Here is a 57,671-nt window from a genome sequence, read left to right on the forward strand (position 1 = left end):
CCGTTGTCGATTTGATCTGGCTTGATAGTGGTGTTTCCTTCGGCATCCAGTTGAACAGTGATGTTTTGGATTGCAACTACTGGAGCTACGTTGTCTTCTACAGTTACGATTGCTTCGGAAGAATTGGTATTTCCACTTTTATCAATTACCGTTAAAGAGACCGTGTTTTCTCCAATATCATCACAGGTATATTCTACATTTGCTTCAGTCAAATAACTCACCGCAACATATAATCTTTTTACTGTCCCAGAGCAAGGATCTCCAAATACTCCATTTGAAGCCGGAATGGTAAAACTGTTCTTACCAAGAGCGTAGCCTTCAACAATTGCCTGAGAACTGGCAGCGTGACAGGAACTTAAATTATAGTCACCGCTACTTCCGGTTGGTGTTCCATAACTGGCGAATTTTACCGCTGTTACAACTTTTCCGGCAGGCAAAGAGATAGAGAGATTTTCATTTTCATTTACTTCTGCAAACTCAATGATTTCTTTAGAGAATGATATTTCAGCAATCTCACAATTATCTGTTGAACCATTATTTATTTGATCGGGAGAAACAGAGGCCTGTCCGTTGTCGTCCAGCTGCACGGTGATGTTTTGGGTGACCACCTTTGGCAAAGTTTTATCCTCTACAGTAATGGTAAAGCTTGTAGTACTGGTATTACCGGCATAATCCATAACTACATAGGAGTTCACAGTCTCTCCAACCGGGAATTCATTGGTCAATGAAATTCCCGCAGTTTGCTGAGCCGGAAGATTTGGAGTAACACCCGGAGCATCTACCTGCACAGTTAAATTTCCAATCTCTGTACCATAATGCCCTGCCCAGAATTCTACATCCCTACCGCCGTGTTCTATAAATATATATCGAAGCCCGGGGCCATAATCATTAAAAGATCTGGTAACCGATTGCCATGTATTGTTGGCAGTTAAAGTGCCGGAATCAAAGGCTTCAATTGTATTACCATCTTTATCCCTTAATTCAACTCTAAAGAAATAGGTGTCACTAAAATCTGGCCATACACCACGGTAGTTTTCTGAAATTGAGATTTCTGGAGCACTGTCAAGTACATCTCTACCATAGCCCTGAGCCATTAAGTCTATAACCTGAGATTTTTTTGAAAGACTGTAGGAGGTTCGGAAAGAGTTCCCATTTACGGTCCATCCATTACCCCCATTTAAGGTAACATTCCAACCGGCCAACCCCCCGGCTGCATTCCCGTTATAAGCTATATTGCCAGTACTTGCACAATTATCCTGAGTGTTAAATCTTAAATCGATTAAAGCACCACAAAGTTCAGGATCAGATTCAAAAACCAGTTGTGAAGGCTGCAGTATTATAGGTGAAATATTGTCCTCAACCATTACCGTTGCCGTTTCGGAAGATTCGTTTCCGCTTTTATCTTTTACAGTTAAAGTCACTGTATTTTGACCGAGATTTGAACAGCTAAAGTCAGTAATATCGAGACTCATCGTATCAATTTCACAATTATCTGAAGAGCCGTTGTTTATATCGGCAGGTACGATGGAGGCAGCTCCGTTTTCATCAAGCTGCACGGTGATGTTTTGGGTGACCACAACCGGATCTACATTGTCTACCGCGGTAAATTTAAAGACCTCGGTTGATGACAGGTTTCCGGAATCTGTCGCTGTGATAGTAATATTAGAACTGGCCTGTGTATCTTCAACAGGAACTATAGTTACATCATAATTAGTCCCATTATGTACAACACTAATATTGGCATTGGATATAAATGCCTGGTTGTCTGAAGTAGCTTTTACTTCCAGGTCTTGATAAGAGTCTTCGGCATCTGTAATATCGACAGTAAAACTATATGTCTCTGAAGGACAGTTTTCAATATCTGAAATTTCAGAAATTTGAGGAAGTGTGTTTAATTGCAAGGTTTTTACACCTGAATACTGAAAACAAGATTGATCACCAGTAAGACCACCGTACTCTACAATGTAGCCCAATGAACTATTGCCTCCGTTCAAGTCATTCCATAAACCTCCATTTTGATAATATATTTGAAGAGCGTGCTCTGAGCTTCCGGAGTTATTAGGCTCGGCTACATTCCAGTTTTCAAATTGACCATTTACGCTTTGTGACCCTTCTGAAAATTGGGTTCCGGCTTCGGGTCCTGTAATCCAATGCCATTTACCTTCTGCTTCAGTTTGAGAATTGTAAAGCGTATTGCCTGCTGCTGAATTGATTTCAGAAAAATTATCTGATCCTCCTATCCAGCCATCGCCTGATAATTTGGTTAGTATAAATTCATTTTCTGACGCAGAAGTAATAGTTGCAAGATATCCCTGCAGTCCGTTTAAGGTTTTTGTTGCCGCATCGGCCTTTGCCTGGTTCCAGGTAAACAAGCCATTTACATATTCGTAATAATGACTATTATCGGAGTTAGATACTCCTGCTCCAATATTGAAAACTATTTCCCTTTCGAGAACGTTGCTACTGGTAGTACGAAACTGGATATTCTGAAAAATATCCTGAAGTTCCTGGGAAGTCATAGCTCCTGAAAAGGTAAGAACTCCGGTTGAAGCACTATAGCTACTGGTAACGCCTGAAGGCAAAGTAAAACCTGTAACCAACCTCAACTCATCACCCGATTGGAAATTTTCATTAATAGAGACCGTTGCACCATCCACATTGTTGGACAAATGGATTAATAGGTTACTATCAATTATTGTATAATTTCCCGGTGAAGAAGTCACTGTATTTCCCTCACTGGGTTCTACAAGAGCATCGGGGGTTTCTATTGAAATTTCTGCATTTTTGGTAATTTCATTCCCGGCACCATCTTTTACTGTGATAGCCACTTGTTGGGTTCCAACATCAGTACAATCAAAGGTAAAATTAGCAGGTGTGATAGTATAGCTACAGTTATCGTTTACTTCAGAAATAAATTCTGTAGCAGGAACCGTTAGTCCATCTATACTGGAAAGTTTACGGGTTATATTCTGAAGACTAAGAGTTGGTAGTTCATTGTCTACTACTGTAACAGTAAAAGATTTTGTGATTTTATTAGTTCCATCTGAAACTTCATAAGTAACAGTGGTACCCCCTAACGGGAAAGCAGAACCACTTGCAAAATCCTGGTTAAGTAGACTTATAGTAGGATCAGAATCACAATCATCTGAAGCTGTTGGACTGCTATAAGTCACCACTGCATCACATTGCCCCGCATCAACATTTACCTGAATGTCTACAGGAAAACTTGTAAAGGCTGGAGGCTGATTGTCGCTCACAATCACATCAAAATTAGCACTTGATGAGTTGTTAGAAGGATAACCCGTATTATCTGTCGCATTCACGGATACTGTAGTAGTCCCCAGGGGGAAAACGAAAGTTTGCGGATCAATCACATTACCTTCAACAGAGTAAACTACTGTAGGATTTGAATCACAGTTGTCTGCTACAGAAACATTAGAAAAAGATCCAGCTACAAATTCACAATTTGTTTGATTTGTACCTACTTTTAAATCACTTGCGGTAATTGTGGGGGCAGACCGATCATAAAAAGTTTGGGTTATGGAATATCCAAAAAGTCCATTAGTACAGGCCTCCTCAGTTTCAGCCGGAGGGCCTTCCACAAAATTAATTGTAACTTCTTCATTACATTTAACTGGTAAGAAATCATAGTACACCCAGTCATTATAGGTGTTTGCCTGGCCGCTACATTGAACACGGTTATTTATTGTACCCTGCACAGGTAAATTGCCAAAAGGGATGTTATTATAATAACCCGATCCTGAAATATTTTGATTCCCACTTCCCTGATTAACGACTATATAAAAATTACCCAAATTCGAGTCATTTACATCATTGTGCCAATGCTCTAACCAAAAACGTATAGTCCCGTCATCCCTGAGCTCCCAAAAAGTTTGGACTGTATGAGCAGAGCTGATAAAGCTCAATAGTAGGAAAGAAATAAATAGTAAAAGTTTCTTCATATAGATTTGTTTAGTATTAATTAGCTATTAAAATATCCATGAATTAAGCTGCAGGATATTTAAACAAACAGGACTAAAAGAGGCTAATTTAGATTTATTTAACAAATATAGCATTAATCCCATGATGGATAAAATATTTAGATGAAAAGCAATATATTAAGGTTCAACTACTCAATTTTTTGAATAATGTTTTTGATAAACTTCTTTTTATTCATGATAATAAGTTGTTTAACATAGATCTAAAGCAAAAGCTAGCTGCCAGCCCCCATGGATTATGTATTAATGATTTAGTTTAAAGTCAAATCTGTTTCAATCATGTCTTATGAAAGAAAGCACTTCTTAACAAAAAGTTAAAGCGGCGAATATATATAAGTGCTTAATTGATAACAATACCCACTTTTGGGTATATATAGAAGATCCTAACACAAATCTTCAATTGCTCCCATTTCATGGCGCAAAAAAAACCTTAAAAAACGTTAATGCAGTTAAAATCCCACAAATGATGTATTCAAATTAAATTTGGACACGTGCTTATTACTGAGACAGAGAGGCTTCACAAAGCTAATTCATAGTGGCGGCATACTCGCTAGGGCTAACTTCCACAAGGGTTTTGAAGGTTTTACTAAAGGAAGTTCTGCTGGTAAATCCACATTCACTGGCTAAAGCTTCAATAGTGTTGCTTTCTAAATAGCCATTTTCAATAAGTTGTTTTGCATGCTCCATGCGTAGACTATTTTTGTAGGAAGCAAAGCTTAATCCGTATTGCTTTTTGAGGAAGTAGGAAATATGATGTGAAGGCATTTCCAGTTCCCTTGCACATTCGGTAAGGTTAAAATTTTGGTTCAGGTACAATTTTCTATCCTTTAACCCCATGAGTTTAGATTTTACCTCCTGCTCATCGAGACCAAATTTTAATTCATCATCCTGCTCTTTTGGGTCCTTTACAGCTACTTCGGGACTGGAAGCAGGTATTACTTTTTGAGGGTATCCATACAGAATTGTCGGAAAATAAATTGGAATAACTCCAATAAGGAATAAGGCTATATAAAGGAAGAAAGTGATTATACCTCCATTTTTTCCAATGACCAGCAACGAATGGAATAAATTCTCTTCAAACATTTTTTCTAATGCATAAAGAATAGCCAGTAATGCCATGATCATGAGAATACTCCAAAAAGTAACTAACCACTTATTTAGAATAGATTTTAGCTCATCATTCTTGTCTTTTTTGATAAAGGTTATAAGTTGAGGCAGTAATACCACTAACACCCCTAATTGCCAAACGTGGCGTATTAGAAGGTGTTGATCAAGAGTGAGCAGCCAGTAATCTACTTCCAGCCTCCTTTCCGGAGATGATATCGTATGGGAGATAATATCATTATAAAAACTTACCGGTTGAAGATAAACATAACTTACATCTATAACGCCCAGTAGAAAGGGAATGAATAAAATTAAATCGGTGATCTTGAAATTAAGCCTATCGGTTAAAATAACCTGGAAGTAATAGTAAATGGGAACAAAAATGAGATGATATGGTAACAAAGGCCACAGAAAGAACCAGGTAAAGTGTTCTAAATAGCCCCCATCTATAATATAAGCCTGTAAGGCATATAGCGAAAGAAGAAAGTAGAAACCTCCCAAAATACGGGTGGCAAGTGTATTTGTTGACCTCTTAAGAAATAAGGTAGTTGATAAAACAAAGCCGAATATGGCTGCGATTAATAAAATTAGAATCAAAATACACCTTTATAAATGTTACTCCCCTTTAACATTTTCGGAAATTTAAAGCAGTTTTAAAGACAAAATTTGTCTCCAAAATTGGATCTAAAATAACCGACACGAAGTAACTCAATATTTACGGAAATTCCCAAAATATAATTATAAGCAGCTTTTCATCAATCAGGTCAACAATAAAGCGAATTGTCGAGTAAATTTTTCATTATAAAATCATAAAGAAGATCGCTTAAAAACACCTACTTCATCAAATTGAGGCATAAACCCCCTGAAAATTCTCACAAATTACTAAGAGAAAGTATCAGGTTTTGAGGAATTCACTAAAGTCTGCTTGGGTGGGTATTTTATGAAGCTTCTTCTGAAAGAATATCCATATTCAGATCTCTTTAAAAGAAAGATCCCGTCACAAAAGCAATGACGGGATCTCAAAAATGGTGTTTTTATTGCAGATTTATCCTGCCGAAATTTCTACCAGCGTTGATGAACTTCTTTTTTAATAAAGTCTTCGTAAACCCTGTTCATTTTCTGAATTTGATCTTCGGAAAGATCTGGAGTTTCCTCTACTGAAAGATTTGATTGCAAATGATCTACTTTTGAAGCACCCGGAATTACAGTACTCACTTCTTCCCTTCTCAAGATCCACTTCAAGGCCATGGGTGCCAGATTTTCTGTATCGGGGAAAACTGCTTTTAAAGCATTTGCAGCCTCTACTCCCTTTTCAAAATTTACTCCGGCAAATGTCTCCCCTTTATCAAAAGCTTCCCCGTCACGATTAAAATTACGGTGATCTTCGGGAGAGAAATGAGAATCCTTACTGAATTTTCCGGTTAACAATCCGCTCGCCAGAGGAACTCTTACGATGATCCCAACATTCTTCTCTGCTGCCATTTTAAAGAACTTCTCCTGTGGTCGCTGGCGAAAGAGGTTATAGATAATCTGGACCGTAGAAACGTTATCGTATTCCAAAGCTTTGATCCCTTCTTCAACTTTTTCGACACTCACGCCCAACTTGTCAATTTTGCCCTGCTCGTGCAATCTTTCAAAAGTCTCAAAGACCTCCGGCCTATAGTAAACATCGGTTGGAGGACAATGCAACTGAATAAGGTCCAGTCTTTCCAATCCGGTGTTTTTCAGGCTATCCTCTACAAATCTGGTTAGAGCTTCGGGAGTGTAGCCCTCATTTACATGAGGTGATATCCTGCGGCCGCATTTTGTAGCCACATAGATCTTTTCAGATCTTGATCTTACCACTCTTCCTACCGCTGCCTCACTCAAGCCGTCTTCGTAAACATCGGCCGTATCTATGAAATTTATTCCGTTGTCAATTGCGGTGTTAAGTATTTCTTCTGCTTTTTGATCATCAAAACCAGATCCCCATTTTCCTCCAACCTGCCAGGTACCCAGCGAGATCTCAGAAATTTTAAAACCTGTTTTTCCTAATGTCCTATAATTCATTTCAAAAATTTTGATTCTACTTTACTTTCGCACTTTCTGGCGGACCTAAGTATGATTCTTTTTCCTCTCCGGTCTTAATCACAATCTTTTGTACCACCACGCCAGATTCTATGGCCCATACTTTCAAGCTGTGATTCCCCGGCTCAAGGTTTATTGTTGTTCTTACTTTCGTTACGTTGTTGGCTACCGAAGTATTCCAGTTATCCTCTGTCTGCTCATGCATATTGATCACTTCCGGTTCCCTGTCATCAACAGAAACTGCAAATTTCAAGCCTCCCTGGTTTCTAAAATCAAGCGTGGGAGATAAGTAAAATTCAACTTCAGCATCACCTGAACTAAAGTTATGAAAATTATAAGTGAGATACGGACTATTTTCAGAAAGTTCCTGCTGGGTAGGCTCATGTGGGAAAGAAGCCATGGCCGATCCTGTTTTTCCAAGATTTGGTACTAATTCCCAGCCGCTTTTGTCTGTTTTATTGTTTTCAGAAAAATTTGCAGCTTCCATAGAAATATATCCGTTGCTTTCCACGAAGCCTTTGATTTTTCCGGTCTCCGGATTGTTAACAGGCACCTCAACAGTGATCTTCTTACCTGCGCCCTTGATCTGGAAAGAGCCTTTAGCCTCCCCTTTAGGAGCTTTCTCCCAGTTCACACTAACCAAAAGTCTTTTTTGATCCTCAACCGTCCCTTTTTCTTCAAAAACCTTTATCCAATTAGATTTCTTCTGAATCTTATAATCAAAAGATTTTTGGCCCTTATTGAAAACCTCCACATAGAATTCCTGATCGTTAAACGGATCAAATGTGGGTAAGCTGCCGGAAGAATTCTTTCCAAAAATGGCATTTTTGGAAGCCTGCACAGCGACACCCATTTCGGCCTTTTCAGGAACTTTGATCTTCCCTACCTCGGGCATATTATTTTGCTCGGGTTGTTGCCAGTAGGTGTACCCAATGTGCGTTTGAGACATCATATGGTTCCACTTTCCATCAGCCAGTTCGGTGTGATATTGTTCTGTTAGCTCAGCGTCTTTTTGAAAAAGTTCATTGGTTTTGTCTGCGTATTTGTTGGCTGCCGCTCTGCCCTGCTCTGCATACAAATTATTTTTTGCAGCCGAAACATACAACTCGTTGAGATTCGCAGATGCCTTTACCGGAAATAATACCAACTGATAATATGCATCTTTATATTCTTTAGAAATTTGCTCGTAGATCGCTTCAGCTCTTTGCTCCAGGTCCCGGTATTCCTTAACAATTCTATCGGCTTCGTTGAAATTTGTAAGACTATATGTCTCAGGACTTAATAATTCGGGTTTTCTACGGCTGTTGTATTTTGTGTAAGTTAGAAGGATGTCTGCAATTTCTTCGGAATGCTCTTCGGGCAATTGTTTTGCAGCCCAATCTTCAGTATATTTTCTCAAATCTCCGGCGCCAATTTTTTCAGGATCCCAGGCAAAATCCAGGAAGAAACTGGTTGGGTATTCCATAGGTTTAATATCCCCAACGTTGACGATCCACAGTTCGTCTGCCCCGAATTCATAGGCAAGGTTCATTTGTTCCCAAACACGGGAAATCTGGGTGGTATTGATCCATTTGTAATTTCTGGGGCCACCTACGTAATCGAAATGGTAATAGATTCCGTAGCCGCCTTCTCTTGGTGAATCATTAGGATTCGGGAGCTTCCGGATATTTCCCCAGTTGTCATCTGCTAAAAGCAAGGTAACATCATCGGGCACGCGCATTCCCTGGTCGTAATAATCCTGCACTTCTTTATATAGTGCCCATACCTGCGGAGTTTCGGCGGCTGGTTTTCCGGTAACTTCAGCGATGATCTCCCGTTGGTCTTCCACTACTTTTTCCAGCAGTTCTATGGCTGTACCTTCGCTCATGGGCTCATCGCCGTCGCCGCGCATTCCTACGGTTACCACACTTTCATAATCTCCCATGCGTTCAATTCCGCCTCTCCAGAATTCCTGAAGGTTCCCGGGATTGGTATTATAATTCCATTCGCCTTCGCCAAAGCGCCTCCACTCGTCGTGGGCTCGCATTAGTGGTTCGTGGTGAGAAGTTCCTATCACCACGCCATATTCGTCTGCCAAAACAGGATTTTTGGGGTCATCATCGTAAAAAGCTCTTCCCCACATAGCCGGCCACAGGTAATTGCCCTGCATACGTAGAATGAGTTCAAAAACATGCTCATAAAAGCCACTGGTGAAGCCGCCGAAATTCTCTGTTGCCCAACCCGCAAGGGCAGGCGCTTCATCATTGATAAAGATGCCGCGGTATTTTACTTTTGGAGTGCCTTTGGAATGAATTCCCGGCTGCACATAAAGTACATCTGACTTTTTCGCTGGAACGTCTGCCCAGTAATACCATGGGGAAACCCCAATTTCTCGGGACACATCATACATCCCGAAGATGGTTCCTCGTTTATCACTTCCCACAATCACCAGCGCCTGCTCCACCCCCTGAAAAGGCTGTTCAACCACCTGAATCGAGAAAGTTTCCCACTTCCCCTCAATTTCAGAAACATCGATCTTATTGTTCTGAACCAATTGGTCTATGAGGCGACTTTTCCCAAGCGTACCAATAATAACAGGAGTTCCTGATGAAACTTCCGAATGCTTTAACAGCTCCGGAAGTTTCCCGGTCACCCTTTCAATATCCTTCTGAAGATCTTCAGCTACCCGGTGCACACCCTTAAAATCGTTCTCATCAATATAAATTGCCGCACTTCCAGCTTCAGAAACCAACGGAAAATATCCGTTTTCCTCAGAAGTAGCTATATAGGATTCCTGCGCAAGAACAGCGCTGTAGTTCATTCCCAGAAAAAACAGGAAAAACAGAAAGTTGGCTTTGGTAATATTCGGGGTGATCTTCATATTGCTGATTTTCATTCTTTTTCTTCTGCAAAATCTATAACCTGAAAATATGCCTTTTTTCGCTGCATATCTTCATCAAACAAAAGCGGGTAGTTCTTTCGCCCTTCCACCGGATAGTAATCCAGCCAGGAATATTGATCTGAAAGGTTCCAGAAAGTCACGCTTGAAAGTACATCTTTGTAATCTCTAAAAACCCGGAAAAACATATCGTAAGCTTCCAGTTGCTTTTGTTCCAGCTCGGGGGTGAATTCATCCACATCTTCGGGTCTGCGCTCCCGCTGTTCTTTCTCCCAGGGATAAAGGGAAACATCGAGCTCGGTGATCTGTACTTCCAGGCCTAAAGAGGAGTACATATCCAGCGCTTCTCGAAGTTCTTCTTCTGAAGGGCCGTAGATCGACCAGTGACCCTGAATTCCAACGCCGTCGATTGGCACATCCCGGTCAACCAGCATCTTTAAAAGCTTGTAGATCCTGTCCCTTTTTTCGGGAATGATGGCGTTGTAATCGTTGTAATAAAGTTTAGCATCAGGATCGGCTGCGCGGGCATATTCAAAGGCTTTAATGATGAAATCCTCTCCTGCTATGTCATACCATTCAGATTTTCTTAGGAATTGGGTGCTGTCATCGGCAATGGCTTCATTCACTACATCCCAGGCATAAATAGTGCCTTTATAGCGTGAAACTACAGAATCTATATGGGTTTTCATCCTGCTTAGCAGCTCTTCCTTACTCACTTTCCCACCATCTTCAGCTTCAAAGATCCAGTCTCCGGTTTGCTGATGCCATACCAGGGCATGCCCCCGCATCATAAGATCATTTTCACGGGCAAAATTTGCAATTGCATCTGCCTGCTCCCAGTTAAACCGGTCTTGCTCGGGATGAATTGGCCCCATCTTCATTACATTTTCCGGAGTAATGCTGTTAAATTCCTTTTTAAGAAGTTCGGCAGATTCTCCCTGAACAGTGCCCGGTCCCACCGCCACTCCTATTGGAAAATAGTCTGAATAATAATCTTTAAGGCCTTTTTCCTGTTGTTCTTCAGCGGTCACAGCTGTCTGTTCTTTTTTATCCGATTCATTTTTACAACCGGTCAAAAGCGAAAGGGACAGCATCAAAAGAGCTGAATTTTTTAAAATATTTAAATGAGCCATAGATTTCTATTTGTGAGTTTCAAGGATTCCGAGTTCGAGTCCGCGCAATTCAGCCAGACCTTTCAACCGTCCTATAAATGAATAGCCGGCGTAATAATTTTTATCTTTTTCCATGGAATGCAGATAACCATGATCTGGCCGCATGGGGATGCTTTTCTGTTTTTCCTGCTGAAGTTTAAGGATCTTCTTCATTACTTCGGTCATAGGAACATCTCCGTCTAAATGATCTGACTCCATAAAAACTCCGGAAGTTTCCCTTTTCACATTCCGAAGGTGCAAAAAGTGGATCCTGTCACTAAATTTTTCAAAGATCTGCAGAAGGTCATTTTTGGGGTTTGCACCAAGAGATCCGGTGCAATAACAGAATCCGTTAGCGTTATTATCCACATTGCTGAAAATATACTCCAGGTCGCTCTGTTTGCTAACCACTCTTGGTAATCCCAATACAGAAAATGGGGGATCATCTGGATGAATGGCCAGTTTTACACCACTTTCAGCCGCTACAGGAGCTACTTCTTTTAAGAAAGCAACCAGATTCTCCCGAAGTTTTTGATCATTAATATGGCTATAGGATTCAAGCAGATCTTTAATGATTTCCGGAGTGAAGTTCTCTTTACTTCCGGGCAAACCTAGAAGGATGTTCTTAAAAAGCTGCTCTTTTTCTTCAGAAGACATCTTTTCGCCAAGAGCTTTGGCTTCAGCAATCTCAGCATCGGAATAATCCTGCTCTACATTCTTCCTCTTCAGCAGAAAAAGGTCGAAAAAAGCGAATTTTACCGGGTCGTACCTTAGTACTGTTGCCCCTTCTTTATTTTCGTAAAAATGATCTGTACGCACCCAATCCAGGATAGGCATAAAGTTATAAGCGACCACTTTTATCCCGCATTTTCCAATATTCTGAAGGCTGATCTTGTAATTTTCAATGTATTTTTCAAAATTCCCCGAGCGTTTCTTGATATCCTCATGTACGGGAAGACTTTCTATCACGCTCCATTGCAAACCAAGGGCTTCAATTTCTGCTTTCCTCTCTAAAATGGCATTTTTGGACCAGATTTCTCCCACAGGAATTTCGTGTAATGCAGTTACGATCCCGGTAATTCCGGCTTGTTTCAATTCTTTGAGCGAGAGTACGTCGTTAGGGCCGTACCAGCGCATGGTCTGGGTCATTTTGTACATCTTAAAAACCTATTGAGTTTCCACCATCTACCGGAAGAACTGTTCCGGTAGTAAATTTTGATTCTGAAGTTGCAAAATAGTAAACTGCATCTGCAACATCTGAAGGTTCTCCCAGTTTTCCCATCGGGGTTCTGGAAAGCACTTTGTTCTTACGCTCTGGATCATTGTCCAACGCTTTGCTGGACATATTGGTTTTAATGAACCCGGGGGCGACAGCGTTCACCCTGATCCCAAATTGCGCAAGATCTACGGCCATTGCACGCGTCATCCCGTCTATGGCAGTTTTACTCGCCGAATATGCAATTACTTTAGGAATTCCATATTGAGCCGCCATAGAGCTAATATTGATGATGCTTCCGTAGTTATTCTTTTTCATCACTTTTGCCACTTCCCTGCTCACTGCAAACAGCGCAAGCACATTGGTGTGGAGAATATTCTGAAATTCGTCGTTGGTAACTTCTAGAAATTCCTTTTTCATATTGATCCCTGCGTTATTCACCAGAATATCAATTTTTCCGGCTTCTTCAGCAAGTTTCGCGACGGCTTCAGGTATTTCATTAAGGTTATTGAGATCGAGGATAAAAGGTTTTGCATTTGGCCCCAGCTCCTCACAGGCTTGAAGGGTTTTCTCTTTATTCCTACCATTTACGTAGGTGGTAATTCCGTTATCACAGAATTTTTTTGCGGTCGCAAATCCCAGTCCGGCATTTGCGCCAGTTACCAGTGCTATAAGATTTTTATTCATAAGTAGTTTAATGCCAGGAAGGACTTATGCCTGGTGCATAAGGGAATTCCAGTGATTGATAATATTCTAAATCATGTTCGGGTGTAGGGACAAATTCGGGTAATTCCATTTCAGAAAACTGCTGGAAATACAGAAGTACGGCGTCGCGCCACCATTTTGCTTCTTTTAGCTGAATCTGAAGCAGCATTTGTGTCGTGGTAAACCTCTCCTCATCTACATATTCTTCCATTTCATTCCAGGTCTTCACCATATCTTCCACTTCTTCCACACCTTGCTGATATTTAGCAGCCATGTTATGCCAAAGAGTCTTTCCGTTTTTCATTTCATAATCCCAAGGCACGTGGTGGAACCACAGCAGGTACTGTTCGGGGGTTGTTTCTATTGAATTATACTTTTCTCTAAGGGGCTCTGCATATTGAGCAAGCGCATTGCTTCCTGTAGTAGTTCGGTCAAAACCAACTCCCAAAGAATCGGCACGGTGATAATAAACAGGATTCCACTCTGGCCTGTCCAGGTTGTCAACCCACGGGCCGGGACCGTAATGATGACCTGTGTCCATGATATGATGAAGACCTAAAGGAGTCATATAATTCACAACTGCTTCCCGGGAATCCAACATCATTTCACTCACCTCATCAACAAAATTCTTCTCCTTTGAAAATGTCATTTTTAGCCAGTCTTCTGCGATCTCTTCAGAATCTATGTAAGGATCCCAGGCCAGACGCCCAAAGCCATACCAGTTGGCCTGCCCAAAAGGATGGCCTGTCCAGTTCTTTGCAGTTCCAATATTGGCCACCCCGGCGATTCCTGTTAATTTTTTATTTGACAGGCTTCCATCTATAACTTTCGCTACCGTAGAGCCTTCCCCCTGTACATAGGTATCTTCATCAAGAACCTCCTCGAACATTTTTGGCAGGTAAACCAGGTGGGAACTAAAACCAAGATATTCCTGGGTGATCTGGAATTCCATCATTAGTGGGGTATCGGGCATTGCGCCAAACATAGGGTGAAATGGCTCCCGCGGCTGGAAATCTATTGGCCCGTTCTTCACCTGCACCAGCACGTTGTCATGGAATTTACCATCAAAAGGCACAAATTCGGAATACGCCTGTTTCGCCCTGTCATCAGGATCGTGTTCTGAGTAGACAAAAGCGCGCCACATCACAATTCCGTTGTGTGGCGCTACGGCCTCAGCAAGCATATTTGCACCATCAACGTGAGATCTACCATAGTTATTGGGGCCGGGTTGTCCTTCAGAATTTGCTTTGACTAAAAATCCTCCAAAATCGGGGATTTCAGCATAAATTTCATCGGCTTTATCTTTCCACCATTGTTTTACTTCAGGATCAAAAGGATCGGCCGTCTCCAGGTCACCAGATTCCATTGGGGAAGAAAAACGTGCCGTTAGATAAACTTTTATTCCGTAAGGCCTGAAAACATCAGCCAGGGCTTTTACTTTTTCAATGTATGCTGAAGTAAGCACCACCGAACTGGCGTTCACATTGGTCAATACGGTTCCGTTAATTCCTATAGAGGCATTCGCGCGGGCATAGTCAATATATTCAGGTTTGATAAGCTCTGGCAGGTGATGCCAGTCCCAAATGGAAAATCCGGCATAGCCACGTTCCACGGTCCTATCCAGGTTGTCCCAGTGATTTAGGACCCTGATCTGAATTTTTGGAGAATCGGTTATAGAAATTTCATCTATTGCGTTTCTCAATTGCATTTCTTTGATGAACCTGAAAGTTCCGTATAAAAGCCCGGCTTCAGTTTCTGCTGTAATAACTGTTGCCGGTGTATTCCCAATGCGGATCTTTTTGATAATATAACCTTCAGAATTAATTTTTGTAAATTCTCCTTCTAAAGAAGGAAGCACATACGCAGGAAGGTTATCACGGGTGCCCAGAACCAGGCTGTTTTCTTTAATGGAGATAGCGGTTGGAATTGATGCGTCAAAGAACCCCGCATAAGCTTTTTCAAGCTCAGAGACCGCAGCATCCAGTGTAGCGCCAGACCCATAGGTTATTAATCCCTGAATTTGGGTGGAATAGTTTTCTCTTAGGGTCGCTTCTTCAATAGGATAATATTGCAGCCATAGGTCATAACCGTCCTGAGAACGAAGGTTTAACGGGAGAATTGCCAGTAAAAATATGAAGTAAAGACATTTAGACATTGGAGAGGATTATTTAAAATATGCACGTGATTTGGAACGGAAAAATAGAAAAAAATAACCTATCAGCAAAACATTTTACGCAATCGGTTGTGTTTAAATTAAAAATATATTTAATTTGTTAAGATGCAATGTTTATTACCTCTACACTAGAAGAATAACCAACCCATAAAATAGCCACATGAAAAGTCTAATAATCAGAAAGTTTTTAATTTTACTTATAACCTTTATTGCAGGATTTGCCGTTGCCCAGGAAAATCCTAAAAATCAAAATTATCCTTTCAATGATCCTACCTTAAGTATAGAGGAAAGAACCCAGGATCTAATCAATCGATTGACTATTGAAGAGAAGGCCTGGCAGATGATGCATAACAGTCCCGCAGTAGAACGACTGGGTATTCCCGAATACAACTGGTGGAATGAAGCTTTACACGGTATTGGACGATCTGGTGTGGCAACTGTTTTTCCACAGGCTATTGGAATGGGAGCTACTTTTGATGAAGATCTCATTCTTGAGGTAGCCAACGCAATTTCAGATGAGGCGCGGGCAACACATAATACAGCCGTAGAAAACGGATATCGCCGTCAATACAGCGGACTCACCTTTTGGACGCCAAACATTAATATTTTCAGAGATCCACGTTGGGGACGTGGCCAGGAAACATATGGGGAAGATCCTTTTCTTACTGCATTGCTGGGAACAGCTTTTGTAAAAGGGCTTCAGGGAGACCATCCTAAATACCTGAAAACTGCTGCAGCCGCAAAACATTATGCCGTTCACAGCGGACCCGAAAAACTTCGCCATGAATTCAATGCCGAAGCTTCCATGAAAGATATGTGGGAAACTTATTTACCGGCTTTTAAAGCCCTTGTAGATGCAGATGTTGAAACCATCATGTGCGCCTATAACGCGACAAACGGGGAACCCTGTTGCGCAAACAAATATTTGTTGCAGGATGTTTTACGTGACAAATGGAATTTCCAGGGGCATATCGTAAGTGACTGCTGGGCGTTGGTAGACTTTTACGAAGGCCACAACGTAGTGGAAACGCCCGAGGAAGCAGCAGCTCTGGGAATTAAAAGCGGGGTAAACCTAAACTGCGGAAGCGTATATCCTTCACTTGTTGAAGCCGTTGAACAAGGTTTGGTAACTGAAGCCGAAATTGACGAGCAACTTGCTGTCCTTCTAAAAACGAAGTTCAAATTAGGCCTTTTTGACCCCGCAGAAGACAATCCATATTCACAGCTTTCAGCAGAAGATCTCGACACCGAAGAACACAGGGCTCTGGCAAGAAAAGTAGCGCAGAAGTCTATTGTAATGCTAAAAAATAATGGTGCCTTACCTCTCAAAAATGACCTTTCCAAGTACTTTATTACCGGCCCGAATGCTACGAGTATTGAGGTGCTACTTGGAAATTACCACGGAATCAACCCCAACCTTGTCACCATTCTTGAAGGCCTTGCCGGGGCGATAGAACCACAGAGCCAAATGCAATACCGCCAGGGAACATTGCTTGACAGGCCAAATGCGAATCCGCAGGATTGGGCTTCCCCCAATGCCGGCAATAGCGATGCTACCATCGCAGTATTAGGAATTTCGGGTGTTCTGGAAGGGGAAGAAGGAGAATCTATCGCTTCAGAAACTTTTGGAGACCGGCTGGATTACAATCTTCCTCAAAACCAGATCGATTACCTGAAAAAACTGAATGAAGCGGCAGGTGATGCTCCTGTTATCGCTGTAATTACAGGAGGTAGCCCTATGAATCTTCAGGAAGTGCATGAACTGGCAGATGCTGTTCTCCTCGTTTGGTATCCCGGAGAAGAAGGAGGAAATGCCGTTGCAGATGTCATTTTTGGAAAGGTATCTCCATCAGGAAGGCTTCCAATAACCTTTCCTAAATCTTTGGATGACCTTCCGGCATACGAAGATTATAGTATGGAAGGCAGAACCTATAAATACATGAATGCAGAGCCCATGTACCCCTTTGGCTATGGCCTTAGCTACAGCGACTTCAATTATTCAGAGATCAAACTTTCAGATAAAAAACTGAAAAAAGGAAAATCCTTAATAGCAAAAGTTGTGGTAACAAATTCCGGAGAAACGAAAGCAGAAGAAGTAGTTCAGCTTTATGTGTCTGATCTTAAAGCTTCAGTAAGAACCCCAAAATCTCAACTATACGGGATAAAAAAGGTTGAACTTGAGCCTGGCGCTTCCGAAGAGATTTCTTTTGAGATCACGCCGCAGATGATGCAACTAGTGAATAATGAAGGAGAGCGAGTTTTGGAATCGGGTGAATTCAGTATCTACATTGGTGGCTCAAGCCCCGGAAAAAGAAGCACTGAACTGGGAAAAGAACTAAAAGAAGCCAATTTCACACTCAGGTAATCCCCTAAGAAGATTAAAATGAAAAATTTCATAGACGCTGATTTTCTCCTGGAGACCAATCACGCGAGAAAGTTATATCACGATTTTGCCAAATCAATGCCCCTTATTGATTATCACTGCCATCTATCAGCAAAAGACATAGCAAAAAACCGCATTTTTGAGAACCTCACCCAGCTGTGGATAGAGGGCGATCATTACAAATGGCGGGCAATGAGAGCACTGGGTATAGAAGAAAAATACATCACGGGAAAGGCCAGCGACAGGGAAAAATTCAGCAAATGGGCTGCGACTATCCCTTATACCCTAATGAACCCGCTTTATCACTGGACCCATCTGGAATTGAAAAGATATTTTGGAGTTGATGAAATTCTCAACACCTCTAACTCTGAAGAAGTATATGATCATTGCAACTCGCTCATCTCAACCCCCGAATATTCTGTACGGAATTTGCTTCGAAAAATGAATGTAGAGGTGGTTTGTACTACCGATGATCCTGCAGATGATCTACACTACCACAGGGAAATTGCCGAAGACGGGTTTGAAATTAAAATCCTGCCCACTTTTAGACCTGATAGATTTCTGGGAATTGAGGAAGCAGGTTTCCAGACCTATATTGAAAAAGTCTCAGCTCAAACAGAGATTAAAATTGATGATTTTGACAGCTTCCTTGATGCCGTAAAAAGCAGGATAGACTATTTTCATGAACATGGTTGCCGCCTTTCTGACCACGGCCTTGATTGTGCATGCGCCGAAGATTTTACTGATGAAGCGCTCAACATAATTCTGAACAAAAAATTATCAGGAGAGCTGCTGGAAACAACTGAAGTTCTGGTCTTTAAATCGGGAGTAATGTACCATCTGGGAAAAATGTATTCCGAAAAGAACTGGACAATGCAATTGCACTTGGGGCCTATAAGGAATACTAACACAAGAATGTTGAATAACCTGGGAGCAGACGCAGGTGTTGACAGCATAGGAGATTTTCAACAGGCCAAACCTCTGGCAAAATATCTGGATTCTTTAGACAGGATCAATTCCCTCCCCAGAACGATCTTATACAACGTAAATCCTGCCGAAAATGAAGTGATGGCCACCATGGCCGGAAATTTTATGGGCAACTCCCAAAAAGGCAAAATACAGCATGGGGCTGCATGGTGGTTTCTCGATCAAAAAGATGGAATTGAGAAACAATTAACCACCATCTCAAATATGGGGCTCATTAGCTGTTTCGTGGGAATGTTGACAGACAGCAGGAGCTTTCTTTCTTTTCCAAGACATGAATATTTTCGACGGATCTTATGTAACTACTTCGGAAATGCGATCGAAAATAAGGAACTGCCTGAAGATTTGGAATGGATTGGAAAAATTGTGCAGGACATATGCTATTACAACGCGAAGGAATATTTTGACTTTTAACCCTGGTAAATAGATTTCTCTTATAAACCCTATTTTAGCTTTGATCCAATATTTTAAACACCAAAATAGTTTGGAATCTAAGGTTTTCTTCTACTGGAATTACGAACAACCACCTTGGTATCAAGCATTGTGATCTCTGATACGCTGGTACCAAGGTTTTCCTTTGAATGTTCCAGAATTCTTAAAGCCGATATCTCCCCCATTCGTCTTGCAGGGTGTGAAATAGTGGAAAGTGAAGGCTCCACAATAGAAGCCACAGGATCATCATTAAAACCAATGATAGCTAGTTCTTCCGGCACCTTCACTCCTCTTTCTTTTGCACAGCGAATGGCACTAACAGCCGCACTGTCGTTTGAAGAAAAAATACCATCGGGCGGATTGGACATACCAAGCAGTTTTTCTGTCGCTTCCCAACCTTCGGTAGAACTCATAGTTTTAAGGCTAATGATCAGCTTTTCGTCAACCTCAATTCCATTTTCAGTCAGGGCATCAATATATCCCTTCTTTCGCATGTTATATACATTTACATGTTGAGATCCTGCAAAATGTGCTATTCTGGTACAACCCTGATCAATAAGATGTTTCGTGGCACGATAACCTGCAGCATAATTATCAATTACTACCCGGTAAGAATTAAATTCTTTTGGAACACGATCTACGAAAACCACAGGAATATTCTTGTCTAAAAACTGCTTGAAGTGAGAAGTATCTACTGTTTCCATTGCAAGAGATACGATCACCCCCCCTACCCGACTATCATATAGCGCCTTGGCATTATTCACCTCATTTTCATAACTCTCATTAGACTGACTTATAAGCACGTTATAATTGGCTTTACGCGCCGTATCTTCAATTCCGCTTATAAGGGTAGACATAAAAGGGCTATTAATTCTGGCAATTAGGATACCTATAGTTTTACTTTTATTACTTCGCAGAGAGGCTGCAATAGAGTTGGGCCTGTATCCAAGCCTTTGTGCCGCTTTATGGATTTCCTTTGTTGTTTTTTTCCCGATACTCTTGTGGTTATTTAACGCCCGGGAAACTGTAGAAGGGGAAAAGTTCAGCTCTTTAGCCAAATCATAAATAGTCACTTCTTTCTTTTTCATGGAATCAACTTGGAAATAACAACAAATGGTTGTTTTGCAGATGTATACAAATATAGATAATCTTAAGTAACTATACCTTTATTTTAAAAGCTATATGCCCTATTAAAACTCGAAATTAAAACCTTTTTCCGTTAGTTTTTGATAGGTATTATTATCGAATTTGTACAGTTTGGCGGCCCTGTGCGAAACATCTTTTTGTTTCTCGTTAATGTCGACCAAAAGTTTCATCCTTAAGAACTTCCTCCTAAAGTTCGGCTTATCCATCTCTACCTTTAAAATCTCCTGATATAATTGCATAAGCTGCAAGAGTGTAAATTTTTCTGGCAGAAGATTAAAACCTATGGGAGCCTGCCGCACCCTTTTTCTCAGGTTTTGGATGCTGTATTCCAGGATTTGTGTGTGATCATATATCAGCTCGGGCACCTCTGCAATTTTGAACCATTTTGCTTCCGAAGCAGTAAACCCCGCTTTAACGCTGTAATCTTCCCGTTTCACCAAAGCATAATAACCCACAGTTATGACCCTGCCTAAGGGAAAACGATCGGGCTCTCCAAAAGCTTTGAGCTGCTCAAGGTATATATTCTCCAGTCCTGTTAATTCTCTTAGTAGCCTGTGAGCCGCAGCATCTATACTTTCCACTTCCTGAATCCATCCCCCCGGAAGCCCCCATTTTCCTTCACTGATACCCTTCGCATGTTTCACCAGAAGAACCTCAAGACTGCCATTCTCAAAACCAAAAATGGTACAGTCAATAGTAATAGAACTCATTACTGATGTGGAAATAAGTTCTCCGGATTCAATATCTAACAATTCTTTCTTCATTTATTTACCAGGTACATCTGCACTACCTGTGCAATACACAGATAATCATCACAGACAAAAATTTTAAGAATACTTTAATATTAGCATTTAATAATTGCTAAATTAAAAATTAATATTTAAACTTGTAGTCAATTAAACCATAAGATACAAAAATAAGATGGCCACAACCCACACAAGTAAAACAAGCGTTTATCTTATCACCATAGTAGCAAGTTTAGGAGGCCTTTTATTTGGCTATGATACTGCAGTGATATCAGGAGCGGTAGGTGCTCTGGAAAATTTCTTTATCACCTCCCTCGAGAACAGCCCTTCATTTGCTGAAGACACTATTTTTCAGTTTAAAATCACAATAAGCTTATGCGTTCTGGCCATAGGTCTTTTGTTTGCAGATTTTATTCTTAAGTTCTTTCAGAAAAACAAAGCTTATACCATTATTGCCGCAATCCTCATCTTTGGAGGTGCGGTCTTTTATTTTCAATTCCTAACCCTTCCTAACATTCTCACTGAGAATCTCAGGAATTCTATTTTGGGGTTCATGGTGAGTAGCGCCCTGGTAGGCTGTATTATTGGAGCCTCACTGGGTGACAACGTAGCTAATTCTATAGGTAGGCGAAATGGATTGATCATTGCAGCCCTACTCTTCTTAATTTCAGCACTTGGTTCTTCTTACCCCGAGGTCATGAATATCTTCCCCGGGAATGACTTAACTGCTTTTATCATCTATAGAATTATAGGAGGTATAGGAGTAGGACTGGCAAGTATGCTGGCCCCAATGTACATAGCCGAAATGGCACCTGCTAATATAAGAGGCCAGCTCGTTTCTTTTAACCAGTTCGCAATCGTTACAGGGATGTTAGTGGTGTATTTTGTCAACTACTTTATTGTAAGTGGACAAACAGAATTGTGGATCAATGAAACCGGATGGAGATATATGTTCCTGTCTGAAGCAATTCCTGCCTTACTCTTCCTGCTCTTCCTGTTCTTTGTACCTAAAACTCCTAGATTCCAGACTATGAAGGGTAATGAGGAAGATGCGATGAAAGTTCTTACCAAATTAAATGGTCCTGAAACAGCCACCCGAATCCTGTCCGATATTAAAGCCTCTTTTAGTCGCACAAAATCGCATTGGCTTTCGTTTGGATGGGGTGTTGTTATCATAGGTATTCTTCTTTCCATATTTCAACAGTTTGTAGGTATCAACGTGGTTCTTTACTACGCTCCGGAAATCTTTAGGGGAATGGGAATGGAAACAGATGCTTCGATGCTCCAAACCATCATCGTGGGAGCAATTAATATGCTCTTCACAGTACTGGCAATTATGACTGTGGATAAATTTGGAAGAAAAAAATTAATGATGATTGGTAGTGCGGTTATGGCTGTAGCTATGATAGGTCTTGGCTTTGCACTATATACAGAGACCGAAGGTTTACCAGCACTACTCCTTATGCTTCTTTACATTGCTGCATTCGCTATGTCATGGGGACCTGTAACCTGGGTACTACTTTCAGAAATTTTCCCTAATAAAATTCGAGGGGTAATGGCAGTTGCAGTAGCGATTCAATGGTTAGCCAATCTTATTGTTTCCTGGACATTCCCTATGATGAATAACAATTCGGCACTTGTAGAACATTTCAATCACGGCTTCTCATACTGGATATATGGAGTGATGGCTTTTCTTTCTTTACTCTTTATCTGGAAGTTTGTACCAGAGACTAAAGGAAGAACACTGGAGGATATGGAAGAACTATGGATGAAGAAAAAATAAAGAATATTTATGTACTTTTTAGGAATTGATTTAGGTAGTTCTTCAATAAAACTATCTGTACTAAATGCAGAAAAAGGTGAAACCGTATGTTCTGTTACGGCACCCGATTTTGAAATGGAAATGAAGGCACCCAGGTTTGGGTGGGCCGAACAGGATCCTAACAGCTGGTGGCAATACCTTAAGCAGGGTCTAAATGATATAAGCAACAAGCATAACTATGACCTAAAGCAGATTAAAGGAATTGGTATTGCTTACCAAATGCATGGCCTGGTAATAACCGATGAAAACCTTGAGCCCGTAAGGCCCTCAATTATATGGTGTGACAGTCGGGCTGCAGAAATTGGTCATGAAGCATATAGAACTATAGGCGAGAAGAACTGCAATGAGCAGATCCTTGGAAGCCCCGGAAATTTTACTGCATCTAAACTCAGTTGGGTCAAGCAGAATGAGCCGGGAGTATATGCCACGGCAAAATATATGATGTTACCGGGAGATTTTTTAGCTGCAAAGCTTACAGGTACTCCTCAAACAACTTCCTCTGGCTTATCTGAAGCTGCACTCTGGAATTTCCCCGAAGGCCGACTGGCTACCGAAATCCTTGAAAAAATGGGATTAGACGGGGAATTGGTGCCCGAAATTGTTCCCACTTTTGGGGAGCAGGCTACCATTCATCCTGATGTAGCAAACCAACTGGGACTTGACAGCAGTGTCAAAATTACATACCGCGCAGGCGATCAGCCAAACAACGCGCTCTCACTTAATGTACTTAATCCGGGAGAAATAGCCACCACGGCAGGAACATCAGCAGTAATATACGCTGTTACAGATAAAGATATTTACGACGAGCAAAACCGTATAAACACATTTCTTCATGTGAGTAATACTCCAGATCAAAAGAGAAATGGCCTGCTGGGCATTATAAATGGCTCAGGAATTCTATATCAATGGCTACGGAAAATAATGTCGGTGGGAGACAGAGAGCTTATTTCTTATGATGTTCTTAATTCTGAAGCTGCAAAAGCAAAACCCGGAAGTGAAGATCTAAGGTTCTACCCTTTCGGAAATGGAGTAGAACGAATTTTTAATAATCGACAGGCAAAATCGGGTATTGAGAATCTCAATTTTAATATTCATCAACCTGCCCACCTGATAAGGTCTGCCTGTGAAGGAATTGTATTCGCGATGAATTATGGGTTCGACGTTATGAAGTCGCTGGGAACATCTGGTGAGATTGTACGTGCCGGAAAAGGGAACCTTTTCTTAAGTCCTGTTTTTAGAGAGATCTTTTGCAACACTACCCAGGCACAACTCGAACTCTATAACACTTCAGGAGCCGAGGGTGCAGCACGTGGCGCAGCCTATGGATTCGGATATTATAATAACCTAAAAGAAGCGTTCCAAAATCTTCAGCGCCTGGAGTGCCTGGAACCACAAAAAGAACTCTCCAGCCAGTATGAAGAGATCTACGGAAAATGGAAAAGCAACATTAAAACTGAAAAAGAGTAATTATGGAATCAAAATTTTTCAAAAACATTGACAAAATCAAATTTGAAGGCAGGGAGAGTGACAATCCGCTTGCTTTTAAATGGTATGACGAAAATAAAGTAGTAGCAGGTAAAACACTTAAGGAACACCTGAAATTTGCTACTGCCTACTGGCACACTTTCAACAACACCGGAAGCGATCCATTTGGGCCGGGGACAGAAACATTTGAATGGGATAAAAGTAATGATCCCATTACCCGTGCAAAAGACAAAATGGATGCGGCATTCGAATTCATGACCAAGCTGGGAACATCATATTACTGTTTCCACGATGTAGACGTTGTAGATGAAGCACCAACTCTTGCAGAGTTCGAAAAGCGTCTACAAACCATGGTAGAATATGCAAAGCAAAAGCAGGAAGAAAGCGGGATCAAATTGTTATGGGGTACTTCAAACCTCTTCAGCAATCCACGCTATATGAATGGTGCCGCCACAAACCCAAACTTTGATGTGTTAGCCTACGCCGGTGCACAGGCAAAGATCGCTCTTGATGCTACCATGGCACTTGGAGGCGAGAATTACGTATTTTGGGGTGGTCGTGAAGGTTACATGAGCCTTCTTAACACCGATATGAAAAGAGAATTGGATCATTTGGGAAGATTCCTTAACACCTGTAAAGATTACGCCAGAAAACAAGGTTTTAAAGGGAATTTCTTTATAGAACCAAAGCCAATGGAGCCTACCAAGCACCAGTATGATTATGATGCTGCAACTTCGCTGAGTTTCATAAGACAGTACGGCCTGGAAAATGACTTCAAATTAAACCTGGAGGTCAATCACGGAACCCTTGCAGGACATACTTTTGAACATGAGTTGCAGGTAGCTGTTGATGCCGGAATGTTAGGAAGCATCGACGCCAACAGAGGTGATTATCAAAACGGCTGGGATACAGACCAATTCCCAATTGATCTATACGAAATCACGCAGGCAATGCTTATCATCCTTGAAGGCGGCGGAATTCAGGGCGGAGGAATCAACTTTGATGCTAAAGTAAGACGTAATTCTACCGACCTGGAAGATAAGTTCATTGCTCACGTTGCAGGAATGGATGTTTTTGCGAGAGGCTTAATTTGTGCCAATAATATATTGGAGAACTCAAAGTATAAACAACTTCGGAAGGAGCGTTACTCCTCTTTTGACAGTGGAAACGGAGCTAAATTTGAAAACGGTGAACTTTCTTTGGAAGATTTGAGCAAGATCGCCCGTGAGGCAGGAGAACCTCAACAAATAAGTGGTAAACAAGAGCTATTTGAACAAATTATAGCTAATTCCTACTAGAAATAGTTTCAACTTAAGGAGTTTCAACTATTAAGCAAAGCCGCCTGAAGCATTCTTCAGGCGGCTTTTTAGTTTATTACATCAAATGCCGTTACTATTTTCTATGCTCTCAAAAATGGCATTTTGAAGCAACATTTACCATGTTGAGGATATAATTTATAGCTGATTATTCTTTCTTGCTCAGTGAACTTCTGAACAAAACTATTACCGGTTTTCACCATAAGAAAAGGCTGCCTTTACAGACAGCCTTTTCGATTTTTACTTTTTTATGCTAACCGTTCTTAGTAACCAGGGTTCTGGTACATTCCAGTATCTCCTTCCATAGCGTCTATCTGCCCCTGAGGGATAGGACGCAGGTAATGATGCGGCTGAATATTACGGTTAATAGTCTGGGCATTGTGGTCACCGTAATCGCTTCCTGCAATGCGATAGGTTGAAGCAAGTTCTTCCCATGTTTGGGTGCGAATAAGATCATACCAACGATATCCTTCCCCAAAATACTCTCTCGATCTTTCTGCCAGGATGTAGTAAATATCTATTTCTGCCGGAGTTTCAGAAACAAGTTCGTTGCTAAAATCTGCTATTTTAGGCTCTCCTGCATTATTATCCCATCTCCATACTCCTGCTCTTGCTCTTATCACATTAATCAATTCTCTTGCAGAAATTCCTGTAGCATTTGCCCCTTTTACTGCAGCTTCAGCAGCGATGAAGTAAAGCTCAGAAAACTTTGCAATATTAAATGGACGTGTACTCGCAGCATTTGGTTGCCCTAAACCATCTCCAGTATTAGTACGATATGGACCTAATTTCCAAAGTCCGGGATATGTTCTTCTACTAATATCCTGTGGCCCTACAACAAAATCTGACCTTCCAGGTAATTCCCCGGCTCCAATATTACTTTTCCCCTGTCCATCAGGATAGTTGATAGTAGCATCAGGCTGTTCATCAAGGAAGGTAAGGATCGCGTCTCCCGGTTCCACCGGAAGCCCATTGGCGTTATATAACACATCCTGCTCTACTCCACCTTTTGGCCAGTTTCCACGGTAGGTTGTGGTAAAAGTTCCATCATAGCGGGAGTCCTGAGTCTTATCTGCAAAAGTTTGAGTAATAGCTCCAATGGTTGGTGCCATCCTGGTCCATGGACGTCCAAGATCCTGGGAATCTTCTCTTTGTACAGAACTCACAGTTTCATTCCAGTTGGGATCGGTAGCACTACGAATAACAGTATAGTTCCAGGTCATCATCCATCCTGCAAAGTTCTCGGGAGCACCACCACCACTATAAGTAAGACTGGCTCCGTTGTAATATTCACTGGTTTCAGTATGATCTGCATAAAGTAGGATCTCACTATTCCTGTCGTTTTCAGCATTATTTACGTCATAGTAGGTAGGTTGAAGCCCAAAAGGTCCGGGATTATTAATCGCTGTTGTTGCAACATCATAGGCCTGTTGAAAATACCACTGTGCATCATGACCGTCGGGATCTGTGCGGCTGGTTTCGGGGTAGGTAGGAATATTATTTGGATTCTCTAACCACCATCCATAAGTTAAATAAGCTTTAGCCAAATACAACCTGGCAACGGTTTTAGTCGCTCCACCAGTAACTCTTGGAATTTCAGGAAGGTTTTCAACTGCGTCAAGAAGATCGGGAAATATTGCCCTGGTATAAACTTCAGGAACTGTATTTCGTGTAGATGTTCTCGTAGGATTTGTGTTGAAGGTAAGTTCTCCAGCTCCCAGATCTAACGGCACACCTCCAAAAGTCTGGACTAGTAAGAAGTAATCAAAACCTCTAAAAAATCTTGCTTCAGCCGTAAGTTCATCAGATATCCCCACTGCTTCAGCATTTTCAATTACACCGTTAGCGGTATTGATATTTGAAAAGGAAATGTTCCATATCGCATCGGCACGGCTATCTTCAGGAGTAATATTTCCCTGTCCCGAAAGATCCATTACCAGGAAGTTTTGATCTGCACTCTGAGCGTATGTTACCTCATCTGTACCCGTTAAGGTAGTATTGTAGTAATATGCCTGCCCATAAATGTATCTCAAATGAGCATACATAGAGGTCAAACCTCCCAGTACCCCGGCTTCAGTTTTAAAGAAACCTGGTTCATATGTACTTCTTGGCGTCTCTTCAAGAATATCTTCTGAACAGGAAATCAGAAGCATAGCCAACGCAAGAGTGGTTATAACAGAAGTTTTTAAACGAATATTTTTCATAATAATTTTTTTAAAAAGTTAAGTTCACACCTAAAAGGTAATTCCTCGTAGCGGGAGTGTTTGTCCCAATAGTAAGAAGCCTGCCTGGATAACCTGCTACCGCTGAATTCTCATCACCATAAGAGTTGGTTACAGGATCCATCCCCGATTCATCATGATAAGGTGAAAATAGTACAAAAGCATTTTGAACTGTACCATAGAGTCTAAGATCTTTAAAACCAAGGTCACCTATGGTTTCTTTATCAAAGTTATATCCCAGCGTAAGAGTTCGTATCTTTAAATATGAAGCATCAAAATATCCCAGTGTAGAACCATATTTTGGATTATCACCACTTGTTACTCCTCCCGGTTTGGGATACCTGGCTCCTGTATTTTCTGGTGTCCAGTAATCAACATCTACGTTCCCCCGGCGACCGTTCAGCATATTCAAATACCCTGAAGAACCATATAGAGTACTAATAAGTACTCCTCCAGACTGGAATGCACCTACTGCAGTTAAATCGAAATTTTTATAGGAAAGACGAGTATTAAATCCTCCCTGAAAATCTGGATTTACATCAATCACTTTTCTGTCGTCTGGTCCAATTTGCCTCACCGGTACCCCATTGGCATCATACTCTCCGGTATATTTCACCTTGATCATCCCAACATTTCCTCCGGGCTCCAATATATCCAGGTAAGGATCATCTTCCTGCCAAAGCCCAATACGCTCATAGTCATAGATCACATTAATAGGATGACCTTCAAACCAGTTATTACTTACATCCTGAGAAGTTCCTGAAGCAAGTGCCACAAGCTCATTCTCATTAGAATAAAGATTAAGGCCTGCCTCCCAGCTAAAGCCATCGGGGTTATCAAAAATTACTCCATTAAGGGAAAGTTCAAATCCCTTGTTTTGGGTCTCCCCGATATTGGCAGTATAACTTCCTACCCCAGAAGTACCCGGAAGTACCACATTGTAAAGGATGTCATTGGTGTTGGTAATATAGTATTCTGCAGTACCAGTAAGTCGATAATTAAATAAAGAAAAGTCAACTCCGAAGTTATAAGTTGTAGAATATTCCCATCCAAGTTCGGGGTTAGGAAGCTGAGAAACATAATATCCCACTGCATAATTATCGGGACCAAAATTATATGGTCTTGTAGCCAATAGCCCCAAAGTGGAATAAGGAGCTACCGCCTGGTTTGAAGTTTCTCCATAACCCGCACGAATCTTAAGAGAATTCATCCATTCCACATTTTCCATAAATGCTTCGTTGCCAAGATTCCAACCCACAGAAACTGCGGGATACGTGTGCCATTTATGACCTTCAGCAAGTCTTGACGAACCGTCTGAACGTAGTGTGGCAGACAACATATATTTATTCTCATACTCGTACATTATCCTACCCATATATGACATTAAACCGCTTCGGTAGTAGCCCTGATTCGCAGGGTCTATAATGATCTCATCTGTTGCCTGACCTAAATTATAGAACTGAAACTGATCTGTAGGTATTCCCAGGGCAGCAATACTTGAGCTATTAAATTTACTTTCTTCTGTAGAATATAAACCTACCACGTTTATTCTGTGACTGTCGTTAAAAGTACGATCATAGGTTAATAGATTTTCTACCAGGTAACGGGTAGTAATCGAGTTATTAATGGAGGCGTTAGAAAGTGTACTCTCTGAAACACTAAACACTCCCTGGCCGGTATAACTACCTCCATGTGTACTCCGGTAATTAAGACCCAGGTTAATTCTATATTTCAACCCTTCAACGCCAGGAATTTCAAGCTCTCCGAAAAAGTTATTAAAAGTCCCGAATTCTCTGGATTGATCTATCCAGGAATCTCCAAGCCCTTCAATGCTTCCACGAGTTCGCACCCACATATCATCTGCCGCCAGGCTTATTACTCTTTTTAAAGAGCCATCTTCATTATATGGACTGGCAATTGGGGAAGCAGCCAAAACATCATAGATCCCCAGGTTCATTCCATTTCTTACCGAATAATTATTATTAGTATTGAACCCAACCTTGATGTAATCTCCTATATCCTGGCTAAGTGTTGCGTTAAAAGAAATTCGCTCAAAGTATTGTTCGGGTAGAACAGCTGCATCTTTTGTATAACCAAGACTGGCACTATAGCTTCCGCTTTCTGTACCTCCAGAAACACCTAAATTATGATTTGTAATAAAACTGTTTTCATACATAAGGTCCTGCCAGTCGGTGTTTACATCATCCATCTCATCTGCTCCATTCTCGTACTGGTTTGCCGCTTTCCGAAGTGCTACCAAATCTGGCCCACTCATCATTGGATACTCCCCAAACACTGTCTTCACTCCATAAAAAGCATCATAACTAAATTGTGCTTCCTGGCCTTGTCGCCCGGTGTTGGTAGTAATGATAACCACCCCATTAGCTCCCCTGGATCCATAAATTGCGGTTGCCGAGGCATCTTTAAGGATATCCATACTTTGAATATCATTTGGGTTTATATCATTTAGAGACCCTGCAAAAGGCACACCGTTAAGTACGATCAATGGATCATTGCTACCAGATAATGAACGTGTTCCACGAATACGTATTTGCTGTGGAGCACCAGGCTGGGAAGAGGTTTGTGAAAGCTCTACACCAGGAAGTCTTCCCTGTAAAGCTTCAGAAATATTGGCAGAAGGGATTTCTCTTAATTCTTCCCCGCCAATTGAGGAAACAGAACCTGTTACTGCCTCTCTACGCTGAGTTCCATATCCAATTACAACCACCTCTTCCAGGGCTTCAGTATCTTCCTGCAGTACTATATCGATTTCGTTTCGGCCATTAATATTGACCATTTGGGTAGCAAACCCAACATATGAATATACCAGCACTCCGTTAGATGGTACATCCTCTATCACATATTCTCCATCAAAGTCGGTTGTTACACCCCGGGAGGTTCCCTGAAGCAGAACAGTAACCCCAGGTAAAGGCCCTACTTCATCTGTTACTGTTCCCGAAACCGTTATATTCTGAGCGGTTGCGGCACAAGTCATCATTACTGTTAATATTAGCAACAGACTTTTCCAGGAACGTTTTCCTTTTAATAGTAATACTTCCTTCATGTTGTCATAGTTTAAAAAATTAAGAACGATTAGATTGGTTAAATAGCTGTTAAGCTTTCATACGGATAAATATACGTTTTTTATCAATTTGCGCAATCGGTTGCGTAAAAAATAAGTTAAATTTATTTCAAGCTGTGATAACACTAGCCTGTAAAACTTCAAATACCTGTATAACAACTAATTGATAAATTTTAAAATTTACGAATACGATTGATTTTATTTTGTTATTTTAGCATATAGCTTCTTTAACAAAAAATTTTAATTAAACAGTAAATTTTTCCTAATGCAAAGACATTTATCCACAATCAAGAAACTGGCTTATCCCCTGTTCACAGTTTTATTACTTACTGGATGTAAGAATGAAAATAACACACAGCAGATTGAAGAAACTAATGAGGTATCGAATGACACCATTCCTGAATTTGCTTCAGAACCACTGGTAAAGGACAATTACACTGCAGATCCCTCTGCACACGTATTCGAAGGTAAAATATATGTTTATCCTTCCCATGACTGGGATTCAGGGATACCTGAAGATGATACTGGTGCTCATTTCAACATGAAAGACTACCACGTATATTCTATGGATAGTGTAGGTGGCGAAGTTACAGATCACGGCAAAGTGTTAGATGTGGAGGATGTTAAATGGGCTTCAAGACAAATGTGGGCTCCAGATGCTGCTGAGAAAGATGGTAAATACTACCTCTATTTCCCTGCAAAAGATGAAAATGACATCTTTAAAATTGGTGTTGCTGTAGGTGATTCCCCAGCCGGCCCGTTTGAACCACAAGAGGAACCCATTAACAATAGCTACAGTATAGATCCTGCAGTGTACAAAGATACTGACGGAGCCTATTATATGTATGTAGGTGGAATTTGGGGAGGACAGCTTCAACGCTACCGAAATAACGAATATCAGGGTGAGGAAGATGTGTACCCTGCAGATGATGAACCTGCTCTTATGCCTAAAATTGCCCGCATGAGCGATGATATGCTGGGATTTGCTGAAGAATTACGTGATGTGGAGATCCTTGATAAAGAAGGTAACCCACTTACCACAGGTGATAATGACAGGAGATTCTTTGAAGCAGCATGGGTTCATAAATATAACGATACCTACTATTTCTCCTATTCAACCGGAGACACTCATAACATTGCTTATGCAACAGGAGATAGCCCTTATGGCCCGTTCACTTACCAGGGTGTGGTCCTTGAGCCAGTATTGGGATGGACAAACCACCACTCTATCGTAGAATATAATGGTAAATGGTATTTGTTCTATCACGACAGTTCTCTTTCTGGCGGAAAGACTTACCTAAGAAGCATGAAGGTAGCAGAATTAAAACATAATGAAGATGGAAGCATTGAAACCATCAGCTCTTATGCCAATGAAGATGCAGAATAACCTTTCAAAAATGGCATTTTTCAGAACTTTTCTGACGCTGTTCTTTTTTAGCAGTTGTTCAATTGCAATATTTGGGCAGGTAAAATTACCCAGACTCATTAATGACGGAATGGTTATTCAGCGAAATACTGAAGTAAAAATATGGGGATGGGCTTCTAAACAGGAGCCCATTTCTGTTTTTTTCCTGGATAAAGAATACAATACAGTTACAAATGGCGAAGGAAAATGGTCTATTTCCCTTAACGATCTAAAAGCCGGTGGCCCTTTTGAAATGGAGATCAAAGGCAGCAATACCATACAACTTAAAGATATTTATATTGGTGATGTATGGCTTGCCTCAGGACAATCAAATATGGAGCTACCCATGGGACGGGTTGCACCTTTATATCCTGAAGAAATAGCAACCGCTTCTAATGAGGCTATTCGCTATTTTGAAGTCCCTAAAACTTATAATTTCAATGAGGCGAAAGAAGATCTTGAAGGTGGGGAATGGATACCAGTCGCATCAAATACAATTGAAAAAATCTCTGCCGTAAGTTATTTTTTTGCAAAGGATCTCTATGAAGAATATAATGTACCCATTGGCATTATTAACTCGGCACTTGGAGGATCTCCTGCGGAAGCCTGGATAAGTGAAAATGCCCTAAAACAATTTCCTGAGCATTACAAGGAAGCGATCAGGTTCCAGAGTGAAGACTTAAGAGATAGTATTGCAACTGCCGATCAAACCCGTATTAGAAATTGGTACAGCGAAATCCAAAAAAAAGATATAGGAATTAAAAAGAACTGGAAAGCGGCAAATCTCGACGACTCCTCCTGGCAAACTATGGATATTCCCGGCTATTGGGCCGAAACAGATCTTGGCCCTAAAAATGGGGTTGTATGGTTTAGAAAGACCATTGATCTTAAGGAAGAGCAGATACAAGGAGCAGCTAAATTTATATTAGGACGTATTGTAGATGCCGATTCAGTATTTGTAAATGGAAAATTTGTGGGCAATACCACCTATCAATATCCTCCACGACGTTATGAAATTCCAGAGGGCGTATTAAAAGCCGGAGAGAATACCATTAGCATTCGTATCATAAATGAAGGGGGACGTGGAGGTTTTGTAGAGGAGAAAGAATACAAACTCATTACAGGAGAAGAAGAGATAGACCTTACCGGCACCTGGAAGTTTAAACTTGGGGCTGAAATGCCACGTTTACAGGGGCAAACCTTCATCAGATGGAAACCTCTTGGGTTATACAATGCCATGATCAATCCTTTAATTGATTATTCCTTAAAAGGGGTAATTTGGTACCAGGGAGAATCAAATGCAGATACTCCTGGAGAATATGAAGCTCTAATGTCCACACTCATCAAGGACTGGAGAAACAAATGGGATGAGGAAGATCTACCTTTTCTTTATGTTCAACTCGCCAACTTCATGGGAACTAAAGATCAACCCAGAGACAGTCACTGGGCAAGATTAAGAGACGCCCAGTTAAAAACCCTAACTGTACCTCACACCGGAATGGCTGTTGCCATAGATGTGGGAGAATCAAATGACATCCACCCTTTAAACAAAAAGGATGTTGGAGAACGTCTTGCGAGAGCGGCAAAAAAGGTGGCCTATGGTGAAGATATTGTTCCCGCCGGTCCATTGTTCAAGTCTTTCAAAAAAGAAGGAGACTCTATAGTTATCTCTTTTGAGAATATAGGAGGAGGCCTGGTATCCAAAAATGGCAAATCTCTCTCTCATTTTTCCATTGCAGGAAAAGACGGAAAATTCAAATGGGCAAATGCTGAAATTCGCGGAGATAAGATCATAGTCTCTCATCCCGAAATAAAGGATCCTGTAGCAGTGCGTTATGCCTGGGCAGATAATCCTGAAGGTGCAAATCTCTACAACAAAGAAGGACTGCCCGCATCTCCTTTCAGGACAGATGAATGGGACTTGTCTCATTGAAAAAGGGCGTAATCCTATAACTTATTAGGTTAGACCATCATTCAGAAATTTTTTCTTCCGAATGCTGGTCTAATTTCTTTACGCTAACAATGAAATAAACGCTTAACTTTCACCAGAATTCTGGAATAGAATTTGTTTTGAGTTGGGCATCAGCTTCTTAAGAGGGCCCGGGAAATAGATAAGCCTCAAATATATTTTTTACAACCTTTAATGTCTAAACGATCTTCTTTTAAGATTACACCTTCAAAAGCCTTTTCCTCATTGGCTTTACCTGTCTATGGGAGGAATTCTTTGGAAAGAGCAGGAAAAATTTTCTTTTTGCTCATTATTTTCTGTTTCTCTGTTTTACAGGTCTTTGGACAGAAAAACATGCTTCAGGAATATCATTTTGAAACCTTAAAGAATATTCCTACCCAAAGGGCTGTAGCAAGTATTTCCCAGGATCGGCAAGGATTTATCTGGATGGCTACCAATGGATTGGGGCTCTACAAATATAATGGGCTTGATTATTCTTCTTACCAGTTTGAGGAAAAAGACAGTACCAGTCTAAGCATTTCTCTTATTCATACCACTTACGTGGATGGAAAGAACAGGTTGTGGGTTGGAACCCAAACCGGCCTGGATCTCTATAACAGGAACCTGGACAACTTTATTAATATTCCACTTCCGGGACAGGAAAGCGGTGCAGGCATATCTGTACACGCAGTTCTGGAATTAAATAACGGGGAGATCCTGGCAGGAACTCACCAATACGGTTTGATCAAAATTGATCCGGACAGTTTTAATACCACCCAGGTCAATATTACCGGTGTAGATGAAATCCGGAATTTTTTGATCAACACAATTAGCCTCTTTGATGGTAGAATAGTAATAGGTACAGATAAAGGCCTTTTTGAATACGACTCTAAAGCCAATTCCCTGGCTCCCCTTGAATTCATTACTTCTTCAAGAAAAGAAGAAATTACGGCTCATATCAAGACTTCCAAAGTTGACAGTAAAGGAACGCTATGGCTGGGTACTACGCAGGATGGATTGTACAGAATTGAAGATAATGAAAACGGCCGATATGAAATTGAGCACTTCCCTTTTACTTCCAAGAGAATTCTCTCGCTTTTAGAGACTCCCCGCAACACCATCCTATGTGGTACAGAGAACGATGGTATGTTCGAATTAGACCATACCGGAAAAATTCTAATTCATTATCTAAATAATAAGTTCAACGAAAATGGTGTAAAGTCAAATTCTATCTGGTCTTTGTTTAAGGATGATCAGGAGCGAATTTGGGTGGGTTATTACAATAATGGCATAGGGGTTTATGACAAGTTGTATGACAAGTTCCCAGACCTGGAAAGTAAACCCAATAATCAGAATTCCTTACAATCCAATTCGGTAACCGGTCTTTTAAAGGATGATAAAGGCAGATTGTGGATTGGAATGGATGGGGGCGGAATAGACGTTTATGATGCAGATTCAGGAAGTTTCACCCATTTATTAAATAACAGGAATGATATTGCTAACGGGCTGGATTCCCCCGATGTCCAAACCCTTTTCATGGATAGCAAAGGGAATATTTGGGTAGGAACCTGGGACTACGGGATCTACTTTTTGAAAAAAGGAGAGCATACTTTTAAAAATTATTCTGTTCAAAATACAAATGGTGGTATTGCTACCAACAGGATCCTTAGTTTTTCTGAAGATTCTAACGGGACTATATGGATTGGGACTTTTTCGCGGGGAATTCACTCCTATGATCCCAATTCCGAAGAATTCAGGATCTACGATCAAGAGCCTTTTCTAAGGGAGCGCATTAGCTATAGTGATGTAAGGCGGGTTTACGTTGACAGTCGCGATAATATATGGATAGGAGGAAATTCCGGGCTTTTTAGATTAAAGGCTTCCAATGGTGAATATGATCTCGAAGTTTTGTCTCCCAGGTTCTATAAAGATGCCTCCAACCAGTCATATAAAAGTATGGTTCTGGATATTTATGAAGATTCCTCCCAAAGAATATGGATAGGAACCGAAGGTTCGGGGCTCAGTAAATATGATATGAAAGAAGATTCGTTTTCCTGGTTAAAACCAGAAGATGACTTCAATAAGGTATCTGTATCCACAATAATTCAGGATAACAGTGGTGATATTTGGGCAGCCGGAAATAATGGATTGGCGAGGCTGGATATGGATCAGGGAACTATAGAAAACTTCACGATCTTAGATGGATTACTAAGTAATGATTTCAATAGTAACAGCGCCTATAAGGACAAAAATGGGATTTTATATTTCGGCTCCTTTGAGGGAGTAAATTATTTTGATCCTCAAACATTAGAAGTTGTAAACACCAATCCTGCACATGTATACGTTACAGATCTTAAAATTTTCAATCAGCCTGTTGCTCCTTTAAAGGAAGACTCTCCCCTGGAGAAAGTTATTTCTCAAACCGAAAAAATAACTTTAAAGCATTCACAGTCTGTATTCACCATAGATTTTGCTTCTATAGACTTTACAAGACCCGAAAATATTCAGTATGCCTATTATCTTGAAGGTTTTGAAGAAACATGGAACTATGTTGGTAACACACGAAGTGCAACATACACAAATCTTCCTGCAGGAGATTACAAATTTAAAGTAAAGGCGACCAACAGCGATGGCTTGTGGGAAGGAGAACCTGTAACTCTTGGCATAACCATACTTCGCCCCTGGTGGTTAAGCCACCTTGCACTTTTTGTTTATCTCTTAATATTATTAGGCTCAGGTTATGTTCTGGTTCGCTTTCTTGAATCGCGAATTAAAAACAAGCGCATCATAGAAGAAGAAAGAGCACGGCACCTTCAGGAAGAAGCCCTTAACGATAAGAAGATCCAGTTCTTCACTAACATCTCTCATGAATTCAGGACACCACTTACCTTAATTTCAAGTCCTCTTCAGGATGTGCTACAAGACGCCTCTCTTTCAGAAAGGACAAAAGAAAAGCTTAACATCGTTAACAAGAACACAATTCGTCTTAAGCGTCTTATTGATGAATTGATGGACTTTAGAAAACTGCAGTTAAATAAAATTCCACTTAATATTTCTTCTTTTAATATTCTTGAGCTAATGGAAGAAAGTATGGAGTATTTCAAGGAAGAAGCACATCATCGAAATATCGTCCTTTCCCTGGAATCTGAAAATCAATGTTCTGAAATTTGGGCAGATCGAGGCAAGCTTGAAAAGATCCTGTTCAATATACTTTCCAATGCTTTTAAAAGCACGCCGAACAACGGAATTATTACACTAACGGCATCTACAAGAGAGCAATACAATTTTGATCTGGCAAGCAAAGAAAGACCAATAAAAGCCCTGGAATTAAGCATTGAAGATACAGGTAAAGGCATACATCCAAATGAGTTGGATAAAATATTCCAACGGTTTTATCAAATCAAGGAACGCAATGAACAATATTACAACGGAACAGGAATTGGACTGGAGGTGGTAAAAAGCTTTGTAGAATTACACGGCGGAAAAATTGAAGTGGAAAGCGAGCTTGGGGTCGGCACACGCTTTAGAATTCTATTGCCTTTAGAAAAGGAGCATTATTATTCCGAAGAAAATTCGCGCGAAATTGCCATTTCTGAACCCGATAAGATTTCTGAAATTACTTCGGAAAAAGTATTCCCGGAAAAGGATGAAGATCCACGTAAAAAAACTTTGTTGATAGTAGAAGATAATTCAGAGTTAAGAACTTATCTTAAACAGGAATTAGAAGTAGATTACAAGGTGATAAGCGCTAATAATGGAAGGGAAGGGCTCGAAAAAGCAAATAAATACATTCCTGATGTTATTATAACTGATGTTATTATGCCAGTTATGGACGGAATGGAATTCTGCTCCCTCCTTAAAAAAGATGAACGTATAAACCATATTCCTGTACTTATGCTCACGGCAAAAGCCATGACTAACGATTGGATTGAAGGTTTTGAAGCCGGTGCCGATCTCTACCTGAATAAGCCTTTTGAGATGACAATAATGCGTTCTCAAATTAAACAGCTTATCAAAAACAGGACATTGCTCTTTTCGAAATACATGGAAGATGTCAATAAAACGGAATTTGAACCCAATTCCACCTCTTTGGAGCAACAATTCGTTTTTGAGATCATAAAATACACTCGTGAGAATATTAAGGAAACCAATCTTAATGTAGAGAAACTCGCCGATGAATTTAACCTTAGCAGAAGCCAACTTTATAGAAAAATCAAGAATTTGACAGGGCTTACAGCCAATGAACTCATACGTAAAATACGCCTGGAACGAGCCAAAGAACTGCTCGAGGAAAATGCTAATTCTTCAATTAGTGAAATTAGCTATAATGTAGGTTTTTCATCACCTTCTTATTTCTCTAAATGTTTCAAAGGACATTTTGGTGTTCTCCCTACTGAAATTAAAGGGGAATAAGATTAAAAATGGTATTCAAAAATGACATTTTTGAATACCATTTTTATTTCACCCCGGCTTATGAGTTATAAAGTTCATTTGAACATCATTTTCAGGCTTTTTCTCTCCAAACCCTACTTTAAGTTAACCATTCCTGAATAAACAGTTATTATTTACTTTCTCAGTCTTCAAAAAAGGTATTTTATTAAAAGATTTTCAGAAGAATACAACACCAATTTAGTTAATCCTGGTCAATGAAAAAACCGGGTGAAATACCCGGTTTTTTAATGCTCTAAACGCTATTTTCAGAAGGAATTAATACTGCAGTTCGCCGGTGAAATCTTCACTCACATCGCGCCCGGCAAGTCCGTCGGCCACTCCTTTATAAGCATGCTTTCTTTCATAATCTCCATTCCACAGGTTAGGAGATTCGTCTGGTAACCAGAATTCATGTTCTTTCGGGTTATCAGAAATACCCCAGATAGTTACCCCATATTGCTGAGAAGCAGGAACGTGCTCGCGGAATGAATCCAGGATAAACTCATACATCTCTGCCTGATCTGCCATTTGATCTACAGTTGGGTTTGCAGTTCCCAACCTCACATCAAGTTCCGAAATCTTTATGAGCTTGCCGGTTGCTGCAAGTTTCTTGAACATTTCAACAATATTTTCCCTGTTTGTATTTAAAGAAACATGCATTTGGGTTCCAATTCCATCAACTTGTGCCCCCTGACTTTCAATGTAGTTTACGTAGTCTATCAAACCATCTAACTTCGCCATACTGGCCTCGAGGTTGTAGTCATTGATAAACAAAACATCTGAAGGTTCAGCATGTTCACGCGCCAATTTAAAAGCGGTAACAGCATAATCCTTACCTAAATATTTTTGCCAGTAAAAATCATCACTTGCAGGATCGGTAACATTACCATCACGCAATGAGCCACCTTCCTTCATGGGTTCATTTACAACGTCCCAGGCGGTTACTTCATCTGTATAACGGGTAACCATTTCTGTGATCCAATGCTCCATAGCACCACCTATGACCTCTGCTTTTTCTTCATCGGACATTTCAATGATCACCGGCGGAGATCCTGCGGCTACCTCACCTGAGGTAAGCACTACATCGTCTATATAAAAGGTAGTTGCAGTTTGACCGAAATCAAACACAAGTTTATTCCTATCTGCAGTAGTAGGCGTAATGGTTCTCACCACTTGCTGCCAATTGGTTCCAACCTGGATTCCACCTGAGTAATCTGCTGCATAATCGGGATTCTGCAGTTGGAATTGAATAGTTGCAGGAATATTTGCTTTGATATAAAAAGAAACAGTATACTCTGTACCTTCTTCTAAGGGCTCATCTAAAGTATAAACCTGTTGGGCATTATACAATTCTGCTTCAGTAGGATTCGTAAGAACCATTGCGTAACCTGAATTTCCATAACCTTCCCCTTCTGCAGAGACGGTTCTGGTAGACTCATTTCCATAACCGGTCCATGGATCCAGTGTGCCAGTATCAAAATTACTGTTAGATATTAGATTTACAACCTCGGCTTCAGCATCAAGATCCACAACATTAAAGCTATCAACATCAATGTAGTAAGTCACACCAGGAATATAACCTAGGTCTAAAGACATTCCAAAGCTGGTACCTGTATACTCGTTAACCACAAACTTTACCTGCTGCCACTGGGAAGTTGTTTCAAAAGCTTCAGCACCTTCTCCTCCTGTACCATACCAATCTTTCCATGGGTAACCGTTTTCGAACCCACTAAAGGAAACACGACCTTTTCCCGGTTTATCTGATCTTATATAAAATGACACTTCATATTCATGCCCCTCTACTACAGGAACCTGCGGAGTTGCCAATTGAAGATCCCACGGATTTGCAGCACCTGAACCTGCGACAAGTTTTATTGCTTTGGCGTTGTCTCCCAAACCTTCTCCTTCAACCACCGTTATTCCGTCTCCGGGATTATTTCTTGACCATCCGGTAAAGCTGCCATCCTGCAAGCCGGAAATATCAAGTGCGTTTGCACCACTTGACCCCGGTATCACTGTAGGAGCTATTAAGCTATTTAAATAACTTGCATTTTGATTTGCATGCCATACAAGAGTATGTCCATAGACATCTAATCCTGCTTCGTTTGTCGCCGAGATAAAGGCATCAACAGGGGCAAAATTGATTTCTCCCTGTGCATTCACCATGGCACCATGTTTCATGGCGTAACCTACAGTAACCTCATCAAAATTTTCGTTTACTATATTTCTGTAAACTTCATCATTCATGTATAGATCCATCCCTAAACCTACTCCCACAACATAATCTGCATAGGTTTTTAGCGGTGCATACCTTTCGATCTTCTCGGCGAGCTGCAGTGGTAATTCTGCTGTTGTCACCTTTTGATCTTCAGGTCTTTCTTCCCATTCCATGATCTCCCTTTCGCAACCAGCCAAAAGAACCGAGCATAGAATAAATACGGATATTGCTTTTATTTGTTTCATCTCGTTTAATTTTTAATTATTCAGGAAAATCAGTGATAATGGGAGTTTCCAAAGAAACAATGCGCCAGTTATCTGTGTATACCTGAACAGAAGTTTCAGAAGGAGCAAATTCAACATCACTACCGCCTCCGGTCACCTGACCGAGAGTGAAAGCAGAATTTTCGAAGAACATTCCAAAGTTTTTATATGTAGCAGCTTCTCTATAGGCGAGAACATCTCCAAAGGTGTAATCTTCGCCATCACTAAACATATAGAATTCGGTAAAAGGAATAGTGACCGTTTTCCATCCTTCAGTTTCAAATGGTACTACTTCTCCATCTACTATCCATGGAACATAATTGTAGACACCACCGGTCCATTCTCCTCCATTGAAGTTATTTATCAAAAGGATCTTTATAAACCCTGCATCTGCCCATGGTTCGGGAACATAGATATCAAACTGAAAACCAACCTCTTCGAGTGGAGTTGTTGCCGGAATAAAAGAGGTGATTTGAGATCTCCAGCTTTCCTCTCCGGTTGTAAAAACTTCTGCCACACGATTTTTACCGGCAGCGAAAGCTGCAATAGTATCATTGCGCATAGGAAGATAAGTTCCTTGTGAAACATTCCCTTCACCTATAGGTTCAGATTTTAACTGCTCCTGACGAATTGTATTTCCAAATTCCCCAATGGCGCCCTTTCCATCAAAATTGAGAATGACTCCTCTTTCAACGTGGAAAAATGCCGGTGAATAAGCTGCACCATTGGACGATTCGATATAGATCGACCCACCTTCTGGCGATACACCTTCAGGAACTGTAACTGTAAAATACTCTCCATCTTCTTCATCGTAGGCAATTCCTTCTGTTACTTCTACACCCCCTGGAAAAACTACTTTACTCACTTCAAACAAACCAGTTCCATACACAGTAATCTCTTCTCCCGCCTGTGGTAAAGTATGTGAAATACTGGTTATGGTTGGTGCAGACAATCTAATTTCAAAATTAACCGTGGTCTCGGTATTATCTTTTACCAACCTTATAGTATTACGAATATCACCCTCAGCTTCATTTACAGGAGTATCTGGGTGTACCCTAATGAGCATAGAGTTATCGGAAACATACACGGGATTAAAATCTGTTTGAAAACCATTTATAAAAACCCTTCTTACTCCCAGGAATCCAGAGCCTTCAAGTCGCAGTAGCTGGCCCACACGGGCAAAGTCTACCTCCCTGTCTGGAACAGTTGAATTGACATCTTCAAGATATACTGCGTCAACGACAATTTGCTCATCATTAGCATCATCATCGCTGGAACAAGCTGTTAAAAGCAATGCCAGGAAAAGAACTCCCAGAACAGAGACCCAGGGCCTTGTGCTTTTACTAATAATATTTTCCATCATTTTGTATTGTATTAAATTTCTGAATTGGGATTAATTAAAAAGTTCATCGGTAATACGCTCTTCAGTAAATTCGTAAGGCACCGCAGGATCTCTGAGCAATGGATTCTGCACTACTTCAGATTCAGGATAGGGTAAAAGAAAGATATCCTCATCGGCATTTCCAACAGCACGCGTAGCAACATCACGTGTCTCATCAATTTCTATAGTGTTGGTTGCAGCATCATAGACAAAAGGAAGAATTTCAGCTCTTTCCTGATTATCAATATACTGAATAACTTCCTGCTGCTCATAATACGACCATCTTACCAAATCATACCAAAACTGTCCTTCTAAAGCCAACTCTACTCTTCTCTCATGTAACAGATCTTCAAAAGTGAGTGTGGATTTTGGTGCAAGTCCCGCTCTTTCCCTAAGGGCGTTCACATACATCAAGGCAGTCGCATCGCTTGTTGAGGCGTTATTCCCAAGAACTGCTTCAGCATAATTAAGGTACACCTCCCCTAATCTTAACATATAGGTGTTTAAACCGGAGTTCATTCTTGAAGTCTCAGGATTGTCTTTTGTAGAACCTACTACCCCTTTTTTTACATTTACATAGGTGTTTTCATGGTCTACCAGGTAACCGCCTGTAGCCTTACTTATTTCGGGATAAAAATCTCCATCTGCCATCCAGGTAGCTTTTCTTCGTTTGTCATTTTTTTCATATTCAGTTAAGACATCATAAGAAGCTCTTGTAAAATATCCCCACGCAGCATCATCACCGGTGATTTCTGAACCCAGTGCAAAATAAGCCTGATGTGGGTTAGTAACTCCATATTCTCCATTTGGCACCCATTGAAGAGCAAACATGGATTCAGAATTATTGTTATTCTCCACTTTAAACAAGTCGGCATAATCATCCATCAAGGCATATGGTCCTTTATTGATAGCTTGTGCTGCAGACATTTTTGCCAGATCCAGGTATTCCTGACTTCTTGTACCGCTATTTGGACCTTCACTAAGACCGGAATAAGAAAGGTAGATCCGTGATAGCATACCATATGCTGCATATCTTGTTAACCGTCCTGCCTGTCCTGCTTGTTCAGGCAAATGAAGTGCTGCATATTCCAGATCTCTCATGGAAAATTCGAAAACATCACTTCTGGGGCTCTTAGGAATTATAGGGTTATTGATAATTTCTTCCTGACTTGTAGTTATTATGGCATCACCCCATAAAGAGGCCAGATACCAATAAGCCACCCCTCTCATAAAACGTGCTTCAGCGATATACTCTTTTTTAATTTCTTCTTCAACACTACTTTCACTTATCGCAGCAATAGTATTATTGGATTGCTGAATAACAATATAAAAGGATCTCCAGGCTTCCACTAGCGGCCCGGTTAAACCTGTCTCTGCCAAATCACTAAAAGGATAGATATAATCGGAATATGGGGCGTACAAATTATAAGAACGTCCATCTCCCAATCCAAAATAAAATTTGTCGTTAAAAGAAAACCAGACTCTGTTATAAAGAGGTGCTGTTGCTGCCCGAAAGTCTTCTTCAGATTTAAAGAAATTCTCTTTCGCTATTCTGTCGTTCGGCCTTACATCAAGATCATCGCTACAGCTATACGAGCTAAAAAGCAGTCCTGCTATAAAAAGCGTTTTTAGTATACTATTTTTATTCATAACATGTTTTTTTTAAAAGTTGACATTCACGCCCACTGTATAAATACGCGGTGAAGGATAGCGCCCGTTATCTATTCCCGTCAAAAGGGCGTTTTGATTGATCGCCCCTATTTCAGGATCGAAACCGGAATAATCGGTGAAAGTATATACGTTCTGAAGGTTGGTATAAACCTTTAAATTATCCAGTCCAAAACCGTCAATCCAATCTGAGGGAAAACGGTATCCAAAGGAGATATTTTGGATCCTTAGGTAAGATCCATCTTCCACAAACCTGTCACTATACCTAAAGTTGGAAGATGAGGCTGTTGAAGAAGCCGCAATTCTTGGCATATGAGGGTCTCCTCCTACTATCTGGACATTCCGGTAATCTTCGGGCCCATTGGGATCAATCAAATCTAACTGTGCATAACCTAAAGCAGACTGTAGTAGGTTTGTGCTCTCTCTTGGATTTTCCAAAAAGCGCCGTTGATAATTCACTACTTCATTTCCATAAACTCCCGAAAGTTGAACATTTAAGTCAAAGTTTTTATATCTAAAAGAGTTACCAATTCCAAAAGTGAAATCTGGATGCGGATTGCCAATATAATCGCGATCCTGCTCGTCAATCACCCCGTCGTTGTTTATATCTTTAAATATGTAATCTCCAATCCACGCACCGTTTAATCCAATTTCCATGTTTCGAGGCAAGGCTGTAGGAACTACTTCCCCAGCATCATTTCTATAGTAGAAATCTGTAGCATCTTCAAAGCGACCTATTACTCTATATCCATAAAATTGTCCAATAGGTTTACCTACTGCAGTTCTGGTGACAATAGTAATATCAGATCCTTGTTGCAGTGTTTCATTAAGAATACCTGTTTCTGTTGCCAGGCCTAAAACTTCATTTCTGTTAAGGGTGAAAACTAAATTAGTTCTCCATGCAAAATCATTTTTATCTATGTTAACGGTATTAAGTGTAAGTTCAAGTCCTTTATTCTCAAGAGAACCAATGTTTACAATAGGAGGAGCGGTAGAACCTATCCCTGTTGTTCCCGAATAATCGGGATAGGGAGCCTCAAGCAGTAAATTCTCTGTCTTCTTGTAATAAACATCAGCGATAAATTCTATACGATTGTTGAACATATTCAAATCTACACCCACATTTGTAGAGTAAGTTGTCTCCCACTCCAGGTCAGGATTAGCTGTATTTGCAGCCAAAAGTCCGGTTCCAAAAGGAGTTGCAGATGCTCCATAAATAGAAGTGTAGGCATAGTTAGGTGCACTTTGATTACCAACAGCCCCATACCCAAGGCGTAGCTTAAGATTGTTTATGTAGGAATTATTTACGAGAAACTCCTCGTTAGATATCTTCCATGCCAGTGCGGCAGAGGGGAACCATCCCCAGCGGTTATCTTCAGCAAATTTCGAAGAACCATCGTATCTTAAGGTAGCGGTCAATAAATACTTATCATCGTAAGAATAAAAAGCTCTACCAAAATAAGAACTTAGTGCGCTTTTGTTACTTGCATTGGCATTCCTGGCAGTTAAAGGATCCCCTAGATCCAGGTCTGTAGCTCCATTAGTCAAATAACCAGTTCGATATCCATAAAGATTCTCCCACTTCCACTCCTGGAATTCCTGACCTAACATCGCATTTATACTGTGATCTCCAAAAGTGCGGTCGTAGGTTAAAACATTCCGGAAACTGTAGTTTTTACTGAATGCCTTGGTTCTCGAACCTTCCCGAACGGGATTTATAATGGCTCCAAAAGTGTAAGAAGGATTGAAGGTATAGGCATTTGCAAACCCATAATCAATAGAATATTCTGTTCTAAGGGTAAGACCTGCTACAAATTGAATTTCAGCATAGGTATTCGCGCGGATATTTGCATTTTCACCTCTATTTTCCCTAATGCTTGCCAAACCTACCGGGTTGTTCTGCGTAAACTCATCTGTCACAGGCCCGTCAAAATTTCCTTCAGCATTTCGAACAGCTACATTTGGCGTCTGTTTTAAAGCTGTAAGGATCAATGACTCATCAGAGAAAGTGGTAGTTTGATTTATATTACTAAAAGCGAAGTTGATCCCCGTTTTTAGATAATCTTTTACCTGTGTATCAAACAAACCTCTTAGGTTCAACCGATCAAACGCCGAACCCAGAGCTATCCCTTCCTGGTCTAAATACCCAATACTCATAGAATAGCTATTCTTTTCATTTCCTCCCGAAACTGAAAGATTATAGCTCTCCATCATGGCTTTGTCGAACATCTCATCCTGCCAGTCTGTACCTTCACCGAGCAGATCGGGACGAATGAAAAATGCATCATCTTCTACAATATTGAGATCGGCCCGGGTATTTCTATGAATGGCATATTCCCTAAGGTTAAGCATATCTAATTGCTTTGGAATTTCCTGGAATCCCACATAACTATCAAAATTTACTCGCATCTCCCCCGCCTGTCCTCTCTTGGTAGAAATGATAATAACACCATTTGCTGCCCTCGAACCGTAAATTGCAGTAGCCGAAGCATCTTTTAAGATATCAATAGAAGCAATATCTGAAGGGTTAATAGACGCAAAAGCGTTTTGTCCACCCTGTCCTGTATTACTGTCAACAATAACCCCATCAATTACAAAAATGGGCTCATTAGAGCCGGTAATAGAACTAATTCCCCGAATCCTGATAGAGGAACTACCTCCGGGAGCACCGCTGTTTTGTTGTATCTGCACCCCGGCAGCACGCCCCTGTAAGACCTGATCAACGGTTGTGGGTATGGATTCTTCAAGGGCATCACTGGAGACCGAAACCATGGCGCCAGTTACATCGCTTCTTTTCATGGTACCATAACCTACTACAACCACCTCATCTAGGGTGGAAACATCCTCTATAAGAGTAACGTTTATCTCATTCTGCCCATTTACTGGAATTTCTTCAGTTACGAATCCCACGTAACTGTAGACAAGAATACCATTTGGAGGCACATCATTTATGGAGTAATCCCCATTAAAATCTGTCACTACACCGTTTGATGTTCCTTTTAAGAGAATAGTCACTCCCGGCATAGGGCCGTTTTCATCAGTAACAGTACCGGTGACGGTAGTAGTTTGTGCACTGGCAGTGAAACTGATTAAGCTCACAAGAACAAGAAGAGAAACACCTCTTATCTTGGAGCGTAATTCACGAAGTAAATGATTTGTCATTGTTTGTTTTATTAATTTAAATACTGGAAAATTGTTACTTGCCTCTACTTCAAAAAAGCACTTATTAAAGGCGTACACGAAATCGATTGAGTTATTAAAATTGAGTTAAAAATTTAAGGTTAACACTTAACAAATGTATCTGCCGCAGGCCAAAAGTTGTAGCACTTTTGTTGCAATCCTATGTAAATTTTGAAGCATTTTCCAGTATTTACGGGATTTCAGGTGAAGGAATTAACAATAGGGGGATTTTGATATTTACCTGCCGTAAAAAATGGATTTGCACCTTCTGAATTTTCAGGATTTCTTCGGAATTTTAATCACCAATCAAAAAATAGTAGATGAAAAATGACACTTTTGACACCTATGCATTTCCTTTTTTAAACCGGAAATTATCCTGAAGATTTCCCTGGATCTCAAATTGAATCAAATGTGATATGTATTCTGTCTGAATAAAAATTTCTTCTGAATCCAAGCCTTCAGAAGTAATCCGCAGCTTTATTATACAGGACTTGAAATTATGGTGATAACAATTCAGGAAATCTTTCCTTAAAGCTAATTTAAGATTGTAAGGCTTCTGAAATCAATCGATTACGATAACTGAGAATGCAGGTAAAAAAAGTAAATAGTGGAAAAATGACCCATTTAAAAACGCATAAAGGAGATTCTGCAATAAATGAATCTCAAATAATGGAAAATTTGGTTATCTGGAATGACAAAAAAAGTTCCCTTACTTGATGAACTTCATTAGTTGTGAAAATGGTCCATGAAGTCATCGGGGTGTGCTCCTGTTCGTTCTTCCCGGTCTAAGGCATCTATTCGCCGCATATCTTCTTCAGAAATTTCGAAATCAAAAACATCTGCGTTCTCAAAAATGCGATTTTTGTGAACACTTTTTGGAATGGTAACCACTCCTTTCTGAAGATCCCATCTTATGACAAGTTGCGCAACAGTCTTTCCATATTTTTCAGCAAGCTCCTGCAATAGTACATTTTTAAAGACTTCACCTCTCATTAAAGGAGACCAGGCTTCATACTGTATCTGGTTGCGCTTGCAAAAATCGAGCAATGACTGCTGTACCAGCCTGGGGTGGAATTCATTTTGCAGTACCATGGGCTTTATGCTGCAACTATCCAGGATGTCGTTCAATTGATGTTCGAGAAAGTTTGACACTCCTATAGCTTTTACTTTTCCTTCAGAATAAAGCTTTTCCAGAGCTTTCCAGGTTTCGACATACTTCCCCGGCACCGGCCAGTGAATCAAATAAAGATCAATATACTCGAGTCCCAACTTCTCAAGAGATTTATCGAAAGCTTTAAGCGTTTCTTCAAAGCCCTGATCATCATTCCACACCTTGGTGGTTACAAAGATCTCTTCCCGGGGAATTTTCGAACTTTTAATAGCTTCCCCTACACCACTTTCGTTCTCGTAAAAAGATGCCGTATCTATATGCCTGTACCCGGCGTCTAGCGCATGATGTATAGACTCAATGACTTCCCTGCCTTCTTTGGCTTTATATACCCCAAGTCCAAGAACCGGCATAGCAACGCCATTGTGTAATGTGGTAGTTCCATTTATATTTCCAATCTTCATTGTATCTCTTTTACGCCGTAAAATTAATAGTACTCAAAAATGGCATTTTTCGATCTCTTTTCTGAAACTTCTTTCTCAAAAATTTTAGCTGAAGATCTATACGTCAGCCTATGCTTTTACTGAAAATCTAAAACTTGTTTTACTGGAATAGATCTCTCCTGGTTCCAGTACTACTGAAGGGAAATTCTCCTGATTGGGAGTATCTGGATAATGTTGTGTTTCAAAACAAAGACCACTCCTCTTTTCATAATATCCTTTACCATACTGAAGTGGCAAAGTGCCGTCCAGGAAGTTTCCGGTGTAAAGTTGCATCCCTGGCTCGGTAGTGTATACCTCCAACAGCCTGCCCGATTCGGGGTGAAGTGCGGAAGCAGCGAAACGCAGTCCGCTCTCCGGATTGTTGATTACCCATGTATGATCGTAACCATTGCCCCGCTTTAATTGCTCATGCGCCGCATTAATTTCTTCCCCAAGTGCTTTAGTCTTACTAAAGTCAAAAGGACTTCCTGCCACAGGTGCAACTTCGCCGGTAGGAATGAGATCTTCATCTACCGGCACAAAATCATCTGCATTGACTTGAACTTGATGATCTAATATGCTGTTAGCAAAGTCACCAGACAAATTGAAATAGGCATGCTGGGTAAGGTTCACTATAGTTTTCCTGTCGGTAGTGGCTTTATATTCCACTTCCAAAGAATTATCTTCGGTAAGGGTATAGGTCACTTCGGTCTCCAGCCGACCCGGGTAGCCCTCTTCCATGTGTTCACTAATATAGGATAGCACCAGGCTATTTGGTTTTGTAGACTCTTTTACCTTCCACACCACCTTATCAAATCCTTTGTCCCCGCCGTGTAAATGATTTACCCCGTTGTTTTGAGCGAGTGTATATTCCTGACCATCAAGGGAGAATTTCCCTTTTGCAATACGATTACCATAACGCCCAATAAGGGCTCCAAAAAAGGGATTTTCTTCAAGATATTGCTCCAGAGAACCAAAGCTTAAAACCACATCTTCAAAATTGTCGTTTTTATCGGGTACTTTTAAAGAAGTAATACGCCCCCCATAAGTAATGATCTTTACTTCCATTCCCTGTTCATTTCGAAGGGTAAACTGGTCTACCCGTTCCCCTTGTGCAGTAACCCCATATTTTTCCTTATGCATTTTTAGTCCTGCTTCTTGTGATAAACTCCATCATTTCCTGAATACTCAAACCAGTCGAAAGCTGCCTTATTTTGAGATGCTTCTCCATTGGAAGTGGTGTACATTCCAAGATTAGCACCTACAAATCCGCCTGCCACTCTGGTGCTCAAATATTTTCCGTCCAGTTCGCCGCCAAGATTAACCCAATCCGACCCGGTTTTGTAAAAGAATTTATATTGATCTTCATCAAATTCAACTTTAAAATCGATCTCTTTAGCTGAAGAAGGAAGTTTCTTGCTCGCAAGTAATTCTTCTCCGCCCTCATTACCCCTATAAAGCTGCACTACAGGAGAGTTTCCCTCATAAGATTTAGCTATAAAGTAAAAGTGGGACTCATTCTGAAATGCTATTAACCCGGCTTTCTCGTTGGGTTTTTTAGTTTCAAATTCCAATGATATTGCCGCCTCACCCGTCAAATGTTGCTGACGGTGGGATATAAAACTCGGATTAGAAGTGCCCGAAACCGTTTCGGGCCTCGTCTTCATTACCAGGTAACCACTCCGCTCATTTAAGTCGTACCATTCTTCTTTAGGATTCCGAAGAAATAACCAGTGAAGTGCAAGTTCCTTTTCATTAAAATCTTTCTTAAACTCAAAATTGCCGTTCAGCGGAAAAAGATCTTTGTTTAAAGTTACGCCTTCAGGAAGTGGATATTCATATTTGATCTCCTCACCACCCAGGTCAAAAATTGGCCAGTCATTTTCCCATTTTACAGGGGTCATAAAAGTCTCTCTTCCGGTGTTGTAATGATCACCTTCATAAGGGCGAACTGCAAGAAAAACTCCATACCAGTCACCATTAGGGTGCTGCACAATATCTGCATGTCCCGCTGAAGTTATTGGATTTGGCCTGTCTGGATCCAAATGTCGCTGCGTAAGGATAGGATTTTCTTCATAAGGAATAAATTCATCGTCAATATTCCTGTTCCTGTAGATCATTTCTGAATGGTTTACCGCAGTACCTCCTTCGGCAGTCATCAAATAATAATAGCCATTCAATTTGTAGATCCTGGGACCTTCAGCCCAAACCGGTTTGGTAGAGATATCGACTCCGCCGTTCACCAAAATTCGGTTTTCTCCAACCGTCTTCAGGTTTTCTTTATCAAATTCCATCATGCGGATGGTGCGGTGACCATCGTATAAGGGCTCATTATTTGGCGGATCACTATTATAAACTATATAAGATTTTTCCTCGTCAAAGAAGAGTCCGGGATCGATCCCCAGCACTTCAGGTAGCCACACGGGATCACTCCAGGGACCTGCAGGATCTTTAGCCGTAACCACAAAATTACCTTTCCCGTCTACAACGGTACAGGTGACATAGAATAACCCGTGATCATAACTAATATCGGGTGCAAAAATAGCGCGGGAAGTTCCAAAGCCTTCCAGCTCAATTTGATCTGGCCGGTCAATTACATTTCCTATCTGTGTCCAGTTTACCAGATCTGTACTGTGAAAAACAGGGATTCCCGGGTAAAAGGCGAAGGTGGAATGCACCATGTAGAAATTTCCGTTACCATCATCGGTAATTGCAGGATCGGGATACCAGCCTGCCAGAATTGGATTCTGAAATGTCTCCTGGGCGCCCGCCATAAAAAATGAACCCAAAATAAAGAGGCCTGCAAAAAGCCATTTTTGACACCTTAGTCGAAGAATATTTTTCATGTAGTACAGCGTTATTTTTTTATTTTCTACTAATTACCTTCTCAGAAGCTTTTACAATGGCTTCAGCATTTAACCCGTATTTCTCCAAAAGCTGTTCAGGAGTTCCACTTTCTCCAAAAGTGTCATTAGTAGCCACAAATTCCTGAGGTGCAGGATGATTTTTCACCAAAGTACGGGCAATGCTCTCACCCAGACCGCCTAGGTAGTTGTGTTCTTCGGCAGTCACTACACATCCTGTTTTTTTCACCGAGGCAAGCACGGCTTCTTCATCAAGAGGTTTTATGGTGTGAATATTTATCACCTCAGCACTTATGCCTTTTTCTGCAAGTTGTTCTGCAGCCTGAATTGCTTCCCAAACCAAATGGCCTGTGGCAATAATGGTTACATCGTTCCCTTCCAGTAAATGGACTGCTTTTCCTATCTGAAACTCTTCATCGGCCGGTGTGAAATTAGCCACTTTTGGCCTTCCGAAGCGTAAATACACAGGGCCCTGGTGCTCTGCAATAGCAAGAGTTGCTGCTTTGGTTTGATTGTAGTCGCAGGTATTGATCACCGTCATTCCCGGAAGCATCTTCATAAGCCCGATATCTTCCAGGATCTGGTGAGTAGCTCCATCTTCCCCAAGGGTAACCCCTGAATGCGAGGCGCAGATTTTGACATTTTTATCTGAATAGGCAACACTTTGTCTTATCTGGTCATAAACTCTTCCCGTGGCAAAATTTGCAAAGGTTCCTGCAAACGGGATCTTACCTCCAATGGTTAGTCCGGCAGCCATACCAATCATATTGGCCTCTGCAATTCCCACCTGGAAGAAACGTTCAGGGTTTTCGTCAATGAAATCCTGCATTTTTAAAGATCCTACTAAATCTGCACAAAGAGCAACTACATTTGGATTTTTACGTCCCAGTTCAGTAAGCCCATCTCCAAATCCGGAGCGGGTATCTTTTTTTCCTGTATCTGTATATTTTTTCATAAGCCTTCCCCGACCCCTCCAAAGGAGGGGAGATGGGCGTGTATTTAATTAATAATAATTTTCATTTTTTGTTCAAGTAAGCTCCTCCCATTGGGGAGGTTGGGTGGGGCTAGTAATCTCCTAAAGTTTCCGGATTTTGAGCAAGTGCTTTCTCCAGTTGCTCATCATTTGGCGCTTTGCCGTGCCAGGCATGTGTATGCATCATGAAGTCTACACCGTGTCCCATTTCAGAATGCATCAGGATACAAACAGGTTTACCCTTTCCTGTGCGGGCTTTAGCCTCATTTAGACCGTTGATCACCTGCTTTAGATCATTCCCGTTTTCGATTTCAAGTACATCCCATCCAAAAGCCTCAAACTTTGCCCTTAGATTTCCCATAGGCAGAACATTATCTGTACTTCCGTCTATCTGTTGCCCGTTAAGGTCTATTGTAGAAATTAAATTATCCACTTTATTGCCTGCAGCATACATAATGGCTTCCCAGTTCTGCCCTTCCTGCAGTTCTCCATCTCCGTGAAGCGTAAACACTAAATGAGAATCTTTATTTAGCTTTTTTGCCTGCGCAGCACCAATGGCTACAGACATTCCCTGTCCCAATGATCCAGACGCAACTCTAATTCCCGGTAAACCTTCATGAGTTGTAGGATGGCCTTGCAGCCTGGAATTGATAAGCCTGAAGGTATTCAATTCTTCTACAGGAAAGTATCCGCTTCTGGCAAGTACGCTATAGAAAACCGGGGAAATATGCCCGTTAGAAAGAAAGAAAAGATCCTCTCCAGTTCCATCCATATTAAATTCAGGATTGTGTTGCATCACTTCCTGATAAAGTGCAGTAAAAAATTCTGTACATCCCAATGATCCTCCGGGATGACCAGAATCAACTTTATGTACCTGACGTAAAATATCGCGACGTACCTGTGTCGCAAAGTTTTCCAGTTGTTTTATATCCATAACCGTTTAATTAAAAGATTTTGCATCCTCCAGGAACTTAGCCAGTCCGCTATCGGTAAGAGGGTGTTTTAAAAGTCCGTCTATTGAAGAAAGAGGGCCTGTCATTACATCTGCCCCAATTTTAGCGCAATTAACTACATGCATGGTATGTCTTATGGAAGCAGCCAGGATTTGTGTTTCAAATCCATAGTTGTCATAGATCTGACGAATTTCTGCAATCAACTGCAGTCCATCGGTAGAAATATCATCAAGCCTTCCCAGGAACGGCGATACATAAGTGGCTCCTGCTTTTGCAGCCAGTAAAGCCTGCCCTGCTGAAAAAACTAACGTGCAGTTAGTACGTATTCCTTTATCTGAAAAATATTTGATTGCCTTAATGCCCTCTTTAATCATAGGAACTTTCACCACGATTTGGGAATGCAATTCTGCCAGTTCTTCTCCTTCCTTTACAATTTCGTCAAAGGTGGTGGCTATTACTTCCGCAGAAACATCACCATCTACGATCTCGCAAATATCTACATAGTGCTTCAGAATATTATCCCTTCCTCTTATGCCCTCTTTAGCCATTAAAGAAGGATTTGTGGTTACTCCATCCAGAACTCCCAGTTCCTGTGCCTCCCTTATCTGATCAAGGTTGGCAGTGTCAATAAAAAATTTCATATCTAAGCTTTCTTAAAAATTCAAAATCTGTGATCAACCTACTTGTTGTCATTTTTACTATAAGGCAATATAAAAAATTTTAATGACATTTATGATCTCTTTAGGAAAAGATTCATGGGAGAATTTGTAAGTCTGACTTCTATTTCTGGAAAAGAAAGATCCTCCAAAACGGATTATTATAGTTCTGCACGGCACTTTTGCCAAACATATCGGTTGCTTCAGAAAAACAGGGACAAAAAAAGGCTGCCCGGAAAGGGCAGCCTTGGTAAACTTTTCTAAGTTCTGCTTATTAATCTAACTTTCTAAAATTTCCTTCGGCATCAAATTCTACTTCTGTACCGTCAGAAAGTTCGATTTCCTGCTCATTGTCATCTTTTTCCCAACCTACTACCTGGGCATTTGCATGATTAGCACTTAAATAAGTTGCAATCTTAGCAGGCAGCACAGAAGCTGGAATGGCCTCTCCATTTGCACTGTCGATTTCAACAATATTTCCGTTTTCATCAAAATCCAGTTTTAGGCCGTTGGAAAGCACTACTTCATACTTGTCATCTTCCCATATTTGCCAGTTACTGTTTTCATCTACTTTTTCCACAGAAACTGAGGAAAAATGCTGATTGACATAGTCTTGTGCTGTACTGGGCAGGTTTCCTGTATTTGACTGGGCATACATTCCAATTGAGAATAGCGCGCAAAACGCTGATACAACTACTTTTTTCATAACTTGTTTTTTTAATTTGACACAAAACAAGCACCTAAATCTGGAAGAAATTAGGAAAGACCAATTGTCGCAATCCTAAATCTTTCCCAATTTCATGGCTACTTTTGAAACTATGAAGATCCTGATTATTGAAGACGAAAAAGATATGAGGCAGAATATGCAGGCCACTCTTGAGAAGGAGAATTTTCTCGTAGAGCCTGTAGCTACTTATAAGGAAGCCATGTCTAAAATAGGAGTTTACGATTATGATTGTATTCTGCTCGATATTGGTCTGCCCGATGGTAACGGCCTTGAAATCCTGAAAACCCTGAAAGAAAAAGGTTATAGTGATTCGGTCATTATTGTTTCGGCTAAAGATTCTATAGATGATAAAGTGACCGGTCTGGAACTGGGTGCAGACGATTACCTGCCCAAACCCTTTCACATGGCCGAACTCAATGCCCGGGTCAAAGCTGTACTGCGACGGCGAAAACTGGAAGGAAACAATTTACTGGAAGTTGCCAACGTCACCATAAACATCAATAACCACCAGGTGAGCGTTGATGGAGAAGGTCTGGAATTAAACAGAAAAGAATTTGACGTGCTGTTCTATCTTTGCACCAACCAAAACCGCCTGGTAAGCAAATCGGCTCTGGCCGAGCACGTGTGGGGCGACTATATTGACCAGACAGATAATTTTGATTTTATCTATTCCCAGATCAAGAATCTGCGCAAAAAGTTATGTGATAGAAATGCCGGACTTGAGATTAAAGCAGTCTACGGAATAGGTTATAAGCTCCTGGTTCCATGAAACTGCTCAACTACACCACCACTTACTTTGCCGTAATCCTTGTTTTTTTGCTGGGGCTATGGGCCCTGATCTTTTATTTCGAGATACTCGATGAGATCTATGATAGCATGGACGATGGCCTTGACAATCAAAAGATGCTGGTGATAAGGCAGGCTAAAGAAGATCCTTCGATTCTTTCAAAAAATGCTTTTGAAGATGGAAATTATATCATCGCTCCAACCACACCTCAACACAGCCGCAATTTTACTGATGCTTATCGCGACACGCTCATGTTCATGGAAAATGAAGATGAATATGAACCTGTCCGGCTTTTAGAAAGTGTTTTTCAGCAGAACGGTCAATACTACAAAATAAAGGTGGTCACTTCGATGGTCGAAGAAGATGACCTTCGGAAAGAGCTGTTTTTTTCTTTGATCTGGCTCTATCTGGGCTTGATCCTCACAACTCTTGTGCTGAATAATGTACTTCAGAAGAAAGCCTGGAAACCATTTTACAAGCTGCTCCACCAACTTGAAAAATTCAGCATAGAAAAAGACAGCAAGATCAAATTTGAAGCAACTAAAATTGAAGAATTCAAGTTACTCAATGAAAGAGTAGATCGCCTTCTGAAAAAATCTGTAGAAAGTTACAAGAGTCAGAAAGAATTTATTGAAAATGCATCCCATGAGTTGCAGACGCCACTGGCTATAAGCATCAATAAGCTCGAATTAATGGCTGAAAACGCCAATCTGCCTCCTGCACAAATGGAAGAACTGGGAACCGTGCTGCACAGCCTCGAAAGGCTTACCCGCCTCAACAGGTCACTATTATTACTTTCACGGATTGAAAACAGACAGTTTGAAGCCAAAGAAAACATCGGCTGGAATGACCTGGTAAAACAAATTATAACAGAATTTGAAGATTTTGCCGAACACCAGCAGGTGAAAATAACGTTAACTGAAGAAGCCCATATTGAACACACCGGAAATAAGGACCTGGCTGGAATCCTGGTTTCAAACCTCCTCAAAAATGCCATTTTTCACACCCCTTCCGGAACTGCAGTTGAAGTAAAGATCTCTTCAAAAGGAATACAATTTATAAATCCGGGTAGCGCTCCTCTCGAAAAGAGCAAGATCTTCAGCAGGTTTAAAGGAGGGGAAAAAGAAGATTCCACCGGACTCGGCCTGGCAATTTCGAAAGCTATAGTCGAAAAAATGAACATGGACCTTACCTATAACTACGTCTCTCAAAACCACATTTTTACCATATTTCTTTAAAGTTCCCAATTCTTTCCAGTTTCCTTCCTCAAATTAGATCAAAAGAATAAAAGTGAATCTAAGAAGTCTCTTCTTACTGCTGTTGAGCATTTTTTTGCTGTCATGCGACAACGACGACTATCCGTATGCGAAAGTACCGTCAGTAGTCCGCAATGCTTTCTGGACCCAGTACCCTGATGCTGCAGATGCAAAGTTTATCCAGATGGATGAAAATTATGAGGTAGAATTTGAAATAAATGAAGAGGATGGTTCAGCGGTGGTTAATACCTCGGGCAATATTATCAAAGAGAAAAGAGAGATTGAATGGAATGACCTTCCCGCTGCGGTGCAACGAACTCTAAGGGAAACCTACGGACAGAAGAAAATAGAAGATCCCGAACGGGTAAGAATTGGCGAAGAAATTCACTACCAGGTAGAAGTGAGCAGGTTTTTTATAGATGAAGAGATTGTGCTCAACGCTGCGGGTAAGATAGATACTA

34 protein-coding genes (1 of these 34 running past the window's edge) are annotated in these 57,671 nt (G+C 40.8%); 11 read left to right on the plus strand and 23 right to left on the minus strand.

The genetic code is table 11. The features are described 5' to 3' along the window. From ACQ93I_RS08570 to ACQ93I_RS08605, 8 genes are all read right to left on the minus strand, one after another. A partial coding sequence (locus tag ACQ93I_RS08570) for an HYR domain-containing protein (RefSeq protein ID WP_431698124.1) occupies nucleotides 1–3,962 on the minus strand: 3,962 nt, incomplete at its 3' end. Nucleotides 3,963–4,523: 561 nt separating this feature from the next. Next, nucleotides 4,524–5,699 (minus strand): helix-turn-helix domain-containing protein, encoded by a 1,176-nt coding sequence (locus ACQ93I_RS08575; RefSeq protein ID WP_431698125.1) that lies wholly within the window; start codon nucleotides 5,697–5,699, stop codon nucleotides 4,524–4,526. Between the two features lie 465 nt (nucleotides 5,700–6,164). Beyond that, a complete protein-coding gene (locus tag ACQ93I_RS08580; RefSeq protein WP_431698126.1) occupies nucleotides 6,165–7,151 on the minus strand; it encodes an aldo/keto reductase in 987 nt (328 codons plus the stop codon). 16 nt (nucleotides 7,152–7,167) lie between these two features. Beyond that, the gene (locus ACQ93I_RS08585) at nucleotides 7,168–10,044 is read right to left on the minus strand and encodes a glycosyl hydrolase 115 family protein (RefSeq protein ID WP_431698127.1); all 2,877 of its coding nucleotides are present in this window, start codon (nucleotides 10,042–10,044) and stop codon (nucleotides 7,168–7,170) included. Further along, nucleotides 10,041–11,180 (minus strand): endo-1,4-beta-xylanase, encoded by a 1,140-nt coding sequence (locus ACQ93I_RS08590; protein WP_431698128.1) that lies wholly within the window; start codon nucleotides 11,178–11,180, stop codon nucleotides 10,041–10,043. Before ACQ93I_RS08590 ends, ACQ93I_RS08585 begins: the two co-directional genes overlap by 4 nt. A 6-nt stretch (nucleotides 11,181–11,186) precedes the next feature. Beyond that, on the minus strand, nucleotides 11,187–12,347 hold the full coding sequence (uxuA, locus tag ACQ93I_RS08595) for a mannonate dehydratase (protein ID WP_431698129.1): 1,161 nt from the start codon (nucleotides 12,345–12,347) through the stop codon (nucleotides 11,187–11,189). Between the two features lie 10 nt (nucleotides 12,348–12,357). Then, nucleotides 12,358–13,101 (minus strand): SDR family NAD(P)-dependent oxidoreductase, encoded by a 744-nt coding sequence (locus ACQ93I_RS08600; RefSeq protein WP_431698130.1) that lies wholly within the window; start codon nucleotides 13,099–13,101, stop codon nucleotides 12,358–12,360. Nucleotides 13,102–13,108: 7 nt separating this feature from the next. Further along, entirely contained in the window at nucleotides 13,109–15,274 is a 2,166-nt protein-coding gene (locus ACQ93I_RS08605; RefSeq protein WP_431698131.1) for an alpha-glucuronidase family glycosyl hydrolase, read from the minus strand. A gap of 178 nt (nucleotides 15,275–15,452) precedes the next feature. Between ACQ93I_RS08605 and ACQ93I_RS08610 the strand changes: the two genes are divergently transcribed. Both ACQ93I_RS08610 and uxaC read left to right on the plus strand, forming a co-directional pair. Next, entirely contained in the window at nucleotides 15,453–17,657 is a 2,205-nt protein-coding gene (locus ACQ93I_RS08610) for a glycoside hydrolase family 3 C-terminal domain-containing protein (protein ID WP_431698132.1), read from the plus strand. An 18-nt stretch (nucleotides 17,658–17,675) separates the two neighbouring features. Further along, nucleotides 17,676–19,073 carry a glucuronate isomerase gene (gene uxaC, locus ACQ93I_RS08615; protein WP_431698133.1) on the plus strand — a complete coding sequence of 466 codons (1,398 nt, stop codon included), beginning with the start codon at nucleotides 17,676–17,678 and terminating at the stop codon, nucleotides 19,071–19,073. Between the two features lie 77 nt (nucleotides 19,074–19,150). On the opposite strand, the gene ACQ93I_RS08620 is transcribed toward uxaC, so the two are convergent. Beyond that, on the minus strand, nucleotides 19,151–20,179 hold the full coding sequence (locus ACQ93I_RS08620; RefSeq protein WP_431698134.1) for a LacI family DNA-binding transcriptional regulator: 1,029 nt from the start codon (nucleotides 20,177–20,179) through the stop codon (nucleotides 19,151–19,153). 102 nt (nucleotides 20,180–20,281) lie between these two features. After that, the gene (locus ACQ93I_RS08625) at nucleotides 20,282–21,001 is read right to left on the minus strand and encodes an NUDIX hydrolase (RefSeq protein WP_266069205.1); all 720 of its coding nucleotides are present in this window, start codon (nucleotides 20,999–21,001) and stop codon (nucleotides 20,282–20,284) included. Between the two features lie 157 nt (nucleotides 21,002–21,158). Here ACQ93I_RS08625 and xylE point away from each other — a divergent pair, with 157 nt between their 5' ends. The 3 genes from xylE to xylA are packed head-to-tail and all read left to right on the plus strand — an operon-like array spanning nucleotide 21,159 to nucleotide 25,588. After that, nucleotides 21,159–22,766 (plus strand): D-xylose transporter XylE, encoded by a 1,608-nt coding sequence (gene xylE, locus ACQ93I_RS08630; protein ID WP_431698135.1) that lies wholly within the window; start codon nucleotides 21,159–21,161, stop codon nucleotides 22,764–22,766. A gap of 9 nt (nucleotides 22,767–22,775) precedes the next feature. Further along, nucleotides 22,776–24,272 carry a xylulokinase gene (locus ACQ93I_RS08635; RefSeq protein ID WP_431698136.1) on the plus strand — a complete coding sequence of 499 codons (1,497 nt, stop codon included), beginning with the start codon at nucleotides 22,776–22,778 and terminating at the stop codon, nucleotides 24,270–24,272. A 2-nt stretch (nucleotides 24,273–24,274) separates the two neighbouring features. Continuing rightward, complete coding sequence (gene xylA, locus ACQ93I_RS08640) at nucleotides 24,275–25,588, plus strand: xylose isomerase (RefSeq protein WP_431698137.1); 1,314 nt, start codon at nucleotides 24,275–24,277, stop codon at nucleotides 25,586–25,588. A gap of 281 nt (nucleotides 25,589–25,869) precedes the next feature. On the opposite strand, the gene ACQ93I_RS08645 is transcribed toward xylA, so the two are convergent. Together ACQ93I_RS08645 and ACQ93I_RS08650 are read right to left on the minus strand one after the other, a co-directional pair. Continuing rightward, a complete protein-coding gene (locus tag ACQ93I_RS08645; RefSeq protein WP_431698138.1) occupies nucleotides 25,870–27,810 on the minus strand; it encodes a RagB/SusD family nutrient uptake outer membrane protein in 1,941 nt (646 codons plus the stop codon). 10 nt (nucleotides 27,811–27,820) lie between these two features. Next, complete coding sequence (locus ACQ93I_RS08650) at nucleotides 27,821–30,892, minus strand: SusC/RagA family TonB-linked outer membrane protein (protein WP_431698139.1); 3,072 nt, start codon at nucleotides 30,890–30,892, stop codon at nucleotides 27,821–27,823. 283 nt (nucleotides 30,893–31,175) lie between these two features. Here ACQ93I_RS08650 and ACQ93I_RS08655 point away from each other — a divergent pair, with 283 nt between their 5' ends. The 3 genes from ACQ93I_RS08655 to ACQ93I_RS08665 all read left to right on the plus strand — a co-directional run bounded on the left by ACQ93I_RS08655 (nucleotide 31,176) and on the right by ACQ93I_RS08665 (nucleotide 38,676). Beyond that, nucleotides 31,176–32,297, plus strand: coding sequence for a glycoside hydrolase family 43 protein (locus ACQ93I_RS08655; RefSeq protein WP_431698140.1), 1,122 nt, complete (start codon nucleotides 31,176–31,178; stop codon nucleotides 32,295–32,297). Beyond that, nucleotides 32,248–34,248, plus strand: a complete 2,001-nt coding sequence (locus tag ACQ93I_RS08660) for a sialate O-acetylesterase (RefSeq protein ID WP_431698141.1) — start codon at nucleotides 32,248–32,250, stop codon at nucleotides 34,246–34,248. The genes ACQ93I_RS08655 and ACQ93I_RS08660 overlap by 50 nt, the downstream gene beginning before the upstream one ends. A gap of 369 nt (nucleotides 34,249–34,617) precedes the next feature. After that, nucleotides 34,618–38,676, plus strand: a complete 4,059-nt coding sequence (locus tag ACQ93I_RS08665; RefSeq protein WP_431698142.1) for a hybrid sensor histidine kinase/response regulator transcription factor — start codon at nucleotides 34,618–34,620, stop codon at nucleotides 38,674–38,676. A 294-nt stretch (nucleotides 38,677–38,970) separates the two neighbouring features. On the opposite strand, the gene ACQ93I_RS08670 is transcribed toward ACQ93I_RS08665, so the two are convergent. From ACQ93I_RS08670 to ACQ93I_RS08720, 11 genes are all read right to left on the minus strand, one after another. Further along, nucleotides 38,971–41,157, minus strand: a complete 2,187-nt coding sequence (locus tag ACQ93I_RS08670) for an endo-1,4-beta-xylanase (protein ID WP_431698143.1) — start codon at nucleotides 41,155–41,157, stop codon at nucleotides 38,971–38,973. 16 nt (nucleotides 41,158–41,173) lie between these two features. Then, nucleotides 41,174–42,538, minus strand: a complete 1,365-nt coding sequence (locus tag ACQ93I_RS08675; RefSeq protein WP_431698144.1) for a glycan-binding surface protein — start codon at nucleotides 42,536–42,538, stop codon at nucleotides 41,174–41,176. Between the two features lie 30 nt (nucleotides 42,539–42,568). Then, nucleotides 42,569–44,206 (minus strand): RagB/SusD family nutrient uptake outer membrane protein, encoded by a 1,638-nt coding sequence (locus ACQ93I_RS08680; protein ID WP_431698145.1) that lies wholly within the window; start codon nucleotides 44,204–44,206, stop codon nucleotides 42,569–42,571. Nucleotides 44,207–44,218: 12 nt separating this feature from the next. Further along, on the minus strand, nucleotides 44,219–47,386 hold the full coding sequence (locus ACQ93I_RS08685) for a SusC/RagA family TonB-linked outer membrane protein (protein WP_431698146.1): 3,168 nt from the start codon (nucleotides 47,384–47,386) through the stop codon (nucleotides 44,219–44,221). A 744-nt stretch (nucleotides 47,387–48,130) separates the two neighbouring features. Next, a complete protein-coding gene (locus ACQ93I_RS08690; RefSeq protein ID WP_431698147.1) occupies nucleotides 48,131–48,976 on the minus strand; it encodes an aldo/keto reductase in 846 nt (281 codons plus the stop codon). Nucleotides 48,977–49,084: 108 nt separating this feature from the next. After that, nucleotides 49,085–50,137: an aldose epimerase family protein gene (locus tag ACQ93I_RS08695; RefSeq protein WP_431698148.1), complete on the minus strand. Its 1,053-nt coding sequence runs from the start codon at nucleotides 50,135–50,137 to the stop codon at nucleotides 49,085–49,087. Nucleotides 50,138–50,139: 2 nt separating this feature from the next. Next, nucleotides 50,140–51,840: a glycoside hydrolase family 43 protein gene (locus ACQ93I_RS08700; RefSeq protein ID WP_431698149.1), complete on the minus strand. Its 1,701-nt coding sequence runs from the start codon at nucleotides 51,838–51,840 to the stop codon at nucleotides 50,140–50,142. A gap of 19 nt (nucleotides 51,841–51,859) precedes the next feature. Next, nucleotides 51,860–52,813, minus strand: a complete 954-nt coding sequence (locus tag ACQ93I_RS08705; RefSeq protein ID WP_431698150.1) for a transketolase family protein — start codon at nucleotides 52,811–52,813, stop codon at nucleotides 51,860–51,862. Nucleotides 52,814–52,922: 109 nt separating this feature from the next. Then, nucleotides 52,923–53,765 (minus strand): transketolase, encoded by an 843-nt coding sequence (locus ACQ93I_RS08710; protein ID WP_431698151.1) that lies wholly within the window; start codon nucleotides 53,763–53,765, stop codon nucleotides 52,923–52,925. 6 nt (nucleotides 53,766–53,771) lie between these two features. Next, on the minus strand, nucleotides 53,772–54,425 hold the full coding sequence (fsa, locus tag ACQ93I_RS08715; RefSeq protein ID WP_431698152.1) for a fructose-6-phosphate aldolase: 654 nt from the start codon (nucleotides 54,423–54,425) through the stop codon (nucleotides 53,772–53,774). Nucleotides 54,426–54,714: 289 nt separating this feature from the next. Beyond that, nucleotides 54,715–55,146: a PepSY-like domain-containing protein gene (locus tag ACQ93I_RS08720; protein WP_431698153.1), complete on the minus strand. Its 432-nt coding sequence runs from the start codon at nucleotides 55,144–55,146 to the stop codon at nucleotides 54,715–54,717. A 112-nt stretch (nucleotides 55,147–55,258) separates the two neighbouring features. On the opposite strand from ACQ93I_RS08720, the gene ACQ93I_RS08725 reads away from it, so the two are divergent. The 3 genes in view from ACQ93I_RS08725 to ACQ93I_RS08735 are tightly spaced (at most 52 nt apart) and all read left to right on the plus strand, a layout consistent with a single transcriptional unit that may run on beyond the window. Further along, entirely contained in the window at nucleotides 55,259–55,936 is a 678-nt protein-coding gene (locus ACQ93I_RS08725; RefSeq protein WP_431698154.1) for a response regulator transcription factor, read from the plus strand. Continuing rightward, entirely contained in the window at nucleotides 55,933–57,192 is a 1,260-nt protein-coding gene (locus tag ACQ93I_RS08730) for a sensor histidine kinase (protein ID WP_431698155.1), read from the plus strand. The genes ACQ93I_RS08725 and ACQ93I_RS08730 overlap by 4 nt, the downstream gene beginning before the upstream one ends. A gap of 52 nt (nucleotides 57,193–57,244) precedes the next feature. After that, a protein-coding gene (locus ACQ93I_RS08735) for a PepSY-like domain-containing protein (RefSeq protein ID WP_431698156.1) crosses the window boundary here: on the plus strand, nucleotides 57,245–57,671 show its 5' portion. Its footprint extends 20 nt past the window's final position; 427 of the gene's 447 nt are visible here — the first part of the coding sequence; its start codon is at nucleotides 57,245–57,247; its stop codon lies off the right edge, out of view.

It is taken from the genome of Salinimicrobium sp. WS361 (genome assembly GCF_050750585.1).
Lineage (GTDB): Bacteria > Bacteroidota > Bacteroidia > Flavobacteriales > Flavobacteriaceae > Salinimicrobium.

What these genes read in the sequence shown, in the direction of transcription:
- ACQ93I_RS08590 (WP_431698128.1), bottom strand. Translation starts at nt 11,180, where the DNA reads ATGGCTCATTTAAATATTTTAAAAAATTCAGCTCTTTTGATGCTGTCC.
- ACQ93I_RS08680 (WP_431698145.1), bottom strand. Translation starts at nt 44,206, where the DNA reads ATGAATAAAAATAGTATACTAAAAACGCTTTTTATAGCAGGACTGCTT.
- ACQ93I_RS08660 (WP_431698141.1), top strand. Translation starts at nt 32,248, where the DNA reads ATGGAAGCATTGAAACCATCAGCTCTTATGCCAATGAAGATGCAGAAT.
- ACQ93I_RS08730 (WP_431698155.1), top strand. Translation starts at nt 55,933, where the DNA reads ATGAAACTGCTCAACTACACCACCACTTACTTTGCCGTAATCCTTGTT.
- ACQ93I_RS08665 (WP_431698142.1), top strand. Translation starts at nt 34,618, where the DNA reads ATGCTTCAGGAATATCATTTTGAAACCTTAAAGAATATTCCTACCCAA.
- xylA (WP_431698137.1), top strand. Translation starts at nt 24,275, where the DNA reads ATGGAATCAAAATTTTTCAAAAACATTGACAAAATCAAATTTGAAGGC.
- ACQ93I_RS08710 (WP_431698151.1), bottom strand. Translation starts at nt 53,765, where the DNA reads ATGGATATAAAACAACTGGAAAACTTTGCGACACAGGTACGTCGCGAT.
- ACQ93I_RS08690 (WP_431698147.1), bottom strand. Translation starts at nt 48,976, where the DNA reads ATGAAGATTGGAAATATAAATGGAACTACCACATTACACAATGGCGTT.
- ACQ93I_RS08700 (WP_431698149.1), bottom strand. Translation starts at nt 51,840, where the DNA reads ATGAAAAATATTCTTCGACTAAGGTGTCAAAAATGGCTTTTTGCAGGC.
- ACQ93I_RS08725 (WP_431698154.1), top strand. Translation starts at nt 55,259, where the DNA reads ATGAAGATCCTGATTATTGAAGACGAAAAAGATATGAGGCAGAATATG.
- fsa (WP_431698152.1), bottom strand. Translation starts at nt 54,425, where the DNA reads ATGAAATTTTTTATTGACACTGCCAACCTTGATCAGATAAGGGAGGCA.
- ACQ93I_RS08655 (WP_431698140.1), top strand. Translation starts at nt 31,176, where the DNA reads ATGCAAAGACATTTATCCACAATCAAGAAACTGGCTTATCCCCTGTTC.
- ACQ93I_RS08585 (WP_431698127.1), bottom strand. Translation starts at nt 10,044, where the DNA reads ATGAAAATCAGCAATATGAAGATCACCCCGAATATTACCAAAGCCAAC.
- ACQ93I_RS08645 (WP_431698138.1), bottom strand. Translation starts at nt 27,810, where the DNA reads ATGAAAAATATTCGTTTAAAAACTTCTGTTATAACCACTCTTGCGTTG.
- xylE (WP_431698135.1), top strand. Translation starts at nt 21,159, where the DNA reads ATGGCCACAACCCACACAAGTAAAACAAGCGTTTATCTTATCACCATA.
- ACQ93I_RS08650 (WP_431698139.1), bottom strand. Translation starts at nt 30,892, where the DNA reads ATGAAGGAAGTATTACTATTAAAAGGAAAACGTTCCTGGAAAAGTCTG.
- ACQ93I_RS08620 (WP_431698134.1), bottom strand. Translation starts at nt 20,179, where the DNA reads ATGAAAAAGAAAGAAGTGACTATTTATGATTTGGCTAAAGAGCTGAAC.
- ACQ93I_RS08625 (WP_266069205.1), bottom strand. Translation starts at nt 21,001, where the DNA reads ATGAAGAAAGAATTGTTAGATATTGAATCCGGAGAACTTATTTCCACA.
- uxaC (WP_431698133.1), top strand. Translation starts at nt 17,676, where the DNA reads ATGAAAAATTTCATAGACGCTGATTTTCTCCTGGAGACCAATCACGCG.
- ACQ93I_RS08580 (WP_431698126.1), bottom strand. Translation starts at nt 7,151, where the DNA reads ATGAATTATAGGACATTAGGAAAAACAGGTTTTAAAATTTCTGAGATC.
- ACQ93I_RS08610 (WP_431698132.1), top strand. Translation starts at nt 15,453, where the DNA reads ATGAAAAGTCTAATAATCAGAAAGTTTTTAATTTTACTTATAACCTTT.
- ACQ93I_RS08670 (WP_431698143.1), bottom strand. Translation starts at nt 41,157, where the DNA reads ATGAAACAAATAAAAGCAATATCCGTATTTATTCTATGCTCGGTTCTT.
- ACQ93I_RS08720 (WP_431698153.1), bottom strand. Translation starts at nt 55,146, where the DNA reads ATGAAAAAAGTAGTTGTATCAGCGTTTTGCGCGCTATTCTCAATTGGA.
- ACQ93I_RS08635 (WP_431698136.1), top strand. Translation starts at nt 22,776, where the DNA reads ATGTACTTTTTAGGAATTGATTTAGGTAGTTCTTCAATAAAACTATCT.
- ACQ93I_RS08685 (WP_431698146.1), bottom strand. Translation starts at nt 47,386, where the DNA reads ATGACAAATCATTTACTTCGTGAATTACGCTCCAAGATAAGAGGTGTT.
- ACQ93I_RS08600 (WP_431698130.1), bottom strand. Translation starts at nt 13,101, where the DNA reads ATGAATAAAAATCTTATAGCACTGGTAACTGGCGCAAATGCCGGACTG.
- ACQ93I_RS08705 (WP_431698150.1), bottom strand. Translation starts at nt 52,813, where the DNA reads ATGAAAAAATATACAGATACAGGAAAAAAAGATACCCGCTCCGGATTT.
- ACQ93I_RS08695 (WP_431698148.1), bottom strand. Translation starts at nt 50,137, where the DNA reads ATGCATAAGGAAAAATATGGGGTTACTGCACAAGGGGAACGGGTAGAC.
- ACQ93I_RS08675 (WP_431698144.1), bottom strand. Translation starts at nt 42,538, where the DNA reads ATGATGGAAAATATTATTAGTAAAAGCACAAGGCCCTGGGTCTCTGTT.
- uxuA (WP_431698129.1), bottom strand. Translation starts at nt 12,347, where the DNA reads ATGACCCAGACCATGCGCTGGTACGGCCCTAACGACGTACTCTCGCTC.
- ACQ93I_RS08605 (WP_431698131.1), bottom strand. Translation starts at nt 15,274, where the DNA reads ATGTCTAAATGTCTTTACTTCATATTTTTACTGGCAATTCTCCCGTTA.